The following is a 57671-nucleotide window of genomic DNA, read 5'->3' as shown; positions in this document are numbered from 1 at the left end:
GGGAGAAGACGCTGCTCATCGTGACGTTCGACGAGGGCGTGGGCACCTTCGACCACGTGCCGCCGCCCGCCGCGGTGCCCCCCTGGGGGAGCGGCGGCTCCGCGCCCACTACCCAGCACGGCTTCAACTTCGATCGTTACGGCGTCCGGGTGCCCGCGATCCTGGTGTCGCCGCGCATCCGGCGAGGCACCGTGTTCCGCTCGACCAGCGAGCAGCCCTACGATCACACCTCGCTCATCGCCACGATCCTCAAGTGGTATGGGGAAGAGCGGCGCTTGTCCGCGTTCCAGGAGCGCGCGATGGGCGCGCCCACGTTCGAGGAGGTCCTCACGCTCGAGGAGCCCCGCCGCGACGAGCGCGACGTCCGGTTCCTCCAGGTGAAGCGCGAGCCGGGGCAGCCGTTCAAGTACCTGGATCGGTTCACCCTGCGGGGTCACGCCGGCGAGCGCATCTCGACCGCCTCCCGGAAATCGACGATCCTGGGCTTGCTCTCGCTCTCGGACCCGAAGGTCGCGGAGTACTTTCCGACCCTCGGCGGCGAGGCCGTCCAGCTCTTCCTGGAGAAGAGCGCGAGGGAGGCCAGCTCGGGCAAGGTGCGCGACGGCGACGAGGTCGCCCTCGTCTCGACCGAGCTGGAGATCGGCGCCTACAACACGCTGGGGGCGTGGAGCCTCACCGGGGACTGTTACTACTTCAACGATTACGATCCGGCCGTGGACGAGGACAGGTACGAGAAGCAGACCTGGGTCCTCGAGGCCGCGGAGAAGGGCCGACCCGTCCGGTTCGGGGACGCGGTGGCCTTCAGGAACAAGCGATCCGGGGCGTACCTGGCCCCGGACGGGAACGGCGTGAAGACCCAGAGGAGCGCTTATCATTGGACCATCGAGCCGATCACCTCCCCGCCCGCGACGCCAGGCCGGTGACGACCGGCGAGCCGCGCCGGTGATGGACGCGGATCGACGCCCAGCGCGGCAGCGCGGCCGCGAATCGTCAAGGAAGCCGAAACATCCATGGAGCAGAGCATGAATCGTCTTTCGTCCGACATTGAAGAGATCGACGGTGAATACGACGTCGTCGTCGTGGGTTCGGGCTACGGCGGCGCGATCATGGCGTCGCGGCTGGCGCGCGCCGGCATGAAGGTCTGCGTGCTCGAGCGCGGGCGGGAGCGGACGCCGGGCGAGTACCCGAACACCGCGCTCGAGGCCGTCGCCGAGATGCAGATGAACCTGCCGGAGGTGGGTCACGAGGGCTCGCGCACGGGGCTGTTCGATCTGCACGTCAACAAGGACATCGGCGTTCTCGTCGGCTGCGGCCTCGGCGGCACCTCCCTCATCAACGCGAACGTCTCGATCCGCGCCGAGCCGCGCGTCTTCGACGACCCGCGCTGGCCGGCCGAGCTCCGGAGCGAGAAGATGGAGCACCTCAACACCGGATACATGCTCGCCGAGCGGATGCTCTCGCCGAACCCGTACCCCGAGAGCTACCCGCCGCTGCCCAAGCTGACGGCGCTGCAGCGCTCGGCGCAGGCGATGGGGCAGCCGTTCCGGCGCACCAACATCAACGTGACCTTCAAGGACGGCATCAACGCCGCCGGCGTCGCGCAGAAGGCCTGCAACAACTGCGGCGACTGCTGTTCCGGCTGCAATTACGGCTCGAAGAACACCGTATTGATGAACTACCTCCCCGACGCCAAGCGCCACGGCGCCCACATCTTCGTCGAGGTGAGCGTGCGCCATGTCGAGCGGCGGAACGACGGGAAATGGAACGTTCACTACCAGGTGCTCGACACCGGCCGCGAGGCGTTCGACGCGCCGACCTTGGTGGTCACCGCCAAGATCGTCGTCCTCTCCGCCGGGACGCTGGGCTCGACCGAGATCCTGCTCCGCTCGAAGGAGCTCGGATTACCCTTGTCCGACCAGCTCGGCCAGGGGTTCAGCGGCAACGGGGACATGCTCGGGTTCGGCTACAACTGCACGCCTCAGCTCGACGGTCTCGGCTTCGGGCACCGGGCGGTCTCCGCGACGTCGCCGGTCGGGCCGTGCATCACGGGCGTGATCGACATGCGCAACCAGGCCGACATCAAGGACGACATCATCATCGAGGAGGGCGCGATCCCCGGCGCGCTGGCGCCGCTCTTGCCGCTCATGTTCAAGGTGGCCTCCTGCACCGGCGGCTCGAACACGGCGCCGCAAAACGCGTTCGCCCAGGGGGTGCGCGAGGCCGAGTCGCTCCTCCTCGGCGCGTATCACGGCGCCACGATGCACACGCAGACCTACCTCGTGATGGGGCACGAGGCGAACTGCGGCACGATGAAGCTGGAGAGCGATCAGCTACGGATCGACTGGCCGCAGGTGGGCACCGAGCCGATCTTCGAGAAGATGAACGCGCGCCTCTTCGAGACGACGGCGCCGCTCGAGGGCGTCTTGGTCAAGGACCCGATCTGGTCCCCGAAGGTCGGCGACAAGCTGATCACCGTGCACCCGCTCGGCGGCTGCATGATGGCCGACTCGGCCGAGGCGGGCGTCGTGAACCACAAGGGCACGGTCTTCGCCTCGAGCGCGGGCGCCGCGGTCCACGAGGGGCTCTACGTGTGCGACGGGTCGATCGTCCCCGTCTCGCTCGGCGTCAACCCGCTGCTCACGATCTCGGCGCTGGCGGAGCGCTGCGCCATCCACCTCGCCCGCGACCGCGGGCTCCACATCGATTACTCGGACAAGGGTCCGATCCCGCCCGAGCCCCAGACGCGCAAGCCGGGGATCCGCTTCACCGAGACGATGAAGGGCTACTTCTCGAAGGCGGTCGACAGCGATTTTCAAACGGCGGCCGACCTGGGAAAGCAAGAGGATTCGAGCTTCAAGTTCATCCTCACGATCGTGTCGGAGGACGTCGACGCCATGCTCGCGAGCCCCGAGCACGAGGCGCGCACGCTCGGCACGGTGGACGCGCCCGCGCTCTCGGGGCGGCCGCTCACGGTGACGCACGGGACGTTCAACCTCTTCGTGCAAGATCCGGACGCCGCCGACACGCGGCTCATGAAATACAAGATGCGGATGCGGTCGGAGGAGGGGCGCTCGTTCTATTTCTACGGGTTCAAGGTGATCAAAGACCGCCCGTTCTGGGACGCGTGGCACGACACCACCACGCTCTACATCACCATCCACGAGGGCGAGGACGAGACGGGCCCGGCGATCGGCAAGGGCATCCTGGTGATCGAGCCCGAGGATTTCATCCGCCAGCTCGGGACGCTCGACGTCACGAACGCGAAGAACGCCGAGGAGCGCCTCGCGACGACGGTGAAGTTCGGGCGCTACTTCGCGGGCGTGGTCTACGACTATTACGGCGGCGTGGCGGCGCCCCTGGAGTTCGCCGACTCGAACCCCCCGCCCGAGAAGCGCAGGCCGCTGCGGGTGCCCGGCCCGCGCTTCTACCCGTTCAAGAGCGGCGATGGAGTCGACCTCCTCCTGACGCGGTACCAGGGCGGCTCGAAGGGCCCGGTGATGCTCGCGCACGGGCTCGGCGTCTCGAGCCGCATCTTCTCGACCGACACCATCGAGACGAACCTGCTCGAGCACCTCGTGGCGCACGGCTACGACGTCTGGCTCCTCGACTTCCGGTCGAGCGTGCTGCTCCCCGCGTCGAAGACGCAGTACACGGCCGATCAGATCGCGCTGTACGACTACCCCGCCGCGGTGGCGAAGGTGCGTGAGGCGACGGGCGCGGCGGGCGTGCAGGTCGTCGCCCACTGCTACGGCGCGACGACGTTCACGATGGCGATGCTCGCCGGGCTGAAGGGCGTCCGCTCGGCGGTGATCTCGCAGATCTCCACGCACGTGGTCACGCCCGCCATGGTGCACCTGAAGGCGGGGCTGCACGCGCCCAGCGTGCTCGACGCGCTCGGCGTCGGGTCGCTCACGACGAACGCCTCGTCGCACGAGGGGTTCTTCTCGCGCCTCTACGATCGCGCGCTCGCGCTGTATCCCGTCGGGGACGGCGAGCACTGCAACAGCGCGGTGTGTCATCGGATCTCGTTCATGTACTCGCTGCTCTACGAGCACGCGCAGCTCAATTACGCCACGCACGATCGGCTCTACGAGCTCTTCGGAGAGGCGACGATGCGCGCCTTCGAGGGCCTCGCGCTGATGACCCGCAAGGGTCATGTTGTCGACGCCGAGGGGAAGGACGTGTATCTGCCGCACCTCGATCGGATGGCGATCCCGATCCGCTTCATCCACGGCGCGGAGAACCAGTGCTTCCTGCCGGCGAGCACCGAGAAGACCGTCGAGGTGCTGTCGGCGAGGAACGGCGCGGGCCTCTATTCGCGCAACGTCATCCCCGGGTACGGCCACATCGACTGCATCTTCGGGAAGAGCGCGTCGACCGACGTGTACCCGTTCATGGTCGAGCACCTCGACCGCACCTGAGGCCCGCGTTGCGGGCCGGGGCAGCGGCCTCGCCGCGCGCCGGCGCGGCGAGGCGTGCTGCTGCGTCACAGCCGCTGTGAGTAGTACTCGATGATGAGCTGGACCTGGATGGGGAACGGGATGCTCGTCTCGTCCGGCAGGCTGGTCACGCGCGCCTGCCGGGCGTCCTTGTCGACCGAGAGCCACGAGGGGGCCAGGAGGTCCGCTCTCGCGAGCGCCTCCACGACGGTCTGGTGATCGCGGCGCCGCTCGCGCACGCTCACCGTCTCTCCGGAGCTGACGCGGTAGGAGGGGATGTCGACGCGCCTCCCGTCGATGAGCACGTGCCCGTGGGTCACCAGCTGTCGCGCGGCCGGGATGGTGCGGGCGAAGCCGGCGCGGAAGACGACGTTGTCGAGCCGCCGCTCCAGGAGCTCGATGAGCTTGGTCCCGGCGGCCAGCTTGCTCCTGCGCGCCTCGAGCATGAGCGTCCGGAGCTGCGTGTCGGTCAGACCATAGTTGAGGCGGACCTTCTGCTTCTCGCGCAGCCGCAGCGCATACTCGCTGAGCTTCTTGCGGGCCTGGCCGTGCTGCCCGGGGGGGTAGGGCCGGCGCTCGGTCTTCTTCGCCGAGAGCCCGGGGAGCTCGACCCCGAGCGCGCGCATGACCTTGACGCGAGGTCCGGTGTAGCGGCTCATGGCCAGGCCCTCCGCGAGAGGGCGCGCGCGTCGCGCGGGGGGAGCGCGGCGCCGTCGGGCGCAGGTGCGTCAACGTGTTCCTGAAGGTTCATCGGGATCCTTGTCTTGTTTCCTGGTCTGTTCTTGAGGGCTCACACGCGCCGGAGGTGGCGGAGGATCGGGAAGCGTGATTTGCGGAGGAAGCGCGCGAGCCCGTTCGTGGCGCGAACGCGGGCGCCGAGCGGCTCGGGGTAGTCGTCGTCGTGGAGGACCCGCAACCACGGGAACGTCTCGACGCTCCCGTCATCGCGGTGGAGCTCCACGTGGCGCGCGCCCCTCGCGGCGGCGGGGCGAAGGCGGAGGCAGGGGGTCGCGTCGAGCAGGAGCTCCACATCTCGCTCGAGGCGCAGGGAGGCCTGGGTCAAGAAGGCGGAGATCCGCTCGGGGCCGAGCTGGGAGAAGAGGCCGAGGCCGAGGATCAACGTGGGCCAGCCGCGCGCCTCGGAGAGCTGATCGATCCAGTGATCGCAGCCAGGGGACGCGGCGGCCAGCGCGTACCGCGGCGTGCGAGGGGCGCGCGGGCGCTTCCAGGCGACCACGCGGGGGACGTCGATATCGATCCAGTGGAGCAGGCCGTTGTCGATGCGTGAGAATCGCGTGCACGGGCCGGTGAAGAGCCCGATGGCCAGGCCGTCCGGCTGACGGCGGAAGAAGTCGTGCACGACGTCGTCCACGAGCAGGGCGCGGGCCGCGAGCGGGCGGAGCTCCTGCTCGGTGAAGCCGGCGCGCTCGACCTCGAGCAAGCGCGCGAGATGGCGGGCCTCCTCGTCGTGGAACCCGAGGTCCGGGAACGCGTCGGAGGCATAGGCGCACGCGGCGACGCCCGCGAGCTCGCGTCGAGCAAACGAAGGGGCCTGGTCGACATTGAAAGTCATTTTCATTTTCATGACAGATCTGTGGGTTGCTTGTCAAGTTGGCGACTCGGCGCTCTGCGACCTCAACCAGGTTCGACCTGCTGCCTCACCTGCGGCCTCAACCAGGTTGACCAGCGGCGTGCCCAGCACCTAGCCGACGACGCCACCGCGGTGAGGCTGCTAACGCCCTCGTCCGGCAAGGGCGACCGCTCGGAGGCCTCGTTCGGCCGGTCGCTCCTCCGAGCGGCGCGTCAGGCGCGTCGGGCTGGCCCAGCGTCGCGCGCTGGCCGCCTTCATCGACGTCGCCATGGCGCGGAGCGCGCGGAGCTCGATGTCGTCGGCGATGCGCTCTTCGAGGAAGCGCATCGGCGAGCCTGGCGTTCGCGCGCTCGCCCAGAGGAGCGCCGCCGCCTCCCTCGCGGGCGCAGCGGCGCGCGCGGTCGCCCAGCGGGCCGCGAGCGCGGCGACGCAGAGCCCACGGTAGGCGCGCACCTCGCCGGCGAGCACGGCGTCGAGCGCGCTCGCGAGCCGGCGCGCCGAGCGGGCGTTCGTCAGCGCGCGGTCGATGAGGACGCGCAGCGCCTCGCCGGACGGCTCCTCTGCGACGGCGCCGTCCTCTCTTCCCATCGCGGCGCTCACCAGAGTGCCGATCGCCTCGCACGAGAGCGCGAGCGCCACGATCAGCCGGAGGACGCGCGGCGAGCAATGCCACGGGCGCGAACCGGCGAGCCCGAGCGGGGCCCTCGCGGGGACGAGCGAGCGCACGAGCGCTGCGTCGAGCGGCGGGGCGTCGCTCCCCCACCCCCGAAGAGCCGCTGCGCGCTCGCCGACCATCGGCGACGGCGCTGCCGGACCGCCCTTCACGAGCGCCTCCCCCCGCCGCCCGCCACGCCGCGAAACGCGCGGCACCCAGCGTCGCGAAGCGAGAAGTGCCGCCAGAAGGCAACCAGGCCGTCTTCAAACCCCGCTAGAGCGCGCTTTGGATTGATAATGATCTTCATTTTCAATAAACATAGGCCGAAGCGGGTGAGCGGGTCAAGAAATTCCGCGGGGCGGCGACTCGATCCGATCCGACCCACCCGACCTGACCCAGGTTGAGGCGACCCGACCCAGGTTGAGGCGACCCGACCTGACCCAGGTTGAGGTGACCCGACCTGACCCGGGTTGGCCCGACCCGAGGCAACCCAGACCCAACCCGGGTTGGGGCGTGACCCAACCCGGGTCGGATCGCTGCGCTGCTGCGGCGCTGCTGCGCCGCAACCTGGTTCGGGTCGACCTGACCCGGGTTGAGGCAACCGGGGGCAACTGACGCGACCAGAACGGACCCGGGTTGGGATCGATGGCGGGCCAACCCGGGTCGGTCGTTCAACCCGGGTCGGGTCGGTCGCTCAACCCGGGTCGGGCCGGTTGAACCTGGGTCCGGCCAACGTGGGTCGGGTCAACTAGCTCAACCCGGGTCGGCCGGTTGGTCGGCCGATTGCACTCTGGTTGGATCAGCTCAACCCGGGTCGGCTCAACCCGGGTCGGCTCAACCCCGGTCGGCTCAACCCGGGTCGGCTCAACCCCGGTCGGCTCAACCCCGGTCGGCTCAACCCGCCGCCTGCGCCGACAGCAGCGCGCGCATCGCAGGCGTCACGACCTCCGCGATCGCGCGCCTCCACGAGGCGGCCACCACGGCGTCGCCGGAGCGACCGTGCGCAGCGAGCGCGTCGGCGGAGGCGTCCGTCGCCGCGACGGACGGCGATGGCGCGGCAAGACCCGCCTCGAAGGCCGCCGCGACCGCGCGGCGCACCGCCTCCCCGCCCGTCTGGAGCGCCCAGGCCACGAAGCGCCACGCGAGCTCGGCGTGCCGCGCCTCGTCGTCCGCGATCGCCGCGAGGACGCTCCGGACCGCGGCGTCGGTCGCGTGCGCGAGCTGCTCGCTGGCCTGCACCGCCGCCAGCGTCTCGCCGATGCAGCCTTCACGCACGGCGCGCGCCGCGAGCTCCGCCAGGTCCGACGTGACCTCGACGACGCCGCCGAACGCGAACGGCGCCGGCTCGAGCGCCGCGCCGGCGTACGCGCTCGCCAGCCCGAAGCAGAGCGCCGCGTGGCGCACCTCGTCGCGCGCAGCCTCGTGCGCGGCCGCGAGCATCTCGGCGGGGGCGCCGACCGCCATCATCTCCAGCGCGAACCGCGAGAACGAGGCGACCGATGCGTGCTCGAGCAAGGCGTCGCGAAGCCACGCCTCGGCCAGCGCGGCGCGGGCCTCCTCCCCGAGCCCCGCGAGGTCCGGGCGCGGCGCGCCGCCCCACCCGCCCGCATCTCTCCGCTGCTCCCGCGCGGTGCGGGCGCGCTCGCCCACGAGAAAAGGCCGGCCCGAGCCGCCGCAGCTCGCGGTGAACTCGTAGCAGCACTCGCCATTTCGAAAGACACCGTCACCGATGCTGCTGTACCAGCACCCAGGCGGCGGGAGAGGGACGTTCGCGCCGACGGGATCGAGCGGCTCGCAGGCGCCCGCAAACACGCCGCCGGAGCCCCCCTCGCCCCCCTGCCCCCCGGCGCCGCCCTGGGCCCCGGGGTCCACGCACACCGTTCCTTCCTCGTCCCACGAGACGCCGCCGACCTGCACCGTCGTGACGCCATCGGCGCCCCCACCGCCCTCCCCGCCCATCCCACCACGCGCCCCCGCGCCATCCTCGCTCGCGCCGCCGCCGCCATCGCCCGGCGCGGGGTCGTCCATGACCACGTTGGCGCAGGCGACGCTTTCAACCGCCAGACCGAGCGTCGCGGTGGCGAGGATTGCGCGGGTCAGACGGCGCGCGAACACGCTTCGAAAATGAGCGGGTGCAGGGGGCTTGATGGTCATTGGACCATCGAGAAGCATCCTGCATACCAGCAAGATTCGCCGAATTCAGGGCTCCTCCGCCGGCGCGCACGGCACAGCGTGGCACATCACGCCGGCACAGGTACCCCTCGACTCAGACCAGAAACCCCCGCGCTCGCGCGATCGCCTCGATCGCCGGCCGACGCCGCTCCAGCTCGTCGGTATCCTTGACGGGAAGGAACCGGGCCGCGAGCCCGTCTCGAGGCACACGCAGGAACCTGGCCGGGAGACCGAAGGTGATCTCGTTCAAGATGCGCTCGAACTGGATCGCCTTGCGATCTCCCACCTTCTTCTCGACCTCCACGTAGACCCAGTCCATCGCGAGCGCGCTGAGCGCCTCGGCGCTGGCAAGGAAGGTGTTGGTGTTGAAGACCGGCACCACCTTCGGATCGAAGCCGACCGGCAGCCGGAAATCCTCCGCGATCACCGGGCGGCCGTTCCAGCGCAACGGGCCGCCCCCCTTGTCGCCGCCCTTGTCGACCACCTCGACCGTGAGGGGCCCGCCGTGGCCGAGATGCCAGCCGAGGATGACCGGATCCACCGTCGCGCCGAGGTTGTCGAGGTTCGCGATCCAGACGGTCTTTCCGCCGCGCGCGAGGAAGCGGCCGAGGACGCCGCTCTCCCGGAGCGCGTCCGGCAGGTCGCCGTGACCGGTCGCATAGACGCTCGGCTCGCCGTCCTCGTCGAGGAACAGATCCCCTTCCGGGGTGAGGCGCAGGGAGACGTGCTGCTCGAACGTGGTGCAGAGATCGCCCTGCTCGTCGAGGCGCGCGCCGAGCGCCTCGCGGATCGGGCCGTTCGTCGCCTCGCTGGTCATCAGCCACAGCGGCACCGGGACGCCCGTCGCGCGCCGGAGGTGATCGCTCTCGGCGAGGCGCAGATCGAGGAAGGTCCGACCGGGCAGCACCTCCACGAGCGCCTTGACCACGCCGCCCATCCGGGTGGCCATCCCGCCCGCGAGGACGCAGAGCGCGACCTCGCCGCGCCGGAGCGCGGCCAGGCCCGCCTCGCGGCAGCGGGCGTGCTCGGGCGTGCCCTCGGCCGGCAGCTCCATGACGTCGCCGGGCGCGGGCGGCTCGACCGTGCCAGGGAGCCGATTGCGGGCGTCCCGGTCCTTGCCGATGGACGCGGCCCACCGGGAGACACGGTCGGGGTCGAACCCTCGGGCCCGGAGGCGGGCGAGCAGCGGGGCGGGGAGCGCGGCGATCTGCTGGGCGAGCGAAGACACGCGATCTTCAAAAGCACGATGCGCCGCGCGAGGCAACGGCAGAGTGCAGCGGTTCGCGCGCCAGCGAGCGCCGAGCGAGTCTCCCGGCGGCGCCGCTCCCGGCGTGCGCTGCCGGGCTCCGGGCCGCGCTGAATGCATCGTACGTTGTTCCCTGATGGGCGTCCGGAGACGCCGATTTCGCGCTCGCCGACGACGCGCGAGCGCCCCCCGGGGAATACGAAGGCCCGTCAGCCGCGTCCGCGCTCGGCCGCTGGCGCGCGCTGCTACGCGTGCTTCGCGAAGGGCGCCATGTGCTCGGCGAGCGCCTTCTGGAAGGCCGGCCGCGCCTCACACCGCAGGCGGTACGCCTCGAGGGCCGGGATCTCCGCGACGAGCGCCGTATGGCGCAGGATGCGCAGCACGGTGGTCATGAGCAGGTCCCCCGCGGTGAAGCGATCCTCGAGGTAGTCCCGCTCGCCCAGCCAGTCGGACAGCTTCGTCAGCCGCGCCTTGACGGCCTCGACCGCCGACGGCCGGCGCAGCTGCGCCCATTCCTCCTTCGGATGGAACAGGTCGATCTCGGCGAGGTTCTGGACATGCGGCTCGACCGAGTTCAGCGCCGCGAACATCCACGACTTCGCGCGCGCGCGACCGACGGGATCGGACGGCATCAACGCCTCGGAGCGTTCGGCGATGTGCAGCACGATGGCGCCGGACTCGAACATCACGAGCCCGTCCTCCTCGTAGGCGGGCACCTGCCCGAACGGCTGAATGCGGCGGTAGTCCGCGGACGCCTGCTCCTCGTTCCCGATCAGCCGCTCCTCGTAGGTGAGGCCCGCCTCGGCCAGCGCCCAGCGCACGCGGAGATCGCGCACCAGCCCCCGGGCAAAGGGTGGAACCCAGCCAAATGCACATACCGTGATCTTGGGCATCTCGCTTCTCTTCTCTCAGGGGGCTGACCGGTGAGCTGCCGATCCGCCGATTCGAGGCCAAGGGATGGGGACCGATCCGCGCGAGGTCATCTCGGCTGCTCCAGCCGAACCGGCTCTGGCCGAGCGGTCCGATCCGAGCGCCGGCGAGGCTACCAGCGCCCGGTCGCGCCCGTCCACCCCTCGATCCGCCGCCGTCTGCGCGCGGCGCCGCGCCCCATGTCTCCTCCGGCCCGAGGCGCCCGGCAGCGCAAGGCCCGCCCGCGAGGCGGGTTCCATGGAACCTCACGGCGCGGCTCGTCGCGGACGTGAGTCACGATGGATCGCCGTGCTCGCCTCTCGCGGTCAGCGGCCCGCCGACTCCAGGAACAGCTCTTCCACCGCCGTCGCGGTCGCCGCCCGCTGGAGCCATCGCTCCAGCACGCTCAGGTCCGTCTCGCTCAGGATCCGGCCTTTCGCCTCCTCGCTCGCGGGGATGCCGCGCGCGCCGAGGATCATCAGGATCGCCGCCGACAGCCGCTCCAAGGCCTGCTCTGCCCGCGCCTGCTCTCGCTCGATCCGGGCCTCGGCGGCTTCGATCATCCTCTCCAGCTTGCCCACCAGCTCGCCGGCGGTGACCAGCTCGGCCGTGTCCGCATAGAATCGTAGCCGACCTGACTCCACCGTGAGATCCAGCTCGAGGACCTCCGATCGGTACCGCCCGATGCGCGAGGGGATGCTCTCGTAGCGGCGTCCGCCTGTGGACGGCAACCTGTAGCCTCGGATGTGCCCGCGCGGGATGTCGTAAACGAAGTACTCGCGGACCCCGAGAGCCGCATATCTCACGACGTTGTCGACGAAATCCTTGCGCCAGTCGCCGGCGTAGTGCACCTCGATCGCCAGATCGATGCCCTTGCCTTCGGCGCTGACCATCCAGCAGAGGCGTGGGCCGGGATCGACGTCGGTCACCGCGATCACGTCGGGCGTGAAGCCCTTCTCGCCCGGGTAGTAGACCTTGATCTCGGCGCCGACGTAGATGCGCCGCCCGCGCCGACCGAACCACGCGCGGAGCGTGTCGCGCGCCTCCATCTTGGCGTCGAGGTGCGGGTCCCCTTCGGCCATGGCCTCGCGCTCGTCGAGCTCTTCCTGCGACTCCGAGGCGAGGAGCGCTCGAACGGCCTGCTCTCGCTGCGCGGGCGACATCGCCGCCCACTGAGCCTCGGTGGGAGCCCGGGGGGCCTCGGCCGGGATCGGCGCGGCGGTGGGGTCGCCCGGCTTGCGGATGGGGGCAGACATGCCGACCAGCATACCACCCCGGGGCGCGCTCACCCGAGGAACCGGAGCAGGACGTTGAGCAGCACGAGCACGGCGAACATCCCGCCGCACACGAGCGCGACCTCCCTCAGGGACACGCGCACCGAGATGCGGGCGTCCTCGGCCCGCGCCGCTCCATACAGCGCAGCGGAAGCGCCGAGCGTCATGTAAAGGACGTCCTTGTAAGCCCACGACAGGAAGAAGATCCCGAGCAGCGCGCCGCACAGGCTCACGAAGATCGCCGGCGCGAACCGCCTCGCCGCAGGGCCGACCTCGGCGTCGCCCAGCCAGATCGACAGCGGTACTTTGATCGACGCATACAGGACGAGCGCGAACAGGCACATCCCGAGCAGGCCCGTCTCGGACGCGGCGAGCAGGTAGGAGTTGTGGGCGGTCAGGCCGAGCGACGACTCGTCGCCGAACTGCCCTGCGCCGACGCCGATGCCCCGGGTGCGCCGGATCATCTCGAACGCCTCCCGGAGCAGCTCGACGCGCTCCTCCGAGCTCTCGCTCGCCTCGTCGCCGCTGCGGCCGCCGAGCAGGAGCATGGGCGGGCCGATGAAGCAGGCGGCGACGGCGCCGAGGGTCCCGCTCCACCGGATGAACGTGAGGCCGAGGACCGCCAGGTACACGATCACCCCCGAGCGCGAGCGCGACAGGACGACCATCGCGCCGATCGCCGCGATGACGGCCACCACGGGGAGCGCGCGCAGCGCCGCGGCCGCGCGCGAGAGCAGCCGATCGGTGAGCAGGTGCGGCAGCGCAGGCCGAAGGCGCGCCCCGCCGGGAGCCGCGGGCGCGCGCGGGACGGCCCCGCCCGGAGCCGCGGGCGCGCGCCGGCGGCCGCGCCGCTCGGCGAGCGCGATCGCGAGCGGGATCGACATGCCGGCCATCAGGGAGAGCTCGTTCGGATCGGCGAGCGAGCCGCGGTAGCGGACGCGCCCGTCGATCGTCGACGTGCCGAGCGGCCCGGGGCGCTCGCACCGGTAGTTGCCGTCGGGGACGGGCGGATCCTTGCGGCAATCGAGGTTGGTCTCGCAGGGGCGTCCATCCGGCTCGAGCTCGCCCTTGCCTTCCCAGTCGTCGGGCGCGGCGAGCATGCAGCCGTAGGGCTGAAACGCCTGCACGATCGCGACCGCGGTGGTGACGACGGCGCAGCCGACGAGCGTGATCGCGAGCGCGCGCACCCCGCGCGGCGAAGCGGCGGCGAAGGCGACGGCGAGGAAGACGCCCGCGACGGTCGCGAGCTGCAGGCCGCGCTCCTCGAGGGCGGCCGGGCGCTTGAGCGCGGTCGTGAGGGCCGCCCAGGCGAGGAACGCGAGCGCATAGACGACCTGAGGCGCGAGCGTCGGCTTGAGCCGCCGCCATACGACGTCGAGGGCGACGCAGAGCAGGGTGAGCCCGAACGCCGCGTGAACGAGCGGAATCCCCTCGAGCGCGGGGATGAACTCCTGCGGCTTGAGGATGACGAGCGCGCACAGCGCGCACACGACCCACGCTGCCATGGTGTGGCGCGCCGCGAGCGCCGCGCAGGCCGCCCGCGCCGCGAGCTCACGACGGCCGCGGTGAGGCGCCCTGCGCAAGCGCGATGAGGCGCGGCGCGCATTCCCCCCTTCCGCGCGACGGATCTAGCACCGTGGGCTCGACCGGCACGCGGGAAGCGCCGGTGCGCGGGCGAGGAGCAGGCGCGGGGCGCGGCCGCGGGATCGGCGCTTGCTGGTGCGCGATTCCATCATGGAGGGTGATAACCGCATGTGCTCCCGCTGTGTCCGGATTGCCCTGCTCTGCTCCGCGCTGATGGCCCTCGTGGCGTCCTCGGGTTGCGGCGCGAGCGCCCCGCGGGTCGATTTCGAGGCCGAGCGCCGCGCGACGAGCGCCTATGCGGTCGGCCCCGGCGACGTGCTGGAGGTGCGCGCCTGGAAGAACGAGGCGCTGAGCCACCGCGTCACGGTGCGGCCAGACGGGTTCATCACGGTCCCGCTCGTCGGCGATATCCTGGCGTCGGGGCGCACCGTCATGGGCATCGCCGAGGAGATCGCGACGCAGGCGTCCAAGTTCTACCACGAGAAGCCGGTCGTCAGCGTGGAGGTGGCGGAGCTCCACAGCTACCGCGTCTACGTGATGGGCGAGGTGTCGCGTCCGGGCGAGTTCACGCCGAGGGCGCAGATCACCGTGCTCCAGGCGCTCGCCCTCGCCGGCGGCTTCACGCGCTTCGCCGATCCCGACGAGGTGGTGATCGTCCGGCGCGACGCGCTCGGCGAGCGCAGGATTCCGTTCGTGTTCGATGAGGTCGTCGAAAAAGGCGATCTCCGCGGGGATCTGCCGCTGCAGACGAACGATACGGTGGTGGTGCCGTAGGGCGTCGGTGCGCGGCGACTGCGGGCCGCCACGTCCGGCTGGTGATCGGCGCGGCGCATTTTGGCATCCTGTGCAGGATGCGCCCCGACGCCGCGCTGCAGCTCCTCGCCGCGTTGCTCCTCTCGCTCCCGGCGCTCGCCGCCGCGTGTGCGCCCTCCAGCCCTGGCATCCGGCTCCCGCCGGGCGAGCTCTTCGGGGGTGCGGATCGGGTGGCGCCCTGCCCGCGCAGCGCGGGTGAGGAGGCAGGCCGACACATCCGCCCCGCCGAGCCGCGCCCCACGCCTATCCGAAGCGCTCGCGGATCCACGCCGCGATGAGCTCCGCCGCCGCCTGCCGGTGCCCGTTCAGGAAGTGCGTCGCCCCCTGGAGCTCCACGTAGCTCCTGTCCTGCGCCGCGCTCGCCTCGAAGCTCTCCCGCGCCTGCCGCAGCCGGATCTCCGTGTCCGCCGTCGCGTGCACGAACAGCGTCGGGATCGCGACCGCGCGCAGGCTGTCCGCGAGCCGCGCCCGCGACGACAGGCTCGACCACGTGGACAGCCACGCTCGCGCCGTGAGCGTCCGCGCCACGCCCCCATAACCGTAGTTCGCGACGAACGGATCCGGCGACGCGAAGATCGACCCGAGCGCGCGGTCGTCCGGCTCGATGGTCGGGTCCAGATACGCCGGATCCGCCACCGTGCGGTACACGGTCATGAATCGCCCATGCGCGCTCCGCCGACGCATCCGGCTCCACTCGGGGTGCTCCGGGGCCATCCCCTCCAGCGCCGCCGCCGCGTCGCCTTGCGCCTCGATCGCCGCCCGCGCCGCGGCGTCGATGCGCGCGACCCGCGCCCGCTGCGCCGCCCGGTAGCGCGCGAGCCACGCGCGGCCGTACCTGCACGGCTCCGGCCACGGCCGCCAGCCGTTGTCCGGATCGTACATGTCGAGCGACGGATCGACCGACAGCGGATCTCCCTCGTCCACCACCGACGGGTCGATCGCCTGCTCCAGGAACACCCCCTGCCCCGGGTGCGCCGCCAGCGCGACGAAGGCGTCCCCGAGCCGCCGCCCCTCGGCCGCCGCGCCGGCCTCGGCCAGCGCGAGCAGCGCGCCGCCCCCCGAGTTGCCGAGCAGCACCACCGCCTCGGCGCCCCGCGCCCGCGCCGCCTCCACCGCGGTCTCGACATCGAGCGCCGCCTTCTCGTGGAGACAGTCGGTGTCGTTGTTCACGTAGCGCGTCGCGCACCCGAGCGCCGCCACCCCGCGCGCCGCGAGCAGCGGGCAGAGGTAATGGACCGAGAAATCCGCCCGCGGGTGCGCGAGCACCGCCGCCACCTTGAACCGACCGCCCGGCGGCGTCCAGAACAGGCCCCGCACGAGCGCGCCGTCGCTCCCCACGGCCGCGACCGGCTCCCGCCCCAAGGAAACCGCCGGCTCGTCCTCGGGCAAGGGCCAGTAACCGAACGCCGCAGGGCGGCGCCCATGCCCCAGCATCGCATCCACGACACGCGCGCTCATCACGCCACCTGCGGCCGGTGGACGATCACGGGCCGCGGCAGCTCGAGCGGCGGCATGGGATCGAGGAGCGAGCGCTCCGCCTCGGCCACCTCCTCCGCCGAGAAGGGCCGCAGCGTCTGGCAAAACTCGACCAGGATGCCGTTGGGATCCATCGTGTAGATGGAACGGCAGAAATCGTGATCCGCCTCGGTGACCTCGTGACCGTGCGAGAGCCACCGCGCGAGCATCCGGCTGTAGAACTCGCTGGTCGGCGCGGTGAAGGCGAGGTGGTTCACCCACGCCGGCAGCCCCAGGCCCGTCGAGATATCCGTCCTGAAGCGCCCCCGCACCGCCTCTTCGTGCACTTCCCAGAACGCCAGGAGCGGCCCCTCCGGCCCGCTCGTCTGATAAAAGGCGTGCCTCGCCCAGCCCCCGTCACGGCTGCCCTCGTAAGGGACCGCCATCACCTTGACGAGGCGGAACCCCATCACCTGGGTATAAAACCGGTGCGTGGCGACCAGATCCCTGGCCGCCAGCGCGATATGATGCACCCCCATCGTCCCCCCCTTGTGCAGGACGATCATGCCACGAGCGGGCGAGCTCGCTCAAGGTGAATGCCATCCCATCGCCCCGTCACTCGAGCGCTCGCGCGTCGCGGCGCAACGCGGATGAGCCGCGCGTGCCCCCCTCGGCCGACAAGGCTGCTTCGTTCCGAACGGCGAGATCTCGAGGGCCCCGAGCGCGGTACGCTCGGGGCGCTCGCCGCTACCTCGGCGTCCCCATCCACACGCGGGACGTGACGGGGTCGAACACGAGCCGCCTCGCGTCCGCATAGAACGACGCGGCCACCTGCGCTGCGGGGATGGACCACGTCCCGATCCCGCCGCACTGCCTGGCCTCGGGCGGCGTGTCCTTGAGGAAGAGCATCACGTCCTGCGCGGCGACGGCGGCGGATCCGTCGGTGCTGACCAGCTCGAACGGCGCGCCCCGGAGGATGCGGTAGGCCGAGACCTGCTCCGCCTGCCCCGGGACGCAGGTGCTCAGCGACATCGCGGCCTCGGGCACCGGCTCGAGGTCGATCCCCGCCGCCTCGATCGCCGCGAGGAAGGCGCGATTGATGTTGACCGATCGCCGGTACACCGCGTCGTCGTACCCCGTATCGAGCTGCGCGACGGCCTGCGCCGCGCCGATGCGCGCCGGGACGGTGGGCACGTTCGGGAAGCCCGCCTGGACCGCGGCGAGATCGGAAGAATAGTATCCCGCGGTCCAGAGCGGCTTCATGCCCTCGGCGCGCAGGATCTCATCGGGGCAGAGCGCCCCGGCGTCGGCCCGGTAGACGGCGCCGTCCTCGTAATCGAGCGTGAACGCATTGAGCGACAGGAAGTCCGTGCCGAGGATGCCGGCCTGGCGCACCGTGCCCTGAATGCCCGAGTGGTCCTGCACCGTGAGGCGGACGGTGCCCCAGGGGCCGTAGAAATCGAAGTCGGCGAACCGATCGGCGCTGCCGGCGACGGGCTCGGGGACCACCCCGCCCGCGAAGCCCTGCGGGTCGATGGTGCTGGCCGTGGTGCCGAAGTCGAGGAGGAAGTGGCCTTCCGCGGCGCCGACGCGCGCGACGGCATAAGGCATCTGGCTGGAGATCACGAGAGGCCGCTTTTCGCCGTGACATCCCTGGAGATCGGCGAGCGGGGCCCCGCCCGCCCCCGCGCCGCTCGTCTCGGCCCCGCCGGCGCCGCCAGCGCCCGCTCCGGCCTCGCCAGCGCCGCCCGCGACCGCCCCGGCCCCGCCCGCGACCGCCCCGGCCCCCCCGGTGCCGCCCAGGCCCGCCCCGGCGCCCCCCGCATCGCCCGCGCCAGCGGACGGCGGCGCCTCGCCCATGGTCGCGCTCTTGGCGGGCGAATCCGCGCGCTCGGGGGCGCCGCAGCAGGCCGAGACGGCCACCAGCGAGAGGACCGCGGCGGCGGCGGCGCGCGGCCTCGCACGAGGGAAGCTCGACCCCGGCGAGCGCTCGAACCCAAGCATCCGCGCCATGGTACCCGGCATTGCCGCATCGCGTCAACCTCGGTCGCTCGATCGCGCGCAGGGCCCATCGGGTACGCTGGAGCCCCGGAGCGCCGCTGGAGGGTCGATCTCATGCGCATCGCCGTGCTGCAGGCCAACGCCGTCCCGGGACAGGTGGACACCAACGTCGCGCGCATCGCCGGCGCGGCCCGGCGCGCCGCCGAGGGCGGCGCTCACCTCCTGGTCACTCCGGAGCTGTTCACGACGGGCTACGTGCCGGCGCTGGTGCCCCGGACGCTGCTCCAGACCTCGCCCGAGGCCATCGCCCGGCGGCTCGCGGACGTCGCGTCGAGCTGCGGCATCGCGCTGGTCGCCAGCGCGCCCGACCGCGGCCCCGACGGGGAGCTCTTCATCGCCGCGCACCTCTTCGATCGCGCCGGGGCGCGCCTCGCGACCTACCGCAAGACGCACCTCTACGGCCCGGACGAGGCCGCGGTCTTCACCCAGGGCCGCGGCGAGCTGCCCATCGCGGCCCTGCACGGCTTCCGGATCGGCCTCTTGATCTGCTACGACATCGAGTTTCCCGAGGCGGTGCGCGGCGTCGCGCTGGCCGGCGCCGATCTCGTGTGCGCGCCGACCGCGCTGCCGGAGCCGTTCGGCGTGGTGGCCCGCACGCTGCCGCCCGCGCGCGCGCTGGAGAGCCAGGTGTTCATCGCCTACGCCAACCACTGCGGGCAGGAAGGAGACACCGTCCTGTGCGGCCAGAGCATCATCGCGGCCCCGGACGGCTCGGTACTGGCCGCCGCGGGCGCCGCCGGCGAGGACCTGCTCTTCGCCGATCTCGATCCCGAGCTCCAGCGCGCGTCGCGCGCGGACAACCGCTACCTCTCGGAGCGCCGCCCCGACCTGTACGCCGCGTGGGAGCGCCCGGCCCGCGCGGGATAGCCAGCGCGTGCGCTATCCTCGGCCCGCGCCATGTCCTACGGCGAGCTCGTCTTCGCATCCTTGCCGGCCGCGCTCATCGAGTTCGCCTCGTCGCGCGGCGTCCCTCGCGACGATCTCCTCCGCGCCGCCGGCGTCTCGGCCGAGGCGCTCGCCGCGCCCGACGAGCTCGTGCCGTACGCGTCGCTCCTGTCGCTGTGGGCGCTCATGCTCGAGCGCCTCCCCGGCGAGCCGCTCGGGCTGACCTACGCGCGCTGGATCCCGGTCTCGGTCGTGGGCATCGTCGGGCACGTCGCGCGCCACAGCGAGACCCTGCGAGAGGCGGTCGCGGTCTATGGCCGCTTCTTCAGGCTCATGGACCCGCACCTCCGCATCGTCATCGAGGAGCGGGGCGAGGTGTTCCACCTCGCGCTCGAGCACGAGCCGCGGGTCGTCGCGATGGCCGAGCCGATCGAGATGATGGCCGCGGGGCTCGCGCGCTTCATCGCGCTCTACCTCGACGGCGCCGCGCGGCCGCTCGAGGCCATGTTCCGCCACCCCCGCCGGCACCCGACCTCGCTCTACGAGGAGGCGCTCGGCGCCCCGGTGCGCTTCGAGGCGGCCGCGACCGGCCTCGTCTACGACGCGCGCGTGCTCGACGCGCACCTCGTCGGCGCGGATCCCTCGGTCCGCGACTACCTCGTGCGCCACGCCGAGCAGCTGCTCGCCGCGCGCGCCGCGCCCGCCGGCGCGGCGCCGCTCGACGCGCGCGTGCGCGCCCTCATCGGCGAGCGGCTCGATCGCGGCGAGGTGGACCAGGCGCGGATCGCGCGCGCGCTGGGCATGAGCACGCGCTCGCTCCAGCGCGCCCTCAAGGATCTCGGCACGTCGTTCACGGCGCAGCTCGACGAGGCCCGGCGGGGCAAGGCGATCGAGCTCCTCCGCCGGCGCGACCTCGCGCTCCAGGAGATCGCCTTCCTGCTCGGCTACGGCGAGCCGCGTCACTTCTACCGCAGCTTCCGCCGCTGGACGGGCACCACCCCGGGCGAGTACCGGCGCACCCGCGTCCGATAGATCCGTGCGTCAGACCTCCGGCCTGAGAGACCGGTCGATCACGAGCGGTCGCGGGAAATCGAGGGCTCGGGAGCCCAGCGCACGTCACCCCTCTGCGACGAACCGCCAGGTTACATCGCCGCTCTCGTGCCGTGTTTCGAGATCTCGCACGCCAAGCAGCGGCAGCGTCTTGGTCCAGAATCGGATCGCCCGAGCGTTGTCATGGATGGCACAGAGGTGCCACCGCCCTGGATACTGACGGAGCAGCAGCTGGAGCGCATGTCGGCCCGCGCCGGTTCCGCGGCTCCCGTGGATCAAGAAGAGCTCGGCGATGCTGAAATCGACGTCGTCCGGCATGTATCTGAACGGTCGCAGGCCGACACATACGAACCCGACCGGTCGGGCGTCGCTCGCAATGACGTACGCTCGCTGGAACGGCTGCATCGGGTCCTGCGCCGACCGCGGAGCGCGCAGGTTGCCGGGCGGCGTGACGCTCGAGACCCAATCGTCGACGATGTCCGGTTGCCATCGACCGGCCTCGTCCAGAGCGTAGAAGCTCGTATCGAAGCCGGAGAGCTCATGGACGTACATCGGCCAAACGTTCCGGAAGAACTCACGCGCCTCCCGCGTGCGCCATGCGTCGACAATGGAGATGTTCATCTCTTCCTCGATATGCCGCGACGACGCCAGCCTGCTGGAGGGAGGCCCGAAGCGCGCATCTTTCGTCCGCAGATCACCTCAGCTCGTAGACGTCGACCGTGTCCACCATCACGTGGGGCACGAGGACGCGTCCGCGCTTCGTGTCATAACCGATATCCGCGGGCGTCTCCTGCTCGGGGATGGCGACCTCGAAGGTCCCGCCGAGCTTCCCCCGGAGCACCGCAGAGGCGTCGTGGCTGGTCACGAGGAGCGAGTCTCCGAGGGAGATCAGGCCGTCGAGGCGGCCGCCGGGCGCCGTGGTGGTCACGTCCTGCTTCGCGCCCTTCTCGTCGAGCACGAAGACCTCGGGAGCGCCGCTCGAGCAAACCACGAGCCCCTTGTCGCTCCACGCGAGGCCGTTCGGCATGCGCAGGGCGGTGGTCTTCGCCAGCGCCCTGGCCCTGCCCTTCTCGATGACGTAGATGGCGTCGCTCGACGTCGCCTCGAGGTTGCCGGTCGCGCCGATCGTGAAGCCGGAGTCGGACACGTACACCTTGCCGTCCGGCGCCGCCGCGACGTCGTTCAGCAACGTCGTGCCGGGGATGGCGATCTCCCCCTTCGGCGCCCCGGTCGTGAGGTCGAACATCCGGAGGGTCGTGAGGTCGGCGACGTAGAGCACGCCCTTCGCGATCGCCGAGCCCGTCGGCGCGTCGAGCCTGACCTTGTTCTTGCCGCCCTCGATCCACTTCAGGCTCGTCACCTGACCGTCGGGCGAGAGGACGGAGATGAAGCCGTTGTTGTCCCTGTCGCCCGGATTGCCGTTGATGTTCGAGACGAGGTAGCGGTCGTTGTCCGCGTCGTAGAGCACGCTCTCCGGCTTGGCGAAGCCGGTGTACCTCGCGACCGGGCTCGGCGCGGCGCGCCTGGGCGGCTCGGGTGCCGCCGTGGACGCCGCGGCAGCCGCCGGAGCCGCAGGCGGGGGCTCGACGCCGCTCGTCGCGACGGGCGCAGCGGAAGCGGAGGCCGCCGGTGCCAGCGCGGGCGGCGGAGCCTCCCCGCCGCAGGAAACCATCGTGGCCGCCGCGACGAGGGACGTGAACATGCCGAGGGCTCGTGCCATGGGAAAACCTCCTGGTGGCGAAGCAGCGCCGGCTCAGCGCCGGCTCAGCCGCCCGATCGCCCGGCCGAGGCGGTAAGCCAGGCGGCTGGACGGCGCGCTTTGCGGCACCGCCGGCGCGAGGTCAACCGCCGGCACCGCCGGCGCGAGGTCAACCGCCGGCATCGACCCGGGGTGAGCGCCGCTCACCGGCTCCCACCGATCGGCCCCGAGGCTCGCGCGCGAGCGCTCCGCCTCCGTGCGCGAGCGCTCCGCCTCGGCGCGCGAGAGCTCCACCTCCGCCATCGCGACCCGCCGCTCCAGCCAGGCGAGCCGGGCCCGCGCCGCCGCGAGCTGCTGCGCGGGCGCCGGACCCCGCCCGCGCAGCAGCCGCCTGAGCGCCCGGCCGAGGTGGTACATGCCCCGGCTGAACGGCCGCGCGGCCTCGGGACCCAGGTTCGCGGCCGCCTCGGCGCGGATCTGCTGCGCGCGCACGCGGCGCAGCCGCTCCTCTAGCTCGTGGATGCGGAGCCGCACCACCTCGATGTCGCTGCGGTACCTGGACATGCGCCGATGATCGCAAGCCGAGCCGCGCGCGCCAACCACGACCGGCCGCCGCGCCCGTGCTCCTCCCGCCGCCGCACGCCCGCGCCGCCGCGCTCGTGCTCCTCCCGCCGCCGCGCGCCCGCGCCGCCGCGCGCCCCCCTGGCGCGATCCGTCGCAACGTTGGCGCCCGACGCCGCTGCCGCGCCGCCGCGCCGGCCTCATCGTTGGATCGATCCCGGCGAGGCGCCGCGCGCCACCGGGATCGAGCTCCTGCCGAGGTGCGCCATGAGCCAATTGCCCCGAGGCCCGCAGGGCCGCCTGCTGACGACCTACCAGTTCCTCACGCGTCCGATCGAGCTCCTGTCCCGGTGCGCCGCCACGTACGGCGACGTCTTCAACGTCCCGATGTACAACGGCGACGTCGTGATGGCCGGCAGCCCCGCGTCGGTGCAGGACGTGATGACCGCGCCGCCCGACGCGCTCGTCCCGTACGCCACCAAGTCGATCGCCCCGCTCGTCGGAGAGCACTCGCTCGTCATGCTCTCGGGCGAGCGCCACCGGCGCGAGCGGAAGCTGCTGACGCCGCCGTTCCACGGCGACCGCATGCGCGCCTACGCTGCGGCGATGGCGGACGTCGCCGCCCGCCGCTTCGCCGAGGCGGCGCGCGCGCCCCGCGCCGTCGCCCAGGACATCACGCAGGCGATCTCGCTCGACGTCATCCTCCGCGCCGTGTTCGGGGTGGAGGAGCCGTCGCGCATGAGCGCGTTCGCGCGCGCGATCGTCGCGATGACCGACGCGCTGACCCCGGCGCTGACCTTCCTGCCGATCCTGCAGCGCGAGCTCGGGGGCCTCGGCCCCTACGCGCGCTTCCGCCGGCGCGTCGAGCACCTGGACGCCCTGTGCCGCGAGCAGATCGAGCGGGCGCGCGCGGCGCCGGGCGACGACATCCTGAGCCTCCTGGTCGCGGCCCGCTACGACGACGGCTCGAGCATGAGCGACCAGGCCATCTTCGACGAGCTCCGGACGCTGCTCTTCGCCGGGCACGAGACCACCGCGCTCGCCCTCGCGTGGGCCCTCGACCACGCGCACCGCCACCCGACCGTCCTCGCGCGGCTGCGCGACGAGATCGACGCCCTCGGCCCGGAGCCCGACCCGGAGCGCCTCGCCGCGCTGCCCTACCTGGACGCGGTGTGCAAGGAGGCGCTGCGCCTGCACCCGATCGTCACCGAGGCCCCGCGCATGGCGGCGCAGCCGTTCCGGATCGGCGAGCACACGCTCCCGCCGGGGACGGGGGTCGCGCCGTGCATCCTGCTCGTGCACCACCGCCCCGAGCTCTACCCCGATCCGTCGCAGTTCAGGCCCGAGCGCTTCCTCGAGCGCAAGTACTCCCCGTTCGAGTACCTGCCGTTCGGCGGCGGGAACCGCCGCTGCATCGGCGCGGCCTTCGCGATGTTCGAGATGAAGATCGTGCTCGGCGTGGCGCTGTCGGCGTGGCAGTTCCGCCTGCTTGACCAGCGTCCGCCGCGGCCCGTGCGGCGCAACCTCACGCTGGGCCCCGCCGGCGGCGTCCCGCTCGCCCTGCGCGCCCGCGGCCGCGCCGCCCTCCGCACCGCCGCCTGATCTCGGGCACAGGCGGCGCGCGGCGAGGCGCCGAGGATCGGAAGGCGTTGCCCCGATCACCGGGGCACGGCGGCGCCAGAGGAGACCGGGGAGATCGCGACATAAATCCTCCGCGCTCTCTGCCCAGCGGCGATCGCCGGAGGTCGTTCTGGAATAGAGGGGCTCCCCCGCTCGCCGCGCAGCCCCATGTCGACTCGCCTCCTTCGCTCGCCCGCCGCCCCCTCCCCCGGTGCAGCCCCCTCCTCGCCGGCCGTCGCGATCGCGATCGACCCGCGCGCGGGCGTCCGGCGGCGGCCCGCGCCGGCCCCGGCGCGGCGCCCGCGGGCGCTCGCCGCGGTCGCAGGGATCGTCGCGCTGCTCTCCGCCGCGCCCGCGTGCGAGTCGGCCGCCACCTCCGCGCCGCCGCGCCCGTCCGGGGCCGCGGACGCCCGGCTGGAGCTGCACGCCGACGACGCCGAGGTGTGGGCCTTCAGCGCGCGCATCCAGGGCGCCCTCGCCGGGCCGGGGACGCTGGAGGACTGCGCGATCCAGGTAGGCGGCGACGTCCACCCCGCCGCGATCGAGCAGCAGCGGCGCTTCGCGGCGGACGTGCCGCTGCTCGAGGGCGAGAACGAGATCGCCGCGCGCTGCCGCGCGACGGGCGCGGGCGAGCTGGTCACGCCGCCCGTCACCTACCGCGTCCGGCTGGAGGACGCGCCCCGGGCCCGCGCCCGCGCGGCGCGGGCCGGCGACCGGCTCGTCCTCGACGCTACGGGCAGCGAGCCGAGCGAGCGCTCGGGCGCCGAGCTCGTCGCCTTCGCGTGGTCCCGGCCGCGCGGCGACGGGACCGCCGAGCGCCTCGGGCAGGGCGCCCGCATCGAGGTGCCGGCGCCGGACGCCGCCGGGCGCGCCACGATCGAGCTCACGGTGCGCGACGCGCGCGGCCGCAGCGACACCGCGCGCGTCGCGCCGCCGCTCGATGCGCCCCCCGGCGCGAGCGCGCCGTCGTGGATCGACGACGCGGTCCTCTACGGCGTCGTGCCGCCCTTCTTCGGCGATCCCCCGCTCCGGAGCGTGCGCGCCGCCCTCCCCGCGCTCGAGCGGCTCGGCGTCACGGCGCTGTGGCTGTCTCCGATCTTCGCCGCGCCCGAGGGCGACTTCGGGTACGCCGTCACGGACTACTTCAGCGTGCGCCCCGACTACGGAGCGGAGCAGGACCTGCGCGAGCTCGTCGACGACGCGCACCGGCGCGGCCTGCGCGTGCTGCTCGACCTCGTGCCGAACCACACCTCGATCGAGCACCCGTATTTCCAGCAAGCCGAGCGGCAGGGGAGCCGCGCCCACACCTTCGCGTTCTACGATCGCGACGCCGGCGGCGAGCCCACCCATTACTTCGACTGGGAGCACCTGCCGAACCTCAACTACGACAACGCCGAGGTGGCGCGCTGGATGCTCGAGGTGTCGCTGCGCTGGGTGAAGCGCTTCGGCGTCGACGGCTATCGCGTCGACGCCGCGTGGGGCATCCAGGAGCGGCGGAGCGAGCTCTGGTCCTCGTGGGCCGCCGAGCTCCGGCGCGTGCGCCCGGATCTCGCGCTGATCGCCGAGGCCTCGGCGCGCGACCCGTACTACCTGCAGAGCGGGTTCGACGCGGCGTACGACTGGACCGAGGAGCTCGGGCGGTGGGCGTGGAGCGGCGTGTTCGACGCGCCGCGCGGCATCGCGGCCCGGCTGGGCGCGGCGCTGGCCGCCACCGAGGCGCGCGCCGCGCGCCCCGAGCGCACGCTGAGGTTCATCAACAACAACGACACCGGGGCCCGCTTCATCACGCGCCACGGGCCGGGTCTGACGCGCGTCGCCGCGGCGGCGCTGCTGACGCTGCCGGGCATCCCGTGCCTCTACGCGTTCGACGAGCTCGGCGCCGAGTACGAGCCTTACGGCGGCCTCGCCCCGGTCTCGCGGCCTCCGCGCGGGCCGCTGACCCGGCGCTACGAGCAGCTGATCCGGCTCAGGCGCTCCCTCGCGGCGCTCCGGTCGCCGGGGCTCGTCGTCGTGCATGCCGGGCAGGACGACGAGGTCTTCGCCTACGTCAGGCACGGCGACGACGCGTCGCGCTTCGCGCTCGTGGTCCTGAATTTCAGCGAGCGACCGGCGAAGCAGCGGCTCGCCGTCCCGGCGCCGTTCGCCGCCCACGCGCGCGGCGGCCTGCGCGACGCCCTGGGCGGCGCCGGCGCGCACCTCCAGGCGGGCTCCGTCGCGCTGGACCTCGGGCCCTGGGACGCCCGCGTCCTCGTGCCGCGCTAGATCGAGCCCGCGCAGCGGCGCGGGCGATGTGCCCGCCGCCGACATCTGTTATAACGGACAAACATCCAACGATTAGGCTGGCGGCGAGGTGTCCTCGTTGGGGCGCTCGTTGCCTTGATGTCTGTCAATCGAACCACAAGAAGCTCGGCTCACCCGTGCGCGGCGATCCGGGGTCGCCGCGACGTGAGGAGGATCACTCATGGCTCAGGAGCAATGGTCAGCTGTCGATCGCTACATCACCGATCTGCTCGTGCCGCCCGACGCCGCGCTGGACGCGGCGCTCGAGGCGAGCGCCGCGGCCGGCCTGCCGCCGATCAACGTCGCGCCGAACCAGGGCAAGCTGCTGAATCTCCTGGCGCGGATCCATGGGGCGCGGACCATCCTGGAGATCGGCACGCTCGGGGGGTACAGCACCATCTGGCTCGCGCGGGCGCTGCCCGCCGGCGGCCGCTTGATCACGCTGGAGTCGGAGCCGAAGCACGCCGAGGTCGCCCGCGCGAACCTCGATCGCGCCGGGGTGGCCGACCGCGTCGAGCTGCGGCTCGGGCGGGCGCTCGACACGCTGCCGAAGCTCGCCGCGGAGGGCCGCGGCCCGTTCGACCTCATCTTCATCGACGCCGACAAGCCGAGCAACCCCGACTACTTCGCGTGGGCGCTCAAGCTCTCCCGCCGCCGCAGCGTCATCGTTGTCGACAACGTCGTGCGCAGAGGGGCGGTGGTCGACCCCGAGAGCGCGGACCCCAACGTCCAGGGGGTGCGCCGCCTCTACGAGCTGCTCGCCGCCGAGCGGCGCGTGAGCGCGACGGCGATCCAGACGGTGGGCACCAAGGGGTACGACGGCCTCGCCATCGCCCTCGTCACCGCCGACCCGTGACCCGCAGCGGCCGGGCGGCCTGCCGGGCGCTCCCCGCGCCGGAGGACAAAAAACAGAGCGCCCGCTCGACGGTGGGGGGGGGAAACCGTCACGGGCGCTCTGCCGTGCACCTCTAGCAGGACACGGGCCAGGGGATCGCCGTAGGTCTTTCGAGCGTTTACCCATCGGGTTTTCCCCGAGGCTTTCGTTCCTGAGATCGCTGCGTGCAAAGGTGGCAGCTGCTCGGCTCTCCGGCGGCCACCGAGGCCGGTACCGATCGGCGAGCCGCGCCGCCTGCTCGCCGGCGGACGACCCGGGGCCCGAGCAGCCCGGCGGCCTTCGCCGCGTCGACGAGGAGGATCGACGCCGCGTGCGCGTCGATGAGGCGCACCCCGCCCGGTCGTGTGAGCTCCGGAGTTCGCAGATCGTGAGAGGCGTTGCCTGGATCGATGAGCTCGGAGGCGATCGTCCCCGAGCTCATCGTGACCATCGCTCGTGCATTCCCGAAGAGAAGAACTGGTGTCGAATCCCCCGGCTCTCGCTCAGCCGGGCGTGGCGATCTCGTCGTAGCCGCGGCCGCTGAACTGAAGCAGGCAAACGCCGTGGCCGAACGGATCGGCCAGGCGGAGCATGCGCCCCCACGCGGCCACCTCGACGTCGGCCTCGGGGACCGCGCCCGCCTCCTGCGCCCGACGCGCGGCGGCCTCGAGATCGTCGACGACGAAATCGAGATGGACCGGCGTCCAGTGGCGCCGGTAGTCGCGCGCGGGCGCGCCGGCCGCAGGCGCGCTGCCGGCCGGCTTCTCCAGGAGATAGATGGGCGCGGCCGCGCCGAGGAGCTCGACGAAGGCGCCGCCGAAGCGCCGCCCGACGCGCAGGCCGAACGCGCGGGTGTAGAAGGCGATGGCCGGCTCGATCGCCGGCACATCGATGTTCACGAGCAGGTCGGACATGCGGTCACTCTAGCGACGGGGCGCGCCGCGGCGCAACGCGGGCATCGAGGAGCAGGTGAGCCGCGGTGACGACGAGCTGCGCGAGGCGGCGCGGCGCGGGTACCGCGAGCGCTTCGGGGTGGATCTACAGGAGCCGGTGCGGGAGTGACCGTCGCGGGGCCGGGCGGGCAGCGCCGGGGACCGGAAACGGTCTCCCGGGGAAGCTCAGCTGCCTCCTCGACACCGGAAACGGTCTCCCGGGGAAGCTCAGCTGCCTCCTCGACACCGGAAACGGTCTCCTCCGGGCAGTTCAGCTATCTCCTCGACACCGGAAACGGTCTCCTCCGTGTAGCTCAGCTATCTCCTCGACACCGGAAACGGTCTCCCGGGGAAGCTCAGCTGCCTCCTCGACACCGGAAACGGTCTCCCGGGGAAGCTCAGCTGCCTCCTCGACACCGGAAACGGCCTCCTCGGGGCAGAGCACACTTGCTCAACGCCCCCTGTAGAGGTCCCCGCCTCGCTGGACGCGCGTCCTCCGTTTCCTCGACGAGCGCGCGTCGCTCGCCGACGTGCTCGCCATCGTGGCCTCGCTGTCCAAGCTCCCGTTCCTGCGCGCGCCGGCCGGCTGGCTGGGCACGCGCCTCGGCCTCGTGCCGCCCGCGCGGCAGCTGCGCGCGTGAGATCGCCCCGCCCCACCGCCAACAACGCCCGCAAACGTTGCGCCGCGCGCGCCGCATCCGAGCTCGGACGGCTCGTCCCGGGACCATCGCCGCGGAGCCCGCCGGCGCGCTGGCGCGCGTCGCTCGAGCCGCGGCGCGCCCGTCGTCGCCGGCCTGCGCGCTTCAGCGCAGGACCGGAGTCTCCCGCGCCGCCGAGAGCGCCGCGCCGCCGGCCCACGGCTCCATCCGGTCTCCCAGCGAGGCGCGCACCCTCGCAACGTCGTCCTTCGTGATCGCCGGCGCGCTGTTCCCCCAGCTCGATCGCACATAGGTGAGCACCAGCGCGATCTCCTCGTCCGACAGGTTCACGCCGAAGTTGGGCATCACGTCGTTGTACTGCACGCCGTTCACCTCCATCGGCCCGGCGGCGCCGAGCAGCGTGATCCGGATCGGCGTCTCCTTGTCCTCGAGCAGCCATGACGCGCCGACGAGGGGCGGATACCGGCCAGGCTTCCCCTCCCCCCTCGCCTGATGACACCCGGTGCACGAGCGGTAATAGATCTTGCCCCCCTGGGCGAGATCCTCGTCCGCGACGCCGGAGGCCGCCTCGCCGCGCCCCGGGGCCCGGGCCTCCAGCTTCCGCAGCACCATCCACGGCAGCGCGAGCACGCCGAAGGCCACGATCAGCATGATCACCACGACGTGCGCGGTGCTCGCCTCTCCGTCTCGAGCGTCATCACGCTTGCCTGCTTCACCCACGGGGCACTCCTCCGCCGCAGATGAAGCGCAGGCGATCCCCGCCGTCAAGGACCCGCCCGGCGGCCGCCGTCGACGCCGGCGCTGCGCCCCGGAAAGCTGGGTCTCCATGGAGCCGCGTGTCGGGATCTACGTCGGCCGGGAGCTCGGGGCGTACGGTTGCTCGGGACCGGCGAGCTGACGGGCCGGTAGCGCCGCCGCTCGCGACGAGCTCCGTGCGTCAGCGATCCCTCGTGGGATCTCTGACGCACGGAGCTGGGCACTACGCCGTCGCAGCCGCCACAGAGGCGCCCGCGCCGCCGGCGCTCTCGCTCCTCGCCGCGGCGGCGCGCGGCGCCTTCTTGCGGGTGACGCTGCGCTTGCCGTCGATGCTGACGGGCACGTCGCCGTCGACCGTTACCCGGCGCACCACGCGGAGCTGATCGCCGTAGTCGTTGATCGCGTAGTGCTGGGTGGCGCGGTTGTCCCAGATGGCCACGTCGCCGGCGGCCCACCGCCAGCGGACCGTGTTCTCGAGGCGCGTCACGTGGTCCTGGAGCACCTGGAAGAGGTGCGCCGAGTCGGACGACGAGACGCCGACGAGCCTCTTGATGAAGTGACCGAGCACGAGCGAGCGCTCCCCGGTCTCCGGGTGGACGCGCACCACGGGGTGCTCGGTCTCGTACACGGTCGACGTGAACACCTCCTGAAAGCGCCGCACGTCGTCCGTCGACGCTTGCGGCTTTCGCGCCTGGTAGTCGTACTCGTTGCTGTGCACGGCCCACAGCTTGTCGGCGAGCTCGCGCAGCGCGGGCGGCAGATCCTCGTACGCCGCGACCGTGTTGGCCCAGACGGTATCGCCGCCGTACGCCGGGATCACGAGCGCGCGGAGGATCGACGCCTTCGGGTAGGCGTCGACGAACGTGACGTCGGTGTGCCAGGAGTTCGCGCGGCCGCCGTACCGCGAGTCGAGCTCATGGATGTAGCCGGTGCCCTGGACGACGGGCACCGTCGGGTGCGCGACGGGCGCGCCGTCGAAGATCGCGGTGAGCTTCTCCTGGGCGGCGTCGTCGAGGTGGTGCTGGTTGCGGAAGAAGATCACCTTGTAACGCAGCCAGGCCTTCCGGATCTCGCTCACCGTCGTGGCGTCGAGATCGGCGGAGAGGCGCACGCCGCGCACCTCTGCGCCGATCCGGCCGGCGACGGGCACGATCTCGAGGACATTGCTGCCATTGCTGCTCTGGTTCGTCGTGGCGCTCATGCGGAGTTTTCCTTGTGGTTGTGTCAGCCGAAAAGCATCGTGGGGTGGCGTCGCGCTCGGGTGCCGGCGGACCGGCCCCCCGGGTCAGTGCGACGCCGGCTTGTGCGCGATCGCGAACAGCCGCTTGCCCTCGAGGCGGATCCCCTCGGGCGTCCGGAAGGCCTCGAGCTCGCGCTTGATGTCCTCGACGGCCTGGACGCGCAGCGACTCCGGCAGGTGGCCGAGGAAGTTGCCGAACGAGCTCGCCTGCGAGAAGGCGATCGCGGCGCTCGCGTCCGGCTGGTGGTTCACGTTCTCCTGGGCCTCGATCTTCTGCACGGAGAAGCCGGCGCCGCCGAGCAGGCCGGCGAGCTCCTCGGCGGTCACCCAGTGCGGCGTGCCGGCCAGCGACTCCGGGTAGCGCGCGTAGGGCTCGCGCGAGAGCACCTGCCGCTTGATGGCCTGCAGCCGGTTCGGCTGGTCCTTCGCGCCCGTGGTGAGCCCGACGCGCCCGCCCGGCTTGAGCAGGCGGTGGATCTGCCGCAGCGGCTCGGTCTTGTCGGGGAGCCAGTGGAAGACGGCGTTGAGGTACACGACATCGAAGCTGCCCGACGGGAGCCCGTCGAGCGCGTAGGCGTTGCCGACCTGGAACGAGAGGTTCGCCCTCGCCTTGCGCTGGGCGATCTCCACGCGCAGCGGCAGCGGATCGATCCCGAGCACCTGGCCCGTCGGCCCGACGATGCCCGCGACGTGCTCCGCCAGCAGCCCGGTGCCGCTCCCGATATCGAGCACGCGCTCGCCCGCGCGAACGCCGAGCTCGGCGATCAGCCGCTGGCCGTGGCGGAACTGCCGCTCGGCGCTGCGTGCCTCGTAGTCCTGTGCGAGCTGCGGCGTATCGAAGACGAGACTGAGTCCACTCATGCGAAGGCTCCGGGAAAGAGAGGTTGCCGGGGCGCTCTCGGCAGGGCGACGCCCTCGTCCGCGACCGTCCACCCCGGCGGCGATCGCACGTCGCACGCGCCGTGCCATGCGTTTCCCCGCGCTCCCGCGGGCCCCCGCCCGCCCGGTGCTGCGTCGCGAGCACGCCGCCAGCACCTCGTGCTGCTCTGGCCGCACCTCGCCCGCCGCGAGCGCGTGGCGCGAGGGCGCGCCGCGAGCGCGCAGCGGACAGACCACAACCGTACATCCCCCCTGGACCGTTTCGCGCCTGAAGGCGCGCCGTACAGCAGCAGTGGACACTCGAAGGTTCATTTTTTCACTGGAGCTCCCTTTCGGCATCAGGCGCCATCGAACGAGCTCTGCTCGGCGCACATCATCGGTCGGCGCGTGCACGTTCACATGGCCGGATGACGCGCGCGGGGCGATGCGACGCGGCGCGGAGTCGGTGAATCCACGTTCCCCGGCGCTCCATTCCTGTGGCACCATGAGCGCATGCTTCATGATGTCGTGAGGAAAGGTTCTGTTGCCGGCGCGCTGCTGGTGGCGATGGGGTGTAGCTCGGGCGGCGGCGATCCGCCGCCCGGGGGCCAGGCGGGGGGGCCGGGCGTGTCGATGCCGGAGGTCGACGCCGGGCCGGACGGCTCGGACGAGCCGGCGTGTGTCGAATACACGATGCCGACCGATGTGGACTGCGCGGCGCCGCTCGACGGCGTGCTGCCGGTGGACCTGCGCTGTACCGGCCTCTACGGGGACTTCGACAAGCGCGAGCTCGCGTGCGGCGTGCTCGAGTACAAGCCTGCGATGGAGCTCTGGAGCGACGGCGCCGCCAAGCGGCGCTTCGTCTCGATCCCGAAGGGCCAGCGGGTGGACGTGAGCAATCCGGACGCGTTCGTGTATCCCGAGGGGACGCAGTTCTGGAAGGAGTTCCGCGTGAAGGGCGCGGACGGCGCGCTGCGCATGGCCGAGACGCGCCTCCTGCGCAAGATGGCCGCCGGCTGGGTCTACACGAGCTATGTCTGGTCCGAGGACGAGCGGCAGGCGATCCAGATGCAGAACGACTTCGGCGTGCCCGATCTCTACGGCACCGGCCACATGGTGCCGACGCGGGATCAATGCAAGGAGTGCCACGTCGGGCGCGCCGATTTCGTCCTCGGCTGGGACGCGCTGATGCTCGGCCCTGGCGCCGAGGGGGTCACGCGCGAGTCGCTGGTCGCGCTCGGCGTGATCGAGGACGCGAGCCCGCTCGCCCTGACGATCCCCGGCGACGAGGTGGAGCGCCAGGCGCTCGGCTACCTGCACGCGAACTGCGGCGTGAGCTGCCACAACGACCTGCCCGAGTCGGCGGCCCACGATACGGGCCTGTACCTGCGGCTCGAGGCGAGCGAGCTGGGCAGCGTGGCCGCGACGGACGCCGTCCGGACGGGCATGAACAAGCGCCCGGCGGAGAACGCGAAGTACGAGGGGCTGAAGAACCCGGACCCGGCCAACTGGTACGACATCCGTCCTGGCGATCCGTCGCGCAGCCTGCTTGTCGCCCGCCAGGAGCTCCGCGGCTTCGAGGGGCAGATGCCGCGCATCGCGACCCGCCAGGTCGACGACACCGGCCTGCAGCTGGTCACGCAGTGGATTCAAGGGATGACCGAGCCGAACTACCCGCCCCCCGGGCCGTAGGCCCCGCCGCCCGCGGCCAGCGCGCGGCGGGCGCCCGCCCCCGGGTCAGCGCAGCGGCCTCGGCAACCCGGCGATGTACTCCGATTTTTCCCACGTCCTGATGAACGTCTCGGCCGACTGATCGCGCAGCGCGCTCAGGTACTCCGGCCGCAGGCCCACGGCCTCGAGATCGTCGTGCAGCTGCGCGATGAGGCCGTGGTGGGCGTAGCCGCGGGTGTGGAAGTACGCCCAGTCCTTCTCGTCTTGCGTGCTGTAATGGGTCAGGTTCGGGTCGACCGACGGAATGCACGAATCGATGCTCGACAGGGGTTGCGCCAGGCAACCCGCGCACTCACCCAGATCGCCCGGCCGCTGCAAGCACTGCTCGACGGAGTTGCCATTGCACCAGTCGCCGCGATCGGTGGTGTATCCGAGCCGCGGGGCGACCCCCTGTCCGAGGCCCTGGAAGTCGCCTGCCCACGCGACGCGCTTCCCCGCCAGGTCGGCCGCGTACGCCACGCTCTGGGCCAGCGACCGCGTCGAGCGGGCGCAGGAGTTCTCGACGCCCGAGCTCGGGTAGTCGAGCGCGACGTCGCCGCCCGTGAAATGGCCCGCGAAGCCCTCGGTCTCGGCGATCATCTGCAGGGCGTCGTCGCCCAGCTTGCCCTCCCAGCCGGCGCTGCCGTCGGCGCTGATCCGCCGGGCGTAGACGTGGCTCGCGACGAGCGGGTAGCCGTAGCGCGCCGACGACAGCGCATACACGTCCTCGATCGCCTGCTCGGAGATGTGCCCGATCTCGAGCAGCATGCCCTTGTCCATCATGCGGTCCACGACCTGCGCGCCCTCGTAGGTCAGCCCGAGCACGTTCTTGCTCACCGCGACGGGCGCGTCGGTGATCGTCGCGTCGACCCCGGGCATGACGCCGCCGCCCGGGTACACCTTGAAGCCGTCCCAAGCGCCGGCGTTGAGGAAGCGCTCGGCTATCTTGAGCGAGCAGAGCTCTTCGTAGCTCGTCGCGTGCGCGGGCGAGCAGCCGAGCTGGTTGCTCTGGTCGACGGCGAAGGGGTGCTCGGGGTCGGTCGCGAACGGGTTGTTCGGGTCGGTCTGGCACTGCACGTTGTGCAAGAAGCAGTTGAGAAATGACTGCTGCGCGGCGAACTGGGGCACGTAGATGGCCGTGCCGGCGATGCGCGTGTTGAGCGAGTGCGCGAGGAAGGCCGTGCGGGCCCCGAGGTCGTGGTAATATTCGAGGCGGTCGACCGGGCTGTCGTACGGGGCCCACGCGTAGTCGGCCTCGATGCCGATCACCATCGCCATCTTGCCCTCGTTGATGATGCGGCGGGCGTCGGCCGCCGAATAGGCGATCTCGAGAAAGTCAGCGTGGTTGCTGGCGAGCGCCTTCAAGAACTGGATCTGCCTGACGATGCTCTGGAGCGAGTCGGCCATGTCGCACTCGAACCCTTCCTGCCGAAAGGGGTTGGTACCGACGCCGTTGCGCACGAGCGAGCAGAGCGGGTAGTTCTCGACCGCCTGGGCCACGATGAGCTTGAGGCCGCCCTCGAGGGCGCGGCGCAGGTAGCCGTGCCAGTAGCGGGGATGGGCGTTGGTGTCCCATTTGGGCCACTCGAGGTAGTCATGCTCGGGGTCGCCCGTGTGGCCGTCGGTCCGCTTGTAGTAGCAGTCGCCGAGCCCGCCGCCGTGGCAGCAGGTGTCGACGCCCAGGAGGTTCGCGAAGCCGACGTCGCAGATGCCGGCGGCGCCGGCATGCGTGTGGCCCGAGCCGTCGCAGCTCTGCATCGCCTCGGCCTCGTCGCCCTCGACCGAGCCCCAGAACCACTTGCCGCTGAAGGCGAGCTCGGAGGCGACGTGCTCGTGGGTGGCGGCGGCCCCGATCACCGGGTCGCCCGTCGTTGGCACGTCGTCGAGGGTCACGTGATCGATCGCTCCCTCGGTCAGGCGAAGGCGGTCGATGTCGGGCGCGGGCCGGCCCGAGCTCGAGAAGGCGATGGAGTTGGGTCCGGCGTCGAGGTCGACGCGCAGCACCCGCGTGGTCGGCGTGTAGAAGTCGCCGTCGGTGAAGGGCACGAACGTCGGCGGCCGGTCGTTGACGCTCACCACCGCTTCGCCCTCGTAGCCGAGCCAGTCCACCTCGAGCAGGTAGCGCCCGGCGGTCGGGGCCATGACGCCCTCGAAGCGCAGCGACGCGTCGTAGCCGATGCCCCGGACGACGGCGCCGCCCGAGCAGGACCCGCAGTTGAAGTCGTCGACGTAGAGCCCGTCCAGACCGTTCGACGGCGCCTCGGCCTCATAGACCGCGGGCAGCGCCCACGGCGGGGGCGGGGGCGAGTTTGCGACGGCGGAGACCTCGCCGGCGCTGAGGGCGCGGTCGTAGAAGAGCACCTCGTCGATCGAGCCCTCGAAGCCGTCCCACGACGGGTGGTTGCCGATGACGATGGGCCGGCTCGACGCCTGCGGCGTGCCGCTGGCGGGCTTCCACGCGGCGAGCACGCCGTCGACGTAGAGCGCGATCCGGCTGCCGTCGTACGACCCCGTGACGTGCGCCCACCGGCCCGCCACCGCCGGCGCGGTGACCGAGACCGTGGTGCCCCACTGCCCGCCCGGGAACGTCACGGCGAACATGAACCTGTCCCCGAGGAACCACAGGCCCCACACGTCGGGGCTCCACCAGCGGTTCACGATCGCGCCCGGCCCCGCGGGCTTCACCCAGGCGGCGACCGTGAACCTGGGCGCGGCGAAGGCCGAGGCGCTCGAGACCTCGGCCCGGCTGTCGGGGGCGCCGTCGAAGACGGCTCCCCCGTCGTAGCGCCCGTCGCCGCAAAGGGCGGTGCCGTGGAGCTGGGCGTGGTGGGGCGGCGCGCCCTGATCGACGACCTGGCCCCCCGCGCAGGCGTCGAAGCTCCAGTGCCCGAACGGCCTGGGCGCCGACACGCCCTGCGCCGCGGCGGTGCTGGGCGCGGCCGCGGCCGCGAAGAGCGCGAGCACCCGGGGTAAAATGACTGTTCGACGAACCATCTTAGCCTCCTTCGATACGAACCCGAGACCACCGAGACCCGCCCCGACGCCGGCGCCGCCCGCCGATCGCGCGCGACGCGCCCCGGCGCCAGCCCGCACGCCATGACCACGCCCTTCGCGCTCGGCGCGGCCAGGGCGCGCCCGGCGGACCCTTCGCGGCCCGTGCGCGGCGCCAGCTCGGGCCCGACCTGGCACGCGCGACCACGGGCAGGCCCATCGTGCGCCCGGGGTCCTTCGCCCTTCCAGTGGCATGAGCCGCCACCGCGTTGTCATTTGACGCCATGGCCCCGCGGGCGCGACCATGGCGGCGTGAAACGAGGTGCGCCCGGGCCCGCCGCTCGCCCCGCCCCGTACGCCGATTCGCCCCTCTATCGCTCGTTCGTCGTGCGCCCGGCGCTCTGGTGGGCGCAGGGGGCGGGCGCCGACGCGGTCGCGCTCGCCGCGCGCTTCGGCCTCGGGCCATCGGCGCTCGAGGACCGCATGAGCGAGATGCCGCTCGCCGCCTACCGCGACCTCGTCGACGCCTGCGCCGAGGCCGCGCGCGAGCCGTTCCTCGGCTTTCGCATCGCCACGTCGCTGCCGCGCGGCTACCTCGGCGTCTTCGAGCTGAGCGCCTCGTCGGCCCCCACCGCGGGCGAGGCCGCGGCGCGCTTCGTCAAATACCTGCCGCTCGTCAACAACGGGCTCTTGAGCGCCCGGCTCGATCGCGGGGGCGGCGAGGTCATCCTGCGCCAGTGGATCGACGGCGAGCCCCTCGCGCAGGGCCGGCACGGCAACGAGTTCATCCTGACCGCGATGCTGCGCCAGTCGCGCGAGTTCACCGGCCGGCACGTCGTGCCCCGCCTCGTGCGCCTCGCCCACCCCCGCCCGCCCGACGTCGGCGAGCTCGAGCGCTGGTTCGGCGCGGAGCTCTGCTTCGACAGCGGCGAGAACGCGCTCGTCGTCAGCGAGGCGGTCATGGCCCTGCCCCAGGTGGCCGCCGACGGCGCCCTGCTCGAGGTGCTCGACCAGCACGCCGCGCGCATGCTCGACGAGCGCGCCCAGCGCCCCGACGACTTCCTCGCCCGGGTGCGCCGCAGCGTCCGCGAGAACCTGACCCACTCCGAGGCGCTCTTGCCGCGCGTCGCGTCGCTCCTGTCGTCGAGCCCGCGCACGCTCCAGCGCGAGCTGACCGCGCGCGGCACCTCGTTCCGGCGCGTGGTCGACGAGGTGCGGGCCGAGGCCGCCCGCGCCTACGCCGCCGAGGGCGAGCTCGGCGTCGGCGAGATGGCCTTCCTGCTCGGGTACGCCGACACGCCGAGCTTCGTCCGCGCCTTCCGCCGCTGGACGGGCCAGACCGTCGGCGACTACCGGCGCGACGGCGCGCCCGCCGCGCCGCCGCGCTGAAGCTCAGCGCGTCAGCGGACGTGGATGTCCGGCTTCGGCACCGGGGCCATCCCCTCGCCGATGTGGAAGCTCGGGTGAGGCGGCTGGTTGTAGGCGCCGTTTTGCCACGAGATGGCCACGCGGTACTGCGGATCGTGCATCAGCGTGTGGATCCGGTTCTTCGCGACCTGGTTCGTCGTGAAGATGCGAATCGAGTCGCCGCAGCGGAAGATCACCTCCTCGCGCCAGTCGCCCAGGATGTCGGCGCTGAGCGTCGGGCTGCTCTTCGTGCCGTTGTTCGCGGCGCACCCGTTCGCCGTGAAGCCCTCGCCCTCGCCGTCGTACTGCTGGACTTTGTTGCTGTCGAGGAGCTCCCGGCTGAGATCCGCGTCCCACCAGATGAGGAAGTTGGACGACGAGGGGCGGTTCCCGGCGGCGCCTCCGTCCGAGCCGCGCAAGAGCTGGCTGTTGTTGACCCACGCCTCGCTCCCGGGGCTCCGCGGATCGATGTCCGCCGCCACGCCCCGGCCCGGGCCCTCCTCGCCGCCGTTGCCCGGCCCCTTCCAGATCACCTCGCACGTGCGGGCGTCGCGCATCGCGTACGCGGGCGACTCCCCGCCCTCGTACGGCATGAACACCTCGAGGCCGGGGCGCGACGGGATGTGATCCGTCACGTGCAGCGCGTCGCCGTGAGCGTAGTAGTCCACCGTGCACAGGCCCTTGCCGTCGTTGTCGAACGTCGCGCCGCCGTTGATGATCTCCTGCTGCGGATCGTCGTCCACGTTCGCCACGCTGATGGAATGGGCGCCCTTGCCGCCGTACGCCCCGTTTTCGCGGCTCGAGCTGGAGTCGAACGTCCAGAGGTTCGTGAGCGCGCCGTCGCGGTAGTTCCACGCCGACAGCGTGGTGCGCGCGTAGTAGCCCCGGCCGAACACCGCGCTCGGCCGGCCGGTGTCGTCGAGGAACGCGATCGTGCCCACGAAGCGGTCGACCCGGTTGCCGTAACACTCGTTGTTGCCCCAGCTGCACACGTCGCCGCGCCCCACCTTGAACTCCGTCGTCGCGAGCTCGGCGCCGGTCTCTCCGGAGAAGACGGTGAGATACTCCGGGCCGGTGAGGATGTACCCGTCGTTGTTGCGGTAATCCTTCGAATCGTCGTCGGCGGCCGCGGGCCCCAGGCTGAGCGGCTCGCCCCGGCCGTCGCGCGTCCCCGGCGCGGTCTTGACCGCCACCTCCGCCTTCCCGTCGCCGTCGAGATCGTAGACGAGGAACGGCGAATAGTGCGCCCCGGCCCGGATGTTCACGCCGAGATCGATCCGCCACAGCCGCTTGCCTTCGAGCGTGTACGCGTCCAGGTAGGTCTTGCCGGTGCGGCCAGCCTTCGAGTTGTCCTGGAGGTTCGACGGATCCCACTTGACGACGATCTCGTATCGCCCGTCGCCGTCCAGATCTCCCACGCTGCCGTCGCCGCTCGAGTACGTGTAGCCGTCCCCGGCCGGCGGCGGCGTCGTCGGGATGGACAGGGATCCATCCTTCCACACGGGCGCAGCCTCCGACTCGCCTTGCTCGACGCCGCCGACGACCGGACGCACCGTGTAGACCGAGCTCGGGGAGCCGCCGCGGTCCACGAAGTTCGTGGAGTCCGCGATCGGCGCGTCGTTGACCTTGGTGCCGTCGCGGTAGACGTTGAAGGCGATGTCGTCGGGGTCGTAGCCGAACAGGCGAAAGCCCACGTAGATCCCGCCGTCCGTGGGAATGGCCACGACGCCGCGGTCGAGGTCCTCCATCTGCGCGAACCCGGTCGGCGCCGGCGCGCCCCCGCCGCCGCCCGTGCCGGTGCCGGCGCCCGCGCCGCCGCTGCCCGACGCAGGACCGCCGCCGGAGCCCGTACCGGTCGCGTCGCCGCCGGAGGCCGTGCCGGTCGTGCCGCCGCCGGAGGCCGTGCCGGCCGCGTTGGCGCCGCCCGTGCCGGGGTCGCCGCCGCCGTCCCCGCCAGCGCCGGTTTCGCCTGAACCGCAGGCCACGAGCCCAGAAGCGAGCGAGAAACAGATCGAGAGAACAGGGCGCCTCATAAGCGTACCTCGCGTTGCCGCTCCTCCGCCGGTCGGCGGCTCGCCTCCCGGACCGTGAGCGGACGGTGATCGGATCGCTCGCCTAGGTTGCGACATCCGCGCAGAACCAGTCACCTGGAGCGCGCCGGCCGTGCGTTTTGTCGATGGACTGGAATTTTGAATACACCCAGGGCGGGCGCGGTCGTTCGAGGCCGGCGGGGCCGCCGATCCAGCCGGCGAAGCGCTCTCGCGGCAGGAGGGCTCGCGGCGGCGCGGCCTCAGCCCCGGCGCGCGGCCTCGAGGACGCGGAACGTCTGGTCGACCTCGGCGCCCGGCTTGCGCCGGCTCCCCCACCCGACCGCGGCCCGGTAGCTGCCGAGGAGCCCGGACGCCGAGAGCTGCTCCTCGTCGACCTGGACCGGCCGCTCGGCCTCCGGCGCCACGTAGAGCGCGTCCACCGGGCAATAGGCCTCACACATGAAGCACGTCTGGCAGTCGCGCTGCCGGGCGATCACCGGCGCGCCGCCCGGGACGCGATCGAACACGTTGGTGGGGCAGACCTCGACGCAGAGATCGCACCCGATGCACCGGGCATCGCTGACGAGCTCGATCATGGCGCGTGCGCCTCCGCCGGGGCCGGGCTGACCGATGCCGTCGGCGGCGACTCGGGGCGCACCCACACGCGATCGAGCCCGCCGGTGATCAGCCGCCGCTGCTGCGCCGGATCGAGCCCCGGGTGGTCCTTGTGCTTGTGCATCCCGCGCGTCTCGGTGCGCGCGCGCGCCGCGTTGAACATCCAGCGCGCCGTGGCCACCATCGCCGCGCCCTCGCGCGCCCGCACGACCTCGCGCACCTCCGCCCCCGGCCGGGCCTGCCGCACGTCGCGCCAGAGCGCGTCGAGCCGGTCGAGCGAGACCGCGAGCCCCCGCTCGGTGCGGAACAGGTTCTTGTCGTACGGGAACACCTCGTCCTGCACCGACCGGATCACCGCCTCCGCGTCGAGCTGCCGCGTCCCGCCCGCCGCCGGGAGCGCCGCGCCGCCGGCCCCCCGGGCGGCCCGCTGGCCGGCGCGGGCGCCGAGGCTGCGCGCGAACGCGGCGGCGCCCTCGCCGGCCCACTGCCCCGACGAGATGGCCCACGCGGCGTTGTGGCTGCCGCCGCCCGTGAAGCCGCCGCAGATGAGCTCTCGCGTGGCGGCGTCCCCGGCGGCGTAGAGCCCCGGCGTCGACGTGGCGCAGCTGTGGCTCGTGATGCGGATGCCGCCGGTGCCGCGCACGGTGCCCTCGAGCCGCAGCGTGACGGGGAACCGCTGCCGGAACGGGTCGATGCCGGCGCGGTCGAAGGGCAGGAAGAAGTTCGGCTGGGCCTTGCGCATCCAGGCCTCCAGCGCCTCGTCGGCCTTGTCGAGCTGGGCGTAGACCGGCTGCGTGAGCAGGGTCTCCGCGATCACGGAGCGGCCGCGCTGCGAGCCGGCGCCCTCGATGACGCGCCCGTCCTCGTAATAGAAGGTCGCCCAGTTGTAGAAGAGGGTCTTCGTGACCGACGCGAAGGCCGGGGCGATGGCGTAGGCGTTCGAGAACTCCATCCCCGACATCTCGGCGCCCGTCTCGGCGGCCATGAGGCCGCCGTCGCCCGTGAGCACGTTGGTGCCGAGGGCCTTGCTGAGGAACGCGCAGCCGCCGGTGGCGATGACCACGGCCCCGGCCTTCACCACCCAGCGCTGCCCGAGCTGCCGGCAGACGCCGGCCGCGCCGGCGACCACGCCGTCCGCGTCGACCAGGAGCTCGAGCGCGGGGCTGTGATCGAGGATGCGGACGCCCGCGAGCTTCACCTGCTTGCGCATGAGCCGCATGTACTCGGGCCCTTGCAGGCTGCGGCGGACGGGCTGCCCGCCGTCGTCGACCGGAAACGGATATCCCCGGGTCGCGAGGTCGTTCACGCTGGACCACGTCCGGTCGAGCACGCGGTCCATCCAGCCCCGGTCGGCGAGGTAGCCGCCGAGCCCTTCCCGGCTGGCCTTGGCGGCCTCGCGCGCCTCGGGGGTCGGGGGCACGTACCACACGCCGACCCCGGACGGCGCGGTGGCGCCGCTGCTGCCGCAATAGCCCTTGTCCGCGAGCACCACGCGCGCGCCCTGCGCCGCCGCGGCGAGCGCCGCCCACGTCCCGGCGGGCCCGCCGCCCAGCACCAGGACGTCGGCCTCCAGCGCCAGCGTGTCGCTCCCGTCGAGGACGCGCCCGACCTCTCCCTCTGGCTCCCGTACCTCGCTCATGATTGGACGACTCCCTTGCTCAGATCCGCTGCTCTGCCGAGCGCTCTGCCGAACGCCCGGCCCATCGCTCGGCCGAGCGCCCGGCCCACCGCTCTCGCGGAGGCTCGGCCGTTCTCTTTGGATTGCAGCCGACATGCCATGGCCCGTTTTTCCGCTGCGATCTCGCGGGCGGCGCCCTCCCGTTGCTGGCGGCGCACCAGGACCTGCTGCTCGGGTGCTGCTCCTCGCGCACCGGCGTGGCCGCGTGCGAGCGCGCGATGGCCGACGCCCGGGCTACTGCAGCCGGAACCCCATCGCGGAGAGGGCCGCGCGCAGCCGGTCGCGCCCGCGCAGCGCCTGGGCCGACGCGACGCGCGCGGCCGAGTGGCGGCTCCAGCTGCCCTGCACGCCCATGCGCTCCCTGGCGTAGAAGCGCTCCATGAGCTTGTCGTAGCCGTCGATGGCGCCGACCTTTCGCTCGAACGCGCCGTACTGCTCGTGGTGCAGGACGACCTCCTGCGGGAGCCGCGGCTTGATGCTCGCCGGGGCCGCCGGGTCGGGCCAGCCGACGCACAGGCCGAAGGTCGCGAACACCTGGTCGGGCAGCCCGAGCTCGGCCGCGACCGCCTCCGGCTGGTTCCGCAGCGCGCCGATGTAGACCGTTCCGAGGCCGATCGACTCGGCCGCGACGAGCGCGTTCTGGGCGGCGAGCGCCGCGTCGACCACGGCCATCACGAACATCTCGAGGTAGTCGAGCCCTTCGTGGCCCACGCCGCGGTGCTCGGCGAGATCGCCGAGCCGCCGCAGATCGGCGAGCCAGACCAGGAACAGCCCGCAGTCGCGCACGTGCGCCTGGCCGCCGGCGAGCTCCGCGAGGCGCCGCCGCCGCTCGGCGTCCTGCACCGAGAGCACGCTCCAGAGCTGGAGGTTCGAGGAGCTCGGCGCCGACTGCGCGGCCGCCACGAGGAGCTCGAGCGTGCCCTCCGGGAGCGGCTTCGGAAGATAACGGCGCACCGAGCGGTGCCCGAGCAGGCTCTCGATCACCTCGTTCCACAGCGCGAAGCGGGGCGCCGCCCCCTCGCCGCCGTATCGCTCGCCAAAATGCTCCAGGGCGCGGTTGCTCATCGGTCGTGCTCCTTCCTGTCCCGTCGGTCGCTGAAGTCGCGCTCGCGGCCCGCGAGGAGAATCCCAGCCTCGACGCGGCGGCGCTCCGGGGGCTGCCGGCGAGCCCGGCGGCGCCGCCGCGAGGCGCCACGCTCGTGGCCTCCGGGCCAGCCAGACTCATCCATTAAAACGGATGATTATTCCGTTTCAACAGACACGTCAACGGCTCCGCGGTGGACCGCTTGCGGTCGGCCGGCCCTGGCACCACGCCAGATTTATGAAAATTTCCGCTGTAGCTCTAGCAGGGTTGAGCCTCGCCGTGCTTGCGGCGGGGTGTGGCAAGGAGGAACGTGCGCTCGCGGAGGAGCGCCCGGTGGAGCCGGCGGTGGTGGCCGCGCCGGAGGTGGCGGATCCGCCGCTCGTGGCGACCGAGATGGCCGTGCCCGGCGATCTGCCGGCGTTCGTGGTCACCGGGCGCGGCGGCGCGTGCCCGCGGATGGTGTTCCTCCACGGCATGTGCGGGCACGGGCTCGGCTATGTGCAGGCCATGCAGGGGGCGGCGCGCGAGCACGGCGGGGTGCTCGGGCTCCAGGGCGACGTGCCCTGCGGCGGCGGGCCGTTCAGCAAGTACTCGCCCAACCCCGAGGAGCAGGACCGGCGCATCCGGAGCGCGCTGGCGGCGTGCGGCGGCGAGGCCGAGGATCTCGTGGTCATCGGTTACTCGCAGGGGGCGTACATCGCGGAGCGGCTCGCGGAGCGCTGGCCGGAGCGGTACTCGCGGCTCGTGCTGATCGGCGCGCCCACGACGCCCGCCGCGGCGCGCCTCCGGGACCTCCGGGGGGCGGTGATGATCAGCGGCGAGCACGACGCGAAGTACCGCATGAAGGAGGGCGCGGGCGGCCTCATGGCGGCGAAGATCCCGGCGGTCTATCGGGAGATGCCCGGCGCGCGCCACGGGGAGATGCCGGAGGCCGAGCGGGTGATGGATGAGGCGCTCGACTGGCTCGACGCGAACGCGCGGCCGCGCCCCTGACGCGGGCCCGGGCGCGCGTGCTATGGAGCTCGCGCCCATGGTCGAGCGCGCGTCCTCCGCCGGGGCGCCGCGGGAGGCGAGCGCCGCGCTGGCGCCCGCCGATCCGCTCGGCGCCCTCAACCAGGCCTTCCTCGACGCGTACGCCGCGCGCCGGGAGGCGGTCCTCGCCAGCATCGAGCCGATCATCGCCCAGATCGACGACAGCCTCATCCTGCGGCGCGGCGGCCGGCGGTTCGAGGGCCCCGCGCGCACCCGGCGTTACCACGAGCTCAAGGTCGTCGCGCACGCTCCGCTCGCCGTCCACGCGCTGCTCTCGGGCCGGCGCGGCGCGCTCGACGGCGAGGCGCGCGGCCGGCTGGCCGAGCTCCGGCAGCGCATCGCCGCGGCCGCGGCCGACCTCGACGGTCGCGGCTTCACCCCGGAGCAGCTCGCCCGCCAGCGCCGGATCCTGGGCGCGTCGCTCGCGCTCCTCGACGAGGCGAGCGCGGCGGGCGGCGTCGCGCCCGAGGCGCTGTCCGCCTTCACCCGCGCGCAGACGCAGGACGTCCTGCTCAACGCCGAGGACGCGGCGCGCGACCAGATCGAGACGATGCACGCCACGGTCGAGGCCTGGAAGCGGGACATGACCGCCGACGAGCGCGATCGGCTCCGGGCGGTCGTCGCGGTCTCGCACATGGCGCGCCCGGGGAACGTGGCCGCGCAGTACTTCTCGATCACGCTGGGCGAGACCTGGCAGGGCCGCTTCGACCAGGAGGATCTCCGGCCGGGCAAGCGCGTGCTGACCGCCGAGGCGACGTTCGACGAGGCGGAGGCATTCGCGCTCCTCGCGACGCACGCGCTCGACGCCGGGGTGGCCACGCGGTTCTTCGGCGAGGAGACCCGGCTCTCGCGGGACATCCTGGCCGACGCGGCGGAGCGGATCCTCGCGGGGATGTTTCAGAAGGAGCCGGCGCCGCCGGGGCAGGCTGGCGCGGGAGGGTGAGGGTCGAGCACGGGGGTGAGGAGAGCTGCTGGCGTCCGCCTCCCGTCTCCCCTCTCCCGTCTGCCGTCTCGCGTCTCCCGTCTGCCGTCTCCCCTCTCCCGTCTGCCGTCTGCCGTCTGCGTCTGGCCTCTGCGTGCGCGTGCGCGTGCGCGCTGACGCCGTGGAATCGCGCACGCGCACGAAGGACGAGCACGGAAGACGGAAGACGGAATGATCCGTATCCATCCGTCAACCATCCGCCATCCATTCGTCGATCGTCCTCCCACACTCCGGTCATTCCGCGGCCGGGCTCGGGTAGTGGCCAAATTTGAACATGAAGGCGGGAAGGCGGGAAGAAAACATTAATGATCTTCCCGCCTTCCCGCCTTCATGTGGACTCTCCCGGGGCAAAGTTGACCACTACCCGGCCTCAAGCCGCTCCTCGAAAGCTCCGCTCGGCTCGATCCATTGCGAGGCCCGCCGGAATCCTGCGCATCGCTCCATTCGATTCCTCTTTCGACTAGGGTGCCGCGCCGCTCGGGATGACCTTCACGACGCCTCTGTCCTCCGCACGTTTCTCCGCTCCGCTGGGCGCGCTCGCGCTCGCGGCGCTGTCGCTATGGCCGGCGGCGGCCCGCGCGCAGCCCGTGGCGCCCATGCACGGCGCGCACTCCGTCCCCGCCCCCGGCGGCACGAACGGCCCGCCGCCGGCAGAGGTGGCGCCGGCCATCCTGTCCGCGCCGAAGCTCCCCGCCACGAGCGGGCCGCGCGCGCTCGCAGGCTTGGCCTGGATCCGCGCCGCGGTGCTCGGGGTCCGCCTCGACGTCGGCTGGCAGCTGCCGTTGACGAACGTCATCGCGCTGCGCGGCTACCTCGCGTCGATGTACTCCTACGACTCGGTATCCATGGCGGACCTCGGCGGGCTGGCGCCAGCCGGCGGGCTGTTGCCAGAAGGAGATCTGGAGATCCACGAGCTCGCGCTCCTCGCGACCGCCGAGATCGACGCCGCGATCTTCTCCACCGATCAGGGCCGCCTCGCGGCCGGCGGCGGGCTCGGGATGGGGCCCTCGTTCGCATGGGTGAAGATGCCCGATATGCCGTTCCGGCCCGGCGAATGGACGCACGCGAGCGCGGTGATCGGGCGGCTGTCAGGGCACCTCGAGTACCGCTTCGCCTCGGGCTGGGTGCTCCGCGGTCAGCCGTTCGGGGTCCTCTTCTCCGGACAGGAAAACTCGGATACGGCCTACGAGATGGCCATCATGGGAGGGTACCAATGGTGAGGCGAGGCGCGGATGGCTTCGCGCTCGGGTGGGTCGGCGCGCTGCTCTGCGCGGGCCTCGCGGCGGTGGCGTGGGGGCCCCTCGGGTGCAGCGCGGGGTGGGAGCCGGCCCCGGACTGCGGGCTCCAGGGAGACACCTGCAGCGAGCACGGCGACTGCTGCTCGTTCGGTTGCATCGCGGGCAGCTGCGCGTGCGCGCCCGTCGGCATGGCCTGCCACACGGACGCCGCCTGCTGCTCGGGTGCGCGCTGCGAGTCCGGCTCTTGCCGGCCGGGGTGTCGCGCGGCGGGCGCCGCGTGCGCCCGCGACGGCGACTGCTGCGACGGGCTCGCGTGCGAGGGGGGCCGCTGCGGCGAGCCGCGCTGCAACCGCGCCGACGAGGCGTGCAGCGACGACGGCGCCTGCTGCGAGGGCCTGACCTGCTTGCCGTCGAGCGACGGGAGCTCGTCGTTCGGCACCTGCAGCTCGAGCTGCGCGGCCCGGGGAGAGAGCTGCGGCGACGGGACGGCCTGCTGCAACGGCCTCGTCTGCAACTCCGCCACGTGCGTCCAGGCCTGCCGCGAGCGGGAGCAAGGGTGCTCCGACGAGGCGCCCTGCTGCGCCGGGCTCGAGTGCGCGGAGGGCAGCTGCCGCGCCTGCGCCGACGTCGGCTTTGCCTGCAGCGCGGCCGGCGACTGCTGCGGCGCGCTCGACTGCGTCGACGAGCGCTGCGCCTGCAAGGCCCCCGGGGAGAGCTGCGCGCGCCCCGACGACTGCTGCACCGGCGGCTGCTTCGACGGCACCTGCGGCTGCCGCCAGACGGGCGGCGCCTGCCAGCGCGCCGAGGACTGCTGCGACGGCTGGGCCTGCCGGAACGGGACGTGCGAGCCGGACGCGTGCTTCCGCTCGGGGCACGTCTGCGCGGTGGCCAGCGATTGCTGCGGCGGCGTCTGCGCGGACGAGGCGTGCTGCGCCGCCGAGGGCAAGGACTGCTCTGACAAGGACGACTGCTGCTCGGGGCTCGTGTGCCACCGGGAGACCGGCTGCGGCGCTTGCGGGGCCATCGGGACGAGCTGCGTGTTCGGCGACGAGTGCTGCGACGGGGCCTGTTACCTCGGCCAGTGCTGCGGCGGCGCGCAGACGGCCTGCGATGCCGCGCGCCCGTGCTGCTACGGCCTCGAGTGCGGGGCCAGCGGGCGCTGCTGCTCGCGCAGCGGCGCGTGCGACGAGGGGGCGGACTGCTGCGACGGCTTCGAGTGCAAGGGCGGCTCCTGCGTGGTCGCGCCGGGCGGGCCCTGCGACGGCGGCTTCGACTGCCCCGCCCCGATGAGCTGCATCTCCGGACGCTGCTGCCAGGACCGCCTGACGGCGTGCACGCTCGACACCCAGTGCTGCAGCGGCCGGTGCCACCTGAACGAGTGCCAGTAGGACGAGGAGGTCGAAGACCGCGGCGGCAGGACGAGCCGCCAGATCGCCGCCGCCCGCGGTCACCCCCGCGGCGCAGCGCCGCCGATCGCGGCGCGGCACCGCTCGACGTCCTCCCAGAACGTCGGGTACGTCTTCGCGACGCAGGCCGGGTTCTCGATCGTGATCCCGGGCCGGCACAGCCCCAGGATCGCGAAGCTCATCGCCATGCGGTGGTCGCTGTAGCTGTGCACCAGGGCGGGGATCAGCGGGCGCGGCTCGATGCGGAGCCAGTCGTCGCCGTGGCTCACCTCCTGCCCCAGGCGGCGGAGCTCCGCGACCGTCGCGGCGAGGCGGTCCGTCTCCTTGATCCGGATGTTCGCCACGTTCCGGATCGTCGTCGGCCCTTCGAAGAGCGGCGCGATCGCCGCCAGGGTCATCACGGTGTCCGAGATGTGGTGCATGTCGACTTCGATGCCGCGCAGGCGCCCGTCGCTGCGCACCGTGGTGGCGTCCGCCTGCTTGCTCACGCGCGCGCCGGCCTGCTCCAGGAGCTCGATGAACCGGTAATCCCCTTGCAGCGCCCCCTCGCCCAGGCTGGGCACGGTGATGGCGCCGCCCGCGGCCGCGGCGAGCGCGAACGGGTAGCTCGCGGACGACGCGTCGGGCTCGATCGGGTACCTCCGCGGGCGGTATCCGCTCGCGGGATGGATGGTGAAAGCGCCCGCGGCCTCGTCGATGAGGCCGCCGAAATCCGCGACCATGCGGCGCGTGATCTCGACGTAGGGGCGGCTCACCAGCTCGCCGGCGATGCGCAGATCGATGGCGGACTCGGCGAAGGGCCCGGCCATCATCACCGCCGAGAAGTACTGGCTGGAGCGGTCCCCGCGCATCGTCAGGGTGCCGCCCTTCAGCCGGCCGCCCCGGATCCGGAGCGGCGGGCACCCGGTCGCGCACTCCACGTCCGCGCCGAGCTGCCTCAGGCCGTCGACCAGATCGGCGATCGGCCGCTTGGCCATGTGCTCGTCGCCGACCAGCACCACCTCGCCGGGCACGAGGCACGCGAGCGCCGCCAGGAAGCGCACCGTGGTCCCGCTGTTCCCGACGAACAGCTCGCGCTCCGGCGCGCGCAGCCGGTGCCGCCCCCCCTGCACGACCAGCGTCTGCGGCCCGGCGTCCTGGATCCCGATCCCCATCGCTTCCAGGGCGGACCGCATGTGGCGCGTGTCGTCGCTGTGGAGCACCCCTTCGAGCGTGCTCTCGCCGTCGGCCAGCGCCGCCAGCACGAGCGCGCGGTTCGTGATGCTCTTCGAGCCGGGGACGCGCCAGATCAGCTCCGGCGGCGAGGAGAGCGGTAGGATGGGCAAGGGACCGGCAGGGATCATGGGGCCGGCAGACTAGATCTTCGCGGCAGCGCTGGCTACGTGCGGGAGCACGGCCGTCGCGTTCCCCGCCGCGCAGATGGCCGACGCTCCGCTGCCCTGAACGCGCTTGCTCGGGCGCGCATCGCAGCAGGCCTTCATCGAGCCACCTCACACACCGCTCTCCTCCCCCCAGTCCCCAGCCGCCGCCCACGACATCGTCGCCGTCGAGCGCGCCAGCCCGAACCGCCCGTTCCGGTCGACGGCGATGACGCCCCCGGTCACGTCGAGCCGCGCTGCCAGGTGCGCGATGATCTCCCTCGCCGCGTCGGCGGCGCCGCTGCCAGCGCGCATCCGCTCCACGGCGGAGTGCGCGGTCGCCAGCCGGATCATCCCCTCGCCGTAGCCGGTCGTCGACACGGCGCCGGCCTCGTCGTCGGCGTACGTCCCGGCCCCGATGAGCGGCGAGTCTCCGACCCGCCCGACCCGCTTGTTCGCCGTGCCGCCGGTGCTCGTCGCCGCGGCGGTGAGCCCGCTCGCGTCCCGCGCGACCGCGCCGACCGTGCTCCCCGCCCAGGAGGTCGCGCGGCCCGCGCCCTGCCGGGCCGCGGCGAGCGCCTCCCGCGCGGCCTCGGTGATGAGCGCCGCCTCGCCCACGGGCGTGAACCCCTTCATCCGCGCGAACTTCGCGGCGCCGTGCGCGGCGTAGAGCACGTGCCGGCCGTCCTCCAGCGCCGCGCGCGCGATCGCGATCGGCTCGGCGAAATCCGACAGCGCGCAGACCGCGCCGGCGCGCAGACCGCGGCCCTCCATGATCGACGCGTCGAGCTCGACATGGCCCTCCTCGTTGAGGACCGCCCCCGTGCCCGCGTTGAAGAGCGGATCGTCCTCGAGGACGCGCACCGCGCGCTCGACCGCGTCGAGCGCGCTCCCGCCCTCGGCCAGCGCGCGCGCCCCCTCGCGCGCGGCGCGCAGACACCCCGCCGCGTGCAGCGGCCGCCGCTCGGGGGCGACGTTGCCCGCGCCGCCGTGGACCACGATGCAGCGCTGCCCCCCGCGCCCGCCCAGATGATGAATGACGTGCATCACGCTCGCGGCACCCTACCGCGGCGCGCGCCCCGAGGTCCACGCCCACCCCCGCTCACTCGAGCGGGGGCCCGCTCCTCTTTGCGGAGAGCTCGTAGTCCATCCCGCACGGCAGCGCCGCGAACGCCGGCGCGACGCTGAGCTCGCCGGCCACGAGATCCTCGCAGCGCGATCCCGCCGTGGGCGCGAACGTATAGGACAGCCTCGCCTTGAACCGCGCGACATCGTCGCCCGCGTCGCCGAGCTCCCCGTGCGCCCGGTCGCGCCGCTCGACGGAGCACGGCGGCCCTGGCGGCCCGTCGCCGGCGCGCATGTCCACGACCACGCGCCCCTCGATCGAGAAGCTCACCTGGTCCTCGCCGAGGACGCCCTCGATGACGCTGGCGCCGTTGTCCCAGAACAGCGCGCCGTCGCCGCGCGCGAGCTCGACATCGAACTCCCACAGGCGCGTCGCCCCGAGCGCCCCTTCCCCGCACGTGTTCCCCGTCTGCGTCCCGACCACGTGGAACGTGCCGAGCGCGGTCCCCGGACCAGACGCGGCCTGGTCCCCGAAGGCCTCGACGCACGCCGGGAGCCCAGGCATCACCGACAAGAGCGACGCGAGCAGCAGCATCCGCATCGCCGCCGCGTACCAGACGGGCGCGGCGCAGGCAAAAAAGGCGCTCGCGGGCGAATTCGCGGGCAATGGAAAGAAAAAACGGGTCGGGTGCTTCGCTTGCACCCGACCCGTCCCGTGGGCCTCTACCGGAGGCCATCTGGACCCCGCTTGATCCCGCCTGTGCGGCGCCTCCCCTGCCCCATCGCGACGAGCGATCGACCCCGGAGCACCGGTGAGAATCGTTCCCGGAAGACCTGAGTCTTCCTCGATTCCCTCTCTGCCGGCCTCGCGGAGGTCGCGATGGCAGTCAACAGGTTGTTAGGCGCCGGACCTGGCCGAGCGCGGAGGCGTCTCGCAAGGCCCCGATGACCCTGCGTCACGCTCCACGAGGGTCAGCTGTTCCCAGCCTCCGGTATAGAAGAGCCACTGGTACTGTGCATGGTGTCCATCCCTCCTCCGGCGTGCCGGCACCCCGCGCCGGATCGAAGGAGATCGTCCGGCATGGCAAGGGTGTTCGATTGCGGATCAGCGGAGAGCCCGCCGATCTGGTGTCGACCTCGGCACCGTGGTGCTCCACGGCAGGACCATCCTGGAGCTGATGCTCCGTCCGAGACCGAGGACCAGCCTATCACCGCTGTTCAGGCGAGCAAGGGCCTCACGCACCGAAACATCGAAAGCAACTCGCTTCCATGCATTCCCGCGCATTCCCGCCTTCCCTCCCGCACGCGCGCAGCCGTCCCGCGAGCGCAGCCCTCGCGCGAGCGCAGCCCAGCCCTCCCGCGCGCGCACGCAGCCCAGCCCTCCCGCGCGCACGCAGGGCCGCGCTCGAAGCGGCCCGACGGCACGAGGCGCGCTCGGCGGCATGCGCGGCGCGCCCGAGCCCGAGGACGCGAGCACCTCCGACGGAGCGTGTCCGCGGAGCGGAACAGCGGCGAGCACGGCCGCGGCGGAACCGGGCGCGGCGAGCTCCGCCGGAGCCGCGCCGGCGCTCGTCGGCCCTTGCGCGCGCCGGCTACACGTGCACGAACCAGCTCGGCTCCTCGGCCTCGGGCAGCGCCGTGGCGAGGACCGCGAGCATCGCGTCGATCTCTTCCTTCGTGTGCACGCCGCTGCGCAGGATGGCCGCCGGCCCCTCGCCCGCCGGCACCACGACCGACTCGACGGCGAGCGCCGTCTCGACGCCGTAGCCGTAGGACGCCAGCGTGACGACCGCGGTGGCTTCCCGGTCGTCGAGCAGCCTGCGGATCGTCATCGTGCGCCGCACGCGCTCGCTGTCCTCGGCCCACGCCGCGAGCCACGCGCGCGTCGCGTCGTCGAGGCCGACGAGCACGAGCTGCGCGGGGGGCATCGCCTCGGGATCGGCCGCGGCCACGGCGGCGCGGTGGAAGCCCCGCACCTCCCGGCACCAGAGCGGCGGCGCGCCGTCGACCCGGACGAGGAAGCCGTACGGGCCACGAGCCCCCTCGCGCTCGGAGCCCCCCGAAGAAGCGGAAGAGAAACTGTCGTTCGACACGAAGGGAGACGATACACGAGCTCCGCTCGGCGGAGGAAGCCCGCTCAATTGCGCAGCATGTCGAACCGACAAGGCTCCGCCCAGGTCACACGCGGCCCGTGGGTGTGCTCGGCACTTCCGTTCTCTCCCGTTGCCTTCCGTCGTCTTCCGCAGCCTTCCGTCGCCTTCCGTCGCTTCCGATCTCTTCCGCCGTCTTCCGTTCGCTTCCGTTCGCTTCCGTTCGCTTCCGTTCGCTTCCGTTCGCTTCCGTTCGCCTCCCAAGCTTCTCGCGCTTCCCATGCTTCCCGTCGGTTTCCTGCGCTTTCCGCCGCGTCCACGGTCCCCACAACGAGAACGCCACACTCCTTGGATTTCGGCTAAGGTGGCGCCCGCCTCCCCCGTGGAGCCCGTCCGGGACGGGGTGCGTTCCGCACCTACGGCATCGCCCCGGCCGACGGGCTCCGGCCCGCTGCGGCGGGTCGGGGCGGCGGCAGCAGCGCTCGCCGCCGGGCGCGCTGCCGCGGCAGGCCGGCGCAGAGGCCCGCCGGCGCGCCCCCACGTCACCTCGATCCCGATCCCGAACCGCAGGCCATGAAGCTCACGTCCCAAGAAATCATCGAGATCGTCGCCGCGTTCTGCGCCTACTTCGGCGCCGCGTACGCGCTCAACTCCTTCGCCCCGCCGCGCCTTCGCTTGCTCGCGCGGTACGGCACGGTCGCCGCCGGCGTCGCGCTGTTCTTCTATGGCCTGCAGCGGTACGTCGACGAGCACGCCCGCGCGGTGGACCTCGCGAAGGTGCTCATCGCGATGGGCGCCGCGTTCTGCGTCTTCTACGAGACGCAGCGCGAGGGGATGCGCCGGCCGGTCGCGGAGCGCTGGAAGCGGTTCGTCGGCGTGGCGCTGGGGGTCGCCGCCATCGTCGCCTACTTCAACGGCTTCCGCTTCGGCTATCCCAAGTACTACCACCGCTGGGATCAGTTCCATTACTACATGGGGGCCAAGTACTTCCCCGAGATGGGGTACGACGGCCTCTACAAGTGCGCGCTGATCGCGCAGGACGAGCTCGGGCTCGTCACGTACACGAACGAGGACACCGGGCGGAGCGTCAAGCTCGACATGTCCAAGGAGGTCCGCCACCCGGACAAGAAGATCCGGAACCTCGGCGGCGACAACCTCCTCATGCCGGCGAGCGAGGTGCTCGAAAAACCCGAGATCTGCAAGGCGCACTTCTCGCCGGAGCGCTGGGAGGCGTTCAAGGCCGACGTGCAGTTCTTCCGGACGGCGTCCGACAAGGGCTACTGGGAGGACATGCAGAAGGACCACGGCTACAACCCGCCGCCGGTCTGGACGATCATGGGCAAATTCTGGGCGGACCTGCAGCCGGCCAGCACCCGCTACCTCCAGTTCCTCGCCAGCTTCGATATTTTCTACCTGCTCGGCATGTTCGCCGCCCTCTACTGGGCCTTCGGGTGGCGGGTCTTCGCCGTCGCGGCGATCTTCTGGGGCTGCCAGTCGTCGGCGCCGTTCTACTGGACCGGCGGCGCGTTCCTCCGGCAGGACTGGCTCTTCTACCTCGTCCTCTCGGCCTGCCTCATCCGCAAGCGCTACTACAAGCTCGCGGGCGCGAGCATGGTCTACGCCGGCCTCCTGCGCATCTTCCCGGGCCTGCCCGTGATCGGCTGGCTGACCGTCGCCGGGATTTACCTCGTCCGCCACAAACGGATGGCCCGGTCGCACGTGCAGGTCCTGATCGGCGGCGTCCTCGCCGCGGCCGTGCTCATCCCGGTGAGCATGAAGGTCTCCGGCAAGGACTCGTACAAGCAGTTCTACGAGCACACCCTCAAGGTGCACGACCAGACGCCGCTGACGAACCACATGGGCCTCCGCGTGCTCGTCGGCCACAAGCCCGGGACCGGCGTCGAGTCCGGTCGGATGAAGTACACGAAGGACACGAAGCTCGTCGATCCGTTCGAGGTCTGGAAGCGGATGCGCAACGAGCGCTACGCGAGATACCGGTGGGTCGCCTACGGGATCATCGCCGCCAGCTTCGCGGGCTTCGTCTACGTGTGCCGGCGGATCCGCTCGCTGTGGGTCGCCCAGTGCCTGGCGCAGATCTTCGTCATTCTGCTCTCGCAGCTCACCTGTTATTACTATTCGTTCATGATCCTGAGCGCGCCGCTCACCCGGCTGAAACGGCAGATCGAGGTGCCCCTGTTCGGCCTGGCCGCCCTCAGCCAGTTCATCTGGATCACGTTCTACTATAACGACGACAAGTACACGGCGCTCACCGCGGTCTCACTCGCGTTCTGCTATTACCTGCTCTGCCTCTTCTCGGGTAAGCCGGCGCCGTGGGCGCGGCGCCACGAGCCGGCGATCGCCGACGACGCGAAGCCGGCGGGCCAGCAGGCCTGAGGCGCCGCCCGCCGCGCTTTCCCCTCGACATCGCCCTCAACCACGCCCGGAGACGCCGGGAATCGAGCGACAATCGAACGATGACGGACGTAGAGCGAGAGCATCCTGAAGAGCCTGGCGACCTCCACGGAGACGAGGGCCGTCCGAGCGACCCCGGGGCGCCGGTCCCCGCGCCGCCCCGGCGCGTCGAGGAGCGGGCGGTCCACGCCTTCCGGAAGGTCCCGCGGACCGGCGTCATCTACGTGACGACCGAGGCGGCGCGCCTCGGCTTTAACCCGGGTCGGGACTCCGCGTTCGCGGGTCCCTCCAAGCCCGGCGCCGACGAGGGGGCCGACGGCTGGTGCAACCTCGGGCAAGGCCAGCCGGAGACCGGCCCGCTCCCGGGCGCGCCCGAGCGCTGCGCGGCGGTGCCGATCGCCGGCGACGACCAGGAGTACGCGCCGGTGGCGGGCCTGTGGGAGCTGCGCGAGGCGATCGCGTCGCTGTACAACCGCGCGTACCGGCGGGGCATGCCGTCGCGCTACACGGCCGAGAACGTCGCCGTGTCGGGCGGCGGCCGCATCGCCCTCACCCGCGCCGCGGCGGCGCTCGGGCAGATCAACCTCGGCCACTTCCTGCCCGACTACACCGCGTACGAGGAGCTGCTCGACGTCTTCCGGCTGTTCTCGCCGATCCCGATCCTGCTCGAGGGCGAGCGGGGCTACTCGTTCTCGGTCGGCGACCTCCGCCGCGAGATCCTCGGCCGCGGCCTGAGCGCCATCCTCGCGTCGAACCCCTGCAACCCGACCGGGAAGCACGTGCGCGGCGAGGAGCTCGCCGCGTGGGTGCGCACCGCGAAGGAGCTCGATTGCGCGCTCCTGCTCGACGAGTTCTACTCGCACTACGTCTACGGCATGGGCGACGTCGCCCCGATGGAGAGCGCCGCGCGGTACGTCGAGGAGGTCGACCGCGATCCGGTGGTGCTCTTCGACGGCCTGACGAAGAACTGGCGCTACCCCGGCTGGCGCGTCACCTGGACCCTGGGGCCGCGCGAGGTCATCGAGGCGGTGGCGAGCGCCGGCAGCTTCCTCGACGGCGGCGGCTCGAAGCCGATGCAGCGCGCCGCGGCAGAGCTGCTCACCATCGAGCACACCCGCGCCGAGACGACGGCCATCCACCGCGCGTTCTCGCGGAAGCGCGAGCTCATGCTGGCGGGGCTGCGCAAGATCGGCGTCACCGTCGACGCGGCGCCCGAGGGCACGTTCTACGTCTGGGGCTCGGTCGCCGACCTTCCGCCGGGACTGTCGGACGGCCACGGCTTTTTCCGGGCGGCGCTCGGGGAGCGGGTCATCGTCGTGCCGGGCGAGTTCTTCGACGTCAACCCGGGCAAGCGCCGGGCGGGGCGGCCGTCACGGTTCCGTCACCACGTCCGCTTTTCGTTCGGCCCGAGCGAGGACGTCCTCGTCCGGGCGCTCGGGCGGCTCGAGCGCATGGTAGGCGAGCGTCGCCGGGCCTGACACCGGCGGCGCAGCGGAGCGGTGAGGCGGGGCCGAGCGCCAGGTCTTGTCGCGCTGCACGTCTTCCGACATGGTGGGGGAGCGCGTGGCCAAAGATCCGTGGAGTGATTGGAACGACGACGACCCCGGTAACTTCCAGCCGGGCGATACGATCGGCCCCTACGAGCTGCTGTTTCCTGCGGCCGTGGGCGGCATGGCCGCCGTCTGGGCCGCGCGGCTCCGCCGCCCCAACGGCACCGTCCAGATCGTCGCCGTCAAGCTGCTGTCGGACGCGATGCGGGGGGACGACGACGCGCGCGCGATGTTCCTCGACGAGGCGTGCACCGCGTCGCGCATCCTCCACCCGAACGTGGTGCACATCCTGGCGTACGGCGAGGTCCGCGATCGGCCGTACCTCGCCATGGAGTGGATCGACGGCGCCCCGATCGCGAAGATCTTCTCGAACCAGAAGGCGAAGCGCGCGCTCTTGCCGCTCGGCTGGGTGCTCCACGTGATGATCGACGCGTGCGCCGGCCTGCACGCGGCGCACGAGGTCCGCGACGACACGGGGGAGCTGCTCAACCTCATCCACCGCGACGTCACGCCGGAGAACGTGATGGTGACGTTCGACGGCATGGTCAAGGTCGTCGACTTCGGCGTCGCGAAGACGCGGGCGCGCGCGCAGATCAGCCGCGTCGGCGCGATCAAGGGCAAGACGGGGTACTTCTCGCCCGAGCAGGTGATGGGCGGGGCGCTCGACCGCCGGAGCGATCTCTTCTCCATGGGCGTCTTGCTCTACCTGCTCGTGACGGGTCACACGCCGTTCCGCGGCAAGGGCCCGCTCGAGGCGATGCAGCAGATCGCCAACCGCAACCCGCAGCCGCCGCGCGAGATCATGCCCGAGGTCCACCCGGAGCTCGATCGCATCATCATGCGGGCGCTCGCCAAGAACCCGAACGACCGGTACCAGTCGGCCGCGGAGCTGCGCCGCGATCTCGAGCAGGTGAGCCTCGCCGTCGGCGAGAGCTACAGCGACAAGCAGGTCGGCCAGCTCGTCCGCGATCTGCTCCCCGGGGTCGCCGAGGCGCGCAAGGAGCGGATCGACCAGGCGATCGAGGAGCTCGACCGCATCCTCGCCGAGCGCGCCCACCCGCACAAGCCGCAGGCCGCGCGCCCGGAGGACGCGACCGAGGTGATGCTCCGGCGCATCTCCATGCTGCCGATCCTGCAGGACGGGCCGGAGGCGTCGGAGGACGCGGGCGACGCGGCGCCGCCGTCCGCCGGCCCCGCGAGCTCGCGCATGTCGGGGCCGGCCAGCTCGCGCATGTCCGGGCCCGCGAGCTCGCGCATGTCGGGGCCGGCCAGCTCGCGCATGTCCGGGCCCGCGAGCTCGCGCATGTCGGGGCCGACCAGCTCGCGCCGGTCGAACCCCGATCCGACGCGCAAGTCGAACCCGGACGCGACCCGGAAGTCGCACCCGGACGCGACGAGCTCGCCGCTCGA

Annotated in this window: 44 protein-coding genes (2 of these 44 only partly in view); 17 read left to right on the top strand and 27 right to left on the bottom strand. The window is 72.3% G+C overall.

Annotated features, from left to right (window positions below):
- Together WMF26_RS18440 and WMF26_RS18435 are read left to right on the top strand one after the other, a co-directional pair.
- Positions 1–923: the 3' end of an alkaline phosphatase family protein gene (locus WMF26_RS18440; RefSeq protein ID WP_438002420.1), read on the top strand. The gene continues 1144 nt to the left of window position 1, outside the view; 923 of the gene's 2067 nt are visible here — the last part of the coding sequence; its start codon lies beyond the left edge, outside the window; its stop codon occupies positions 921–923.
- A 99-nt stretch (positions 924–1022) separates the two neighbouring features.
- Entirely contained in the window at positions 1023–4421 is a 3399-nt protein-coding gene (locus WMF26_RS18435) for an alpha/beta fold hydrolase (protein WP_438001379.1), read from the top strand.
- Between the two features lie 65 nt (positions 4422–4486).
- Here WMF26_RS18435 and rpsD read toward each other — a convergent pair whose 3' ends face one another.
- The 8 genes from rpsD to WMF26_RS18395 all read right to left on the bottom strand — a co-directional run bounded on the left by rpsD (position 4487) and on the right by WMF26_RS18395 (position 13791).
- Complete coding sequence (rpsD, locus tag WMF26_RS18430) at positions 4487–5098, bottom strand: 30S ribosomal protein S4 (RefSeq protein ID WP_437338314.1); 612 nt, start codon at positions 5096–5098, stop codon at positions 4487–4489.
- 131 nt (positions 5099–5229) lie between these two features.
- Positions 5230–6012, bottom strand: coding sequence for a class I SAM-dependent methyltransferase (locus WMF26_RS18425; protein WP_438001378.1), 783 nt, complete (start codon positions 6010–6012; stop codon positions 5230–5232).
- A 159-nt stretch (positions 6013–6171) separates the two neighbouring features.
- The gene (locus WMF26_RS18420; protein WP_438001377.1) at positions 6172–6855 is read right to left on the bottom strand and encodes a hypothetical protein; all 684 of its coding nucleotides are present in this window, start codon (positions 6853–6855) and stop codon (positions 6172–6174) included.
- Between the two features lie 724 nt (positions 6856–7579).
- Entirely contained in the window at positions 7580–8713 is a 1134-nt protein-coding gene (locus WMF26_RS18415) for a ferritin-like domain-containing protein (protein ID WP_438001376.1), read from the bottom strand.
- A 238-nt stretch (positions 8714–8951) separates the two neighbouring features.
- Positions 8952–10085, bottom strand: a complete 1134-nt coding sequence (locus WMF26_RS18410) for a UTP--glucose-1-phosphate uridylyltransferase (RefSeq protein WP_438001375.1) — start codon at positions 10083–10085, stop codon at positions 8952–8954.
- A 263-nt stretch (positions 10086–10348) separates the two neighbouring features.
- On the bottom strand, positions 10349–10996 hold the full coding sequence (locus WMF26_RS18405; RefSeq protein WP_437338310.1) for a glutathione S-transferase family protein: 648 nt from the start codon (positions 10994–10996) through the stop codon (positions 10349–10351).
- A 342-nt stretch (positions 10997–11338) separates the two neighbouring features.
- Entirely contained in the window at positions 11339–12268 is a 930-nt protein-coding gene (locus tag WMF26_RS18400) for a Uma2 family endonuclease (RefSeq protein WP_437947440.1), read from the bottom strand.
- 29 nt (positions 12269–12297) lie between these two features.
- Positions 12298–13791, bottom strand: coding sequence for an O-antigen ligase family protein (locus tag WMF26_RS18395; RefSeq protein ID WP_438001374.1), 1494 nt, complete (start codon positions 13789–13791; stop codon positions 12298–12300).
- A gap of 247 nt (positions 13792–14038) precedes the next feature.
- On the opposite strand from WMF26_RS18395, the gene WMF26_RS18390 reads away from it, so the two are divergent.
- Positions 14039–14644: a polysaccharide biosynthesis/export family protein gene (locus WMF26_RS18390; RefSeq protein ID WP_438001373.1), complete on the top strand. Its 606-nt coding sequence runs from the start codon at positions 14039–14041 to the stop codon at positions 14642–14644.
- 282 nt (positions 14645–14926) lie between these two features.
- Here the strand turns inward: WMF26_RS18390 and WMF26_RS18385 are convergent, their stop codons facing one another.
- The 3 genes from WMF26_RS18385 to WMF26_RS18375 all read right to left on the bottom strand — a co-directional run bounded on the left by WMF26_RS18385 (position 14927) and on the right by WMF26_RS18375 (position 18151).
- Positions 14927–16141 carry an alpha/beta hydrolase gene (locus tag WMF26_RS18385; RefSeq protein WP_438001372.1) on the bottom strand — a complete coding sequence of 405 codons (1215 nt, stop codon included), beginning with the start codon at positions 16139–16141 and terminating at the stop codon, positions 14927–14929.
- Entirely contained in the window at positions 16141–16677 is a 537-nt protein-coding gene (locus WMF26_RS18380) for a VOC family protein (RefSeq protein ID WP_438001371.1), read from the bottom strand. The genes WMF26_RS18385 and WMF26_RS18380 overlap by 1 nt, the downstream gene beginning before the upstream one ends.
- Positions 16678–16885: 208 nt before the next feature.
- Positions 16886–18151, bottom strand: coding sequence for a hypothetical protein (locus tag WMF26_RS18375; RefSeq protein WP_438001370.1), 1266 nt, complete (start codon positions 18149–18151; stop codon positions 16886–16888).
- Positions 18152–18253: 102 nt separating this feature from the next.
- Here WMF26_RS18375 and WMF26_RS18370 point away from each other — a divergent pair, with 102 nt between their 5' ends.
- Together WMF26_RS18370 and WMF26_RS18365 are read left to right on the top strand one after the other, a co-directional pair.
- The gene (locus WMF26_RS18370) at positions 18254–19066 is read left to right on the top strand and encodes a nitrilase-related carbon-nitrogen hydrolase (protein WP_438001369.1); all 813 of its coding nucleotides are present in this window, start codon (positions 18254–18256) and stop codon (positions 19064–19066) included.
- Positions 19067–19096: 30 nt separating this feature from the next.
- Positions 19097–20116, top strand: a complete 1020-nt coding sequence (locus WMF26_RS18365) for an AraC family transcriptional regulator (protein WP_438001368.1) — start codon at positions 19097–19099, stop codon at positions 20114–20116.
- A gap of 84 nt (positions 20117–20200) precedes the next feature.
- On the opposite strand, the gene WMF26_RS18360 is transcribed toward WMF26_RS18365, so the two are convergent.
- The 3 genes from WMF26_RS18360 to WMF26_RS18350 all read right to left on the bottom strand — a co-directional run bounded on the left by WMF26_RS18360 (position 20201) and on the right by WMF26_RS18350 (position 22397).
- Entirely contained in the window at positions 20201–20755 is a 555-nt protein-coding gene (locus WMF26_RS18360; protein WP_438001367.1) for a GNAT family N-acetyltransferase, read from the bottom strand.
- Positions 20756–20828: 73 nt separating this feature from the next.
- Complete coding sequence (locus tag WMF26_RS18355; protein WP_438001366.1) at positions 20829–21854, bottom strand: SMP-30/gluconolactonase/LRE family protein; 1026 nt, start codon at positions 21852–21854, stop codon at positions 20829–20831.
- A 33-nt stretch (positions 21855–21887) separates the two neighbouring features.
- On the bottom strand, positions 21888–22397 hold the full coding sequence (locus WMF26_RS18350; RefSeq protein ID WP_438001365.1) for a hypothetical protein: 510 nt from the start codon (positions 22395–22397) through the stop codon (positions 21888–21890).
- Positions 22398–22661: 264 nt separating this feature from the next.
- Here WMF26_RS18350 and WMF26_RS18345 point away from each other — a divergent pair, with 264 nt between their 5' ends.
- From WMF26_RS18345 to WMF26_RS18335, 3 genes are all read left to right on the top strand, one after another.
- Positions 22662–23996 carry a cytochrome P450 gene (locus tag WMF26_RS18345; protein ID WP_438001364.1) on the top strand — a complete coding sequence of 445 codons (1335 nt, stop codon included), beginning with the start codon at positions 22662–22664 and terminating at the stop codon, positions 23994–23996.
- A gap of 186 nt (positions 23997–24182) precedes the next feature.
- Entirely contained in the window at positions 24183–26276 is a 2094-nt protein-coding gene (locus WMF26_RS18340) for an alpha-amylase family glycosyl hydrolase (protein WP_438001363.1), read from the top strand.
- A gap of 199 nt (positions 26277–26475) precedes the next feature.
- Entirely contained in the window at positions 26476–27150 is a 675-nt protein-coding gene (locus WMF26_RS18335; protein ID WP_438001362.1) for an O-methyltransferase, read from the top strand.
- Positions 27151–27671: 521 nt separating this feature from the next.
- Here the strand turns inward: WMF26_RS18335 and WMF26_RS18330 are convergent.
- The 4 genes from WMF26_RS18330 to WMF26_RS18315 form a co-directional block, all read right to left on the bottom strand.
- A complete protein-coding gene (locus WMF26_RS18330; RefSeq protein WP_129575499.1) occupies positions 27672–28082 on the bottom strand; it encodes a VOC family protein in 411 nt (136 codons plus the stop codon).
- An 821-nt stretch (positions 28083–28903) separates the two neighbouring features.
- Positions 28904–29479, bottom strand: a complete 576-nt coding sequence (locus WMF26_RS18325; RefSeq protein ID WP_438001361.1) for a c-type cytochrome — start codon at positions 29477–29479, stop codon at positions 28904–28906.
- A gap of 259 nt (positions 29480–29738) precedes the next feature.
- Entirely contained in the window at positions 29739–30716 is a 978-nt protein-coding gene (locus WMF26_RS18320) for a TauD/TfdA dioxygenase family protein (RefSeq protein WP_438001360.1), read from the bottom strand.
- Between the two features lie 84 nt (positions 30717–30800).
- Entirely contained in the window at positions 30801–31616 is an 816-nt protein-coding gene (locus WMF26_RS18315; protein WP_438001359.1) for a class I SAM-dependent methyltransferase, read from the bottom strand.
- Positions 31617–32141: 525 nt separating this feature from the next.
- Here WMF26_RS18315 and WMF26_RS18310 point away from each other — a divergent pair.
- Complete coding sequence (locus WMF26_RS18310; RefSeq protein WP_438001358.1) at positions 32142–33305, top strand: hypothetical protein; 1164 nt, start codon at positions 32142–32144, stop codon at positions 33303–33305.
- A 45-nt stretch (positions 33306–33350) separates the two neighbouring features.
- On the opposite strand, the gene WMF26_RS18305 is transcribed toward WMF26_RS18310, so the two are convergent.
- On the bottom strand, positions 33351–36317 hold the full coding sequence (locus WMF26_RS18305; protein WP_438001357.1) for a LamG-like jellyroll fold domain-containing protein: 2967 nt from the start codon (positions 36315–36317) through the stop codon (positions 33351–33353).
- A gap of 309 nt (positions 36318–36626) precedes the next feature.
- Between WMF26_RS18305 and WMF26_RS18300 the strand changes: the two genes are divergently transcribed.
- Positions 36627–37703, top strand: a complete 1077-nt coding sequence (locus WMF26_RS18300; protein WP_437338287.1) for an AraC family transcriptional regulator ligand-binding domain-containing protein — start codon at positions 36627–36629, stop codon at positions 37701–37703.
- 11 nt (positions 37704–37714) lie between these two features.
- Here WMF26_RS18300 and WMF26_RS18295 read toward each other — a convergent pair whose 3' ends face one another.
- From WMF26_RS18295 to WMF26_RS18280, 4 genes are all read right to left on the bottom strand, one after another.
- Positions 37715–39754, bottom strand: a complete 2040-nt coding sequence (locus tag WMF26_RS18295) for a rhamnogalacturonan lyase (protein ID WP_438001356.1) — start codon at positions 39752–39754, stop codon at positions 37715–37717.
- Between the two features lie 257 nt (positions 39755–40011).
- On the bottom strand, positions 40012–40347 hold the full coding sequence (locus WMF26_RS18290) for a 4Fe-4S binding protein (RefSeq protein ID WP_437320568.1): 336 nt from the start codon (positions 40345–40347) through the stop codon (positions 40012–40014).
- The gene (locus tag WMF26_RS18285) at positions 40344–42005 is read right to left on the bottom strand and encodes an FAD-binding protein (protein WP_437947416.1); all 1662 of its coding nucleotides are present in this window, start codon (positions 42003–42005) and stop codon (positions 40344–40346) included. Before WMF26_RS18285 ends, WMF26_RS18290 begins: the two co-directional genes overlap by 4 nt.
- Positions 42006–42278: 273 nt before the next feature.
- Positions 42279–43109, bottom strand: coding sequence for an NADPH-dependent oxidoreductase (locus tag WMF26_RS18280; protein WP_438001355.1), 831 nt, complete (start codon positions 43107–43109; stop codon positions 42279–42281).
- Positions 43110–43461: 352 nt separating this feature from the next.
- On the opposite strand from WMF26_RS18280, the gene WMF26_RS18275 reads away from it, so the two are divergent.
- The 4 genes from WMF26_RS18275 (at position 43462) to WMF26_RS18260 (ending at position 47768) form a co-directional block, all read left to right on the top strand.
- Positions 43462–44121, top strand: coding sequence for an alpha/beta hydrolase (locus WMF26_RS18275; protein ID WP_438001354.1), 660 nt, complete (start codon positions 43462–43464; stop codon positions 44119–44121).
- Between the two features lie 37 nt (positions 44122–44158).
- Positions 44159–45103, top strand: coding sequence for a hypothetical protein (locus tag WMF26_RS18270; protein WP_438001353.1), 945 nt, complete (start codon positions 44159–44161; stop codon positions 45101–45103).
- 521 nt (positions 45104–45624) lie between these two features.
- A complete protein-coding gene (locus tag WMF26_RS18265; protein WP_438001352.1) occupies positions 45625–46362 on the top strand; it encodes a hypothetical protein in 738 nt (245 codons plus the stop codon).
- Positions 46356–47768, top strand: coding sequence for a hypothetical protein (locus tag WMF26_RS18260; protein WP_438001351.1), 1413 nt, complete (start codon positions 46356–46358; stop codon positions 47766–47768). The genes WMF26_RS18265 and WMF26_RS18260 overlap by 7 nt, the downstream gene beginning before the upstream one ends.
- Positions 47769–47827: 59 nt before the next feature.
- Here WMF26_RS18260 and aroA read toward each other — a convergent pair whose 3' ends face one another.
- From aroA to WMF26_RS18240, 4 genes are all read right to left on the bottom strand, one after another.
- On the bottom strand, positions 47828–49111 hold the full coding sequence (aroA, locus tag WMF26_RS18255) for a 3-phosphoshikimate 1-carboxyvinyltransferase (protein ID WP_438001350.1): 1284 nt from the start codon (positions 49109–49111) through the stop codon (positions 47828–47830).
- Between the two features lie 165 nt (positions 49112–49276).
- Positions 49277–50191 carry an isoaspartyl peptidase/L-asparaginase gene (locus WMF26_RS18250; RefSeq protein ID WP_061626732.1) on the bottom strand — a complete coding sequence of 305 codons (915 nt, stop codon included), beginning with the start codon at positions 50189–50191 and terminating at the stop codon, positions 49277–49279.
- 55 nt (positions 50192–50246) lie between these two features.
- Positions 50247–50810 carry a hypothetical protein gene (locus WMF26_RS18245; protein ID WP_437338275.1) on the bottom strand — a complete coding sequence of 188 codons (564 nt, stop codon included), beginning with the start codon at positions 50808–50810 and terminating at the stop codon, positions 50247–50249.
- A gap of 991 nt (positions 50811–51801) precedes the next feature.
- Entirely contained in the window at positions 51802–52302 is a 501-nt protein-coding gene (locus WMF26_RS18240) for a hypothetical protein (protein ID WP_061626733.1), read from the bottom strand.
- A 570-nt stretch (positions 52303–52872) separates the two neighbouring features.
- Between WMF26_RS18240 and WMF26_RS18235 the strand changes: the two genes are divergently transcribed.
- The 3 genes from WMF26_RS18235 to WMF26_RS18225 all read left to right on the top strand — a co-directional run.
- On the top strand, positions 52873–54693 hold the full coding sequence (locus WMF26_RS18235; protein WP_437947402.1) for a hypothetical protein: 1821 nt from the start codon (positions 52873–52875) through the stop codon (positions 54691–54693).
- Positions 54694–54773: 80 nt separating this feature from the next.
- Positions 54774–56189, top strand: coding sequence for a pyridoxal phosphate-dependent aminotransferase (locus tag WMF26_RS18230; RefSeq protein ID WP_437338273.1), 1416 nt, complete (start codon positions 54774–54776; stop codon positions 56187–56189).
- 85 nt (positions 56190–56274) lie between these two features.
- A protein-coding gene (locus WMF26_RS18225) for a protein kinase domain-containing protein (protein ID WP_438001349.1) crosses the window boundary here: on the top strand, positions 56275–57671 show its 5' portion. The gene runs 835 nt beyond the window's last position; the window shows 1397 of its 2232 coding nt (coding positions 1–1397); the start codon lies at positions 56275–56277; its stop codon lies beyond the right edge, outside the window.

It is taken from the genome of Sorangium sp. So ce185 (genome assembly GCF_051526825.1).
GTDB classification, from domain to species: domain Bacteria; phylum Myxococcota_A; class Polyangia; order Polyangiales; family Polyangiaceae; genus Sorangium; species Sorangium cellulosum_D.
This window is presented reverse-complemented; position numbering and strand designations above follow the sequence as displayed.

Excerpts from the sequence above, each read along its gene's own strand:
- WMF26_RS18395 (WP_438001374.1), bottom strand. The coding sequence starts at position 13,791 with ATGGCAGCGTGGGTCGTGTGCGCGCTGTGCGCGCTCGTCATCCTCAAG.
- WMF26_RS18340 (WP_438001363.1), top strand. The coding sequence starts at position 24,183 with ATGTCGACTCGCCTCCTTCGCTCGCCCGCCGCCCCCTCCCCCGGTGCA.
- WMF26_RS18345 (WP_438001364.1), top strand. The coding sequence starts at position 22,662 with ATGAGCCAATTGCCCCGAGGCCCGCAGGGCCGCCTGCTGACGACCTAC.
- WMF26_RS18250 (WP_061626732.1), bottom strand. The coding sequence starts at position 50,191 with ATGCACGTCATTCATCATCTGGGCGGGCGCGGGGGGCAGCGCTGCATC.
- WMF26_RS18385 (WP_438001372.1), bottom strand. The coding sequence starts at position 16,141 with ATGAGCGCGCGTGTCGTGGATGCGATGCTGGGGCATGGGCGCCGCCCT.
- WMF26_RS18390 (WP_438001373.1), top strand. The coding sequence starts at position 14,039 with ATGTGCTCCCGCTGTGTCCGGATTGCCCTGCTCTGCTCCGCGCTGATG.
- WMF26_RS18355 (WP_438001366.1), bottom strand. The coding sequence starts at position 21,854 with ATGGCACGAGCCCTCGGCATGTTCACGTCCCTCGTCGCGGCGGCCACG.
- WMF26_RS18285 (WP_437947416.1), bottom strand. The coding sequence starts at position 42,005 with ATGAGCGAGGTACGGGAGCCAGAGGGAGAGGTCGGGCGCGTCCTCGAC.
- WMF26_RS18260 (WP_438001351.1), top strand. The coding sequence starts at position 46,356 with ATGGTGAGGCGAGGCGCGGATGGCTTCGCGCTCGGGTGGGTCGGCGCG.
- WMF26_RS18415 (WP_438001376.1), bottom strand. The coding sequence starts at position 8,713 with ATGGACGACCCCGCGCCGGGCGATGGCGGCGGCGGCGCGAGCGAGGAT.
- rpsD (WP_437338314.1), bottom strand. The coding sequence starts at position 5,098 with ATGAGCCGCTACACCGGACCTCGCGTCAAGGTCATGCGCGCGCTCGGG.
- WMF26_RS18405 (WP_437338310.1), bottom strand. The coding sequence starts at position 10,996 with ATGCCCAAGATCACGGTATGTGCATTTGGCTGGGTTCCACCCTTTGCC.
- WMF26_RS18370 (WP_438001369.1), top strand. The coding sequence starts at position 18,254 with ATGCGCATCGCCGTGCTGCAGGCCAACGCCGTCCCGGGACAGGTGGAC.
- WMF26_RS18280 (WP_438001355.1), bottom strand. The coding sequence starts at position 43,109 with ATGAGCAACCGCGCCCTGGAGCATTTTGGCGAGCGATACGGCGGCGAG.
- WMF26_RS18295 (WP_438001356.1), bottom strand. The coding sequence starts at position 39,754 with ATGAGGCGCCCTGTTCTCTCGATCTGTTTCTCGCTCGCTTCTGGGCTC.
- WMF26_RS18230 (WP_437338273.1), top strand. The coding sequence starts at position 54,774 with ATGACGGACGTAGAGCGAGAGCATCCTGAAGAGCCTGGCGACCTCCAC.
- WMF26_RS18315 (WP_438001359.1), bottom strand. The coding sequence starts at position 31,616 with ATGAGTGGACTCAGTCTCGTCTTCGATACGCCGCAGCTCGCACAGGAC.
- WMF26_RS18350 (WP_438001365.1), bottom strand. The coding sequence starts at position 22,397 with ATGTCCAGGTACCGCAGCGACATCGAGGTGGTGCGGCTCCGCATCCAC.
- WMF26_RS18270 (WP_438001353.1), top strand. The coding sequence starts at position 44,159 with ATGGTCGAGCGCGCGTCCTCCGCCGGGGCGCCGCGGGAGGCGAGCGCC.
- WMF26_RS18375 (WP_438001370.1), bottom strand. The coding sequence starts at position 18,151 with ATGGCGCGGATGCTTGGGTTCGAGCGCTCGCCGGGGTCGAGCTTCCCT.
- WMF26_RS18320 (WP_438001360.1), bottom strand. The coding sequence starts at position 30,716 with ATGAGCGCCACGACGAACCAGAGCAGCAATGGCAGCAATGTCCTCGAG.
- WMF26_RS18245 (WP_437338275.1), bottom strand. The coding sequence starts at position 50,810 with ATGCGGATGCTGCTGCTCGCGTCGCTCTTGTCGGTGATGCCTGGGCTC.
- WMF26_RS18365 (WP_438001368.1), top strand. The coding sequence starts at position 19,097 with ATGTCCTACGGCGAGCTCGTCTTCGCATCCTTGCCGGCCGCGCTCATC.
- WMF26_RS18400 (WP_437947440.1), bottom strand. The coding sequence starts at position 12,268 with ATGTCTGCCCCCATCCGCAAGCCGGGCGACCCCACCGCCGCGCCGATC.
- WMF26_RS18380 (WP_438001371.1), bottom strand. The coding sequence starts at position 16,677 with ATGGGGGTGCATCATATCGCGCTGGCGGCCAGGGATCTGGTCGCCACG.
- WMF26_RS18290 (WP_437320568.1), bottom strand. The coding sequence starts at position 40,347 with ATGATCGAGCTCGTCAGCGATGCCCGGTGCATCGGGTGCGATCTCTGC.
- WMF26_RS18425 (WP_438001378.1), bottom strand. The coding sequence starts at position 6,012 with ATGACTTTCAATGTCGACCAGGCCCCTTCGTTTGCTCGACGCGAGCTC.
- WMF26_RS18265 (WP_438001352.1), top strand. The coding sequence starts at position 45,625 with ATGACCTTCACGACGCCTCTGTCCTCCGCACGTTTCTCCGCTCCGCTG.
- WMF26_RS18330 (WP_129575499.1), bottom strand. The coding sequence starts at position 28,082 with ATGTCCGACCTGCTCGTGAACATCGATGTGCCGGCGATCGAGCCGGCC.
- WMF26_RS18305 (WP_438001357.1), bottom strand. The coding sequence starts at position 36,317 with ATGGTTCGTCGAACAGTCATTTTACCCCGGGTGCTCGCGCTCTTCGCG.
- WMF26_RS18335 (WP_438001362.1), top strand. The coding sequence starts at position 26,476 with ATGGCTCAGGAGCAATGGTCAGCTGTCGATCGCTACATCACCGATCTG.
- WMF26_RS18435 (WP_438001379.1), top strand. The coding sequence starts at position 1,023 with ATGAATCGTCTTTCGTCCGACATTGAAGAGATCGACGGTGAATACGAC.
- WMF26_RS18235 (WP_437947402.1), top strand. The coding sequence starts at position 52,873 with ATGAAGCTCACGTCCCAAGAAATCATCGAGATCGTCGCCGCGTTCTGC.
- WMF26_RS18360 (WP_438001367.1), bottom strand. The coding sequence starts at position 20,755 with ATGAACATCTCCATTGTCGACGCATGGCGCACGCGGGAGGCGCGTGAG.